Genomic DNA, 56,561 nt, shown 5'->3' with positions numbered 1-56,561 from the left:
CAGGTCTCCGGCTGGCCCGGGTAGGGAGTGTCGGGGGCCGGCGCGGTGGTGTAGCCGTTCCGTTTCCTCCATGCCCAGTCGCTGCAGCGCTCCGAGCACCAGCGTCTGCTGGTGAACTGTCCCATGGCCTTCCCGCATGCTTCGCAAGCCTTGACCGGGAGGGCGCCGATTTCGCGTTGACGCTGCTCGCGGGCCAGTTGGCGACAGGTGCGTGAACAGTAACGGCGGGGTTGTCGCTGTTCGAGGACTTCGACGCTTTGACCGCAGCCTGCGCAGACGACCACGCGATGCGTTTGTGACGTGTCGGTGGGGCGGAGTCGTTGACGATAGCTCTTCGTCCGGCAGGCAGCCGAGCATGTCCGGCGGTCCGAGGCTTTGTTGTCCAGGGGCAGGATGATGCCGCAGCCCCTGCAACGGGAGTGCCCCAGGATGTCGCTGAGTTGGACTGGGTCGCGGCCGGTGATGGCGGCCAGGCGCTCCCATTGGACGTGGCCCCGGTGTTCGGGCGGTTCTCGGAGGATCTTCCGCAGGTAGTGGGTCTTGATGCAGTTGGCTTCAGCGAGACGTTCGACGAACTTGTCGCGGCCCTCGTCGGCAATGGGCCTGATCTGGAAGGGCAGCGGGACGAGTGCGGGGCTGGTCCATGTTCTGCTGGTCAACGGGCGTCCCCCGACGCGGGTATCCGGGTGGATGCGGCGACGTCGAGGGGGATGTTCTCCAGGCCCTTCCTGGTGATCTTCTCGGTGCCGCTGAGGATCGCGTCGATCGCGGCTCCGCGGATCTGGTGCGAGAGCGCGCCAATCATCCCGCCGGTCCGGTCGTGGAGGAACCGGTCGAGCCGGGCGAGCGTTCCCGGCCGGTGACTGCGCAGGAGCAGGGTCTCCTCCAGCGTCTTGACCAGGCCTTTCCATTCGGCGTTGTAGGGGAAGGAGTGAGAGGGGATCAGTGTGAAGCGTCCGGCGATCTGGGCCCCGCGGGTGCCGGTGAGCAGGGTGCTGTGCTCGACGTCGATGCCGGCGTAGACGAATGTGGCCGGGATGCGCTCGGAGAAGTACTTGAGGGTGTCGGCGACTTCGGCGCCGGTGCGGCTGGTGAGCGAGATGTTGTGGATCTCGTCGACCAGGACCAGGCCGGTGCGTCCCTTGGTGCAGACGCCGACGACGGCCTCGATGATGTCGGTGATGTTGAACTGGCGGGTCGTGGGCAGGCCGAGGAAGCGCGCGAATTCAGCCGCGATCATGCGGGGTGTCGCGGCCGGCGGGACGGTGATGTAGAGAACCGGGATGCGGTCGGGTGAATCCGGGTGGCGGGCCTGGTCCTGGAGTTCGTGGGCAAGGCCGAGCTGGGTGATCGCGATGGTCTTTCCCGTGCCCGCGGGCCCGGAGACGATCAGGCCGCGGCGGGCGCTGACGGCGTGCCGGTTCAGCAGGACCAGCCGACGGCCGGTGGTGACGGTGTGGCGGACCGTGGAGGTGGCCACTACCCGCAGGCGGGTGTGGTGGTCCAGTCGGTCCTCGGTGTCGCGGGCGCGGTCGGCCTCGCTCAGCGCCGCGTACGCGTCCTCGGACAGCATGACCGGCAGAGCCGGCGGGTCCTGTGTGAATTCGCGCCAGCCCGGACGGGTACTCAGGTGCCGGTCCGCTCCGGAGGGCAGGAGGTGAGGCGTGGTCACGAACGTCTCCAGGGGTCCTCGCGCGGGTCGAACAGGCCAAGCGGGATCACGTCGGCCATCGTTTCCTCGTCCTGCGCCGCCGGTTCCGGCGCGGGCTTGTTCTGCGTCTCGGGTGGCGGCGGAGCCGCGGCTGCTGCCGGCGTGGCGGCCTTGGTCCGGGCCGCGACACGGCGATCGCCCTTGGCCTGCTTGGCTTTCCTGCCCTTCTTCGCCGTCGGCAGGGCGGGGCCGGCGTGTGCGCGGGTCAGCAGAGCGGCCACGGCCTCGGCGAGTTCTTCCTCGGTGGCTTTGGGCAGCTGGTGGCTGACGTGGTCCCAGGCCAGGTCGCCGAAGGGGACGGGGGCCCGGTTGAGGTATTTCCAGGTCGCCTGGACCCATTCGCCATCGCCTCGGTGGTTGCGTACCCAGACCCGGGAGACGTCGTAGGGGTCGCGGTGGACCTCCCAGAGTCCCCGCTTGGCGGTGACACCTGAATGGTGCCGCCGCATCGGCCCGAGCTCCGGGGCGTCGTAGGTGCGGTTGTTGATCCGGATGCCGTAGGCGTTGACGGCCCGCCAGGCCGCGGGCAGGAGCTCGATGTAGTCCTGGCCGCTCAGGGCGACCGGGACGTAGCCGCAGGACTCGATCAGCGCGGCGTACTTCTGGTTCGGCGTGAACAGACGGCCAGGATGGTCGGGGTCGCGCAGTCCTTCATGGGGGCGGTTCAACCACCTGGCGACAACCCACTCATCGAGCAGTTCCTGCAATTCGGGCAGCGACCACAGGTTCTCCTTCTCCGGGTGCCGGCCGCGGTGGTCGGTGTTGCGGCCTGTGTGACCGGGGAGGAACTGCGCGAACATCGTGGCGACCGAGCCCAGCATCTTCTCGATGTGGCCCTTCTCGAAAGGCGAGCCCTTGTGGGTCGGCTGGAAGTCGATCTCCAGGAACCGGCAGGAGGCCCGGAAGTTGCGTGAGATGAACGCCTTCCCGTGATCGCAGACGATCATTTCCGGGACGATCACCGGCCTGGCGGCCGCGTGCTCAAGGCGCTCGTCCAGGGTCAGCAGCCGCCGGTGCGGCAGAACCGAGCGGGACATCTTCAGCGCGTCCACCCAGCCCGGCCGCATCAGCTCCGGCGTCACGGTCCTGGCCAGCAGCACGCTGGCGTCGACCGACTTCGTCGACGGCCGCAGCACAAGCGCTGTCGGGGTCCGGGTCGCGACGTCGATCATCGCCGTGAGTTCAACCTTGCCGACGACCCCGTTGTCCAGCCGGACCATCACATCGAGCGGGGTGGAGTCGATCTGCATGACCTCGCCCGGAGCACTCACGGTCAGTTCTCCGAACGGGACAGCCGCCGTGTGGGCCTTCGACCGGCGTGTCACGGCCGAGCCCGTCGCGTGGGTGCCCGCCGTCAGTTTCTCCACCAACCGGTAGAGCGTGGCCCTGGACGGCCACGGAGCCGCCTGTCCGTCCTCGGTCTGCTTGAGGATCTCCTTCGTCCTCCAGATCAGGTAGGACGCGGTCCGGGTGGAGGTGTCGACGCCTTCCTTGATGGCCTGGCGCATCGCGTCCACCACCCCGGGATCCACCGTCCCGAACTCCGGCCGCTTGCGGGCCGCGCGGCCATCAGCCAGCCCGGCAACCCCGCCCGTCAGATAGCGGCGACGCAGCCGGGCGACCGTACTGGCCGTCGCCGGGTGCCCGGCCGCCGATAGTTCCGAGGCCTTGGCCTTCTCCCGCGCGGTCAGCGACGTGCCCGGCCCGTACTCCTTGCGCGGCTCCGTGCCGGGTTCCGCGTCCGGCGGCAGTCCGTGCACCACTTCCAGGATGTGGCTCTCCCACCACAGTGCCTGTTTGACCGCTGCCGCCGGGAGCGCCTCCAGGACGGACGAGGCGGGCAGCGGCATCCGCTCCGGGCGGAACAAGACCTCGAAGTCCTCCGCCTCGAACAGCTCGATCAAGGCCACCACCCGGTACGGATCCTTGGAGTCCTCCAGGACCGCGGCCTGGGCGGTCACCTCGAGCACCCCCCGGACCTGCCCGTCGAACCGGACTCTCTCACCGACCACCAGAGTCGCCGGACGTGTCAGCCTGCCCATCGCTGCCGCCCCTTCGCCCAGACCAGGCTCCCGGTCTCCATCAGCCCTCCCGACAGATCCGCCTTCAACGTCCCCGACCACAGCAGGTGGAACAGCACCGGCAGAACCTGGATCCGGTCGCCGACCACCCCGGCGCCCTCCCATAAACCCCTCGGCTCGCTGAACACCTCCAGGAGACGCTCAGCCACAGCCACCGGCCGACCCGAGCGTGCCCGGCGATACCGCGACAGCCACCGGATGTTGGCCATGAGTACCGGATCAGGACGGCCGGCCCACTCGAACTCCCAGCCCACGGCCTCGCAAGCACGCTCGGTCGCCGCGAAGGCCTCCTGCGTCCCCTCGTCCATGTCGTCCTCGGCACGGACATCCACAACCCGGGCCTGCCCCGCAGCCAGCCGGACGAAGTAGTCAGGAGCGTGGCGGCGCTGTCTTGTGCCGTCGTCCCAATGCAGCCAGAAGGGCTGTGACGATATCGCCGTCACCTGCGGATCACGGTCAAGCAGGATCAACCGGTCTCGCTCCAGCCACGACTCATAGCCCACGTGATCCCGCGCGGTCACCGAGTAGTACCAGCCGGCGAAGCCCGGCGTGTCCTTGTCCCAGCGGAACGGCCGGACAGGTTCGACCGCCTCGAAGGAAACCTGCCAACTCGCGCCCAGAGGGAGCCTGCGACGCTCTCCGCCGCTGAGAAAGTCCAGCTCAAACGCTGCTAACGCCTCGTCGCCGTACGCACGCGACAGAGCTTCCACCGCACCCCCAGCCCCGAAGGCCGAGCGGGCGCTCAACCTTCGGTGAGACTAACGGGCATCCGTTCACCTTCACTGAGAATCGCGGAATCTTCGTTGAGACAGGTCAGTGAAAAAGACGCGCGAGGTGTTTGCCAGGCGATCGGTTCCGATATATCGTTGAGGTATCGCGACAGATCAACGATGAGAGGAACGTAATCATGCGACCACATGGACACGAATGTGGACCGGAACACGGCCATGGCCGCCACGGTCACGGCATGGGCGGCTTCGAGGGGCGGCGTGGGGCTTTCGGGCCGTTCGGGCCGCCGTTCGGTGGCGGCCCCTTCGGGGGCGGCGGACGGGGGCGCGGCGGTGGTGGCCGGGGCAGGGCGCGGCGCGGTGACGTGCGCGCCTCGATCCTGGCGCTGCTCAAGGACCGTCCCATGCACGGCTACGAGATGATCCAGGAGATCGGCGAACGCAGCGGCGGCGCCTGGCGCCCCAGCCCGGGGTCCGTCTATCCGACGCTCCAGCTGCTGGAGGACGAGGGTCTGATCACCAGCCAGAGCGAGGGCGGCAAGAAGCTGTTCACGCTCACCGAGGCCGGGCGTACGGAGGCCGATTCGGTCTCCGACGCGCCGTGGGAGGACGCCGGGCGCGGGATCGACTGGGAGACCGTCAATGAGATCCGTCAGGCCGGTTTCGGGCTGATGGAGGCGTTCGGGCAGGTCTGGAAGACCGGTACGCCCGAGCAGCGCCAGAAGGCGCTCGCCGTCACCAACGAAGCGCGCAAGAAGCTGTACCAGATCCTCGCCGACGACGACTGACGCGTGCGGCACGAGCGCTGGTGCGGTCGGTATGCGGAGGAAGGGCCCCGGTTGCGGGGTCCCTCCTTTGTCCCGTCCGGTCGGGTGTGGCCGGTTCCCGTAGCTGCCTGGGACACCCGTGTCGCGCGCCGGGGCTCGCGTGGGCGGGAACCTGACAAGGCGGCGCGACCCTCGGGGGAGATCGGGCGCGATCTCATTCGTAAGGAGGACAACCGGCCGGGCCGAGCACACCTCCGGTGGGACGCGAAGATGCTTCCCGCCGGGGATGTCCCGGTCGCGTGGAAATGATGGGGTGGGAAGGTGCAAAGTCCTCCTCCGCGGTTGCCTCCGGTGTTGTCCGAACAGTCCGCACGAAACCGCTCCGACCTCGACGCCCGGCTCACCGTGGAGCTGGCTTCCGTCGTCTCCGGCGCGCGCAGGCGGGCGCACCGCGACGGAGACGAGCGGATCGACACGGCCCACCTGCTGCACTCGCTGCTGGAATCCGACCCCGAGGTGCGGGCCGTGTTCGACAGTGGCGCCCAGGTTGCCCGGGTGCTCGGCTACCTCGTCCAGCGCAGCATCGGCTACGGGCTGCGCTGGTACGGCACGGTGGAGGAGTCCGGGACCGTGTCGCTGGTGCGGGCGGCGGTGGTGACCGGGTGGTCGCCGGGCGCCGTCGCCGCGATGAAGGGGGCGTTCGATCGTGCCGCGCAACGCGGGCAGGCGCAGGCGGGCGGGCTCGATCTGCTCCTCGTGCTCGCCTCGCAGCGGGGCTGCCGGGCGGTCGAGGTGCTGGAGCGGGCCGGGGTGGACGCGGAGGCGCTGGCCGAGCGGCTGTCCCGTACGTCTTGGCAGGGGTGACGTCCGCGCGTCCGGACATGTGTGACGTCCCGAGCGTCTCGACAGGCGTGACGGGGGTGTAGCTCCTGACGCCTGCTGTCATGATGGCGTCATGTACGCGTCGCAAGGAAAAAGCGCCGGCCTCGGGCTCGCCCTGGCTTCGGCGTTCGCGTTCGGTGGTTCCGGTGTCGCGGCGAAGCCGCTGATCGAGGCGGGGCTCGCTCCCCTTCATGTGGTCTGGCTGCGGGTCGCGGGCGCTGCCCTGGTGATGCTTCCCGTTGCCTGGCGCCACCGCGCCCTGGTGCGCCACAGGCCGGCGCTGCTCGCCGGATTCGGACTGTTCGCGGTGGCGGGCGTCCAGGCCTGCTACTTCGCCGCGATCTCCCGTATCCCGGTCGGGGTCGCGCTGCTCCTCGAATACCTCGGGCCGGCGCTCGTCCTGCTGTGGGTGAGGTTCGTGCAGCGCCGGCCCGTCACCCGGGCCGCGGCGGTCGGCGTCGTCCTGGCGGTCGGCGGACTCGCGTGTGTGGTCGAGGCCTGGGCCGGGCTGAGCTTCGATCCCGTGGGCGTACTGCTCGCCCTCGGCGCCGCCTGCTGCCAGGTCAGTTACTTCGTCCTGTCCGACCACGGCAGTGACGTGCGAGGCGGCCGGAAGGCGCCGGATCCGCTGGGCGTGATCGCGTTCGGACTGCTGGTGGGAGCCGTCGTGCTGACGGTCGTCGCCCGCCCCTGGACCATGGACTTCTCCGTCCTCGGCGGAGACGCCGCTCTCGGCGGATCAGAGGTCGCCGCGTCGCTGCTGCTCAGCTGGGTCGTGCTGATCGCCACGGTGCTCGCCTACACGACGGGGGTGACGGCCGTACGCAGGCTCTCGCCGCAGGTGGCCGGGGTCGTCGCCTGTCTGGAGGCGGTCGTCGCGACCGTGCTGGCCTGGATCCTGCTGGCGGAACACCTCTCCGCGCCGCAGATCCTCGGTGGCGCCCTGGTGCTCGCGGGCGCCCTGATCGCGCAGTCGTCCACGCCCAGGGCGGCCTCGGGCCCGGTGGCGTCCGGCGGCACTGACGCCCTCGCACGGACAAGTCCGTTGTCCGAGGACCGCAGTACGGGCTAGCGTGCGCGTCATGCATTCGACCGTGTTGCCGCCTCCCGCCGCATAGGCCCTGTCCGGCGGATCTTCGTGGGCCCGGAACGCTTGGCACGCCACCTCCCGGCGTTGTCGGAGTCATCCACGTGCGTCCGGGCCATGGACGACGCTGATCCCGCGTCTTGCGATGCACCGCACCAGACGCTCCGGGCCGATCCACGAGGATCCGCCGGGCAGGACCAGGGCGTATCCGCCCGTCTTCTGAGCCCGCGCTGCCTTGTCGCCGCGCCGGGTTGCCTTGTGATGCGGGCGGCCGCGGTGCGTTGCGGGCTTTCGCGTCGCGCGGTGCTGCGTTGCCGCGGCCATGAAGACCGGCAGGACACGCCCCGGCGCGGGCGGCCATCCATGAACGAAAGACGGGGCTCGGGCAGGTGTTCCGAGCGGTTCGTCGCTGCCCGCGTGACGGAGTCAGCGACCATCCCAACCGTTCTTCTCACGGAGTCGTCACGTGTCGAATCCTTCCTCAACTCCCGCTTCTGCCATGCCTGTCCGGCGGAGTCTGCTCTTTCTGGCCATCGCCGGGGCCGCCTGGGGGACGGCGGGCGCCGCGGCGTCACTGGTCTACCGGATCAGCGATCTCGGCCCCTTCGCTCTCTCCTTCTGGCGCTGCGCCGGCGGACTGGTGCTGCTGCTCGGGGCACTCGGACTGCGGTCGCGCGGGCGCCGTGCGCGACCGTCGGTGTCGTCCGCGCCGGTCGAACGGCGGCGCCGCATGCTGCTGCGCGTCCTCGTGACCGGTCTCGGCCTCGCGCTCTTCCAGACGGCGTACTTCGCCGCCGTCGGACTGACCGGCCTCGCCGTTGCCACCGTCGTGACCCTCGGCGCGGGGCCCGTCCTCATCGCGCTCGGCGCGCGGTTCATCCTGGGGGAACGGCTCGGCGGCGGTGGCCTGGCCGCGGTGACCGGCGCTCTCGCCGGGCTCGCCGTACTGGTACTCGGCGGCGACGGCGGCACCGTACGCCCGGCCGGGATCGTCCTCGCGGTGGTGTCGGCGGCCGGGTACGCGGTGATGACCCTGCTCATCCGGTGGCTCGGCCGCACCGGCGGCGGCGCCGACCCGCTGGCCACGACTGCCTGGGCCTTCGGCATCAGCTCGGCCGCGCTGCTGCCGTTCGCCGCCGCCGAGGGGCTGCTGCCGCATTCCGCGGTGGCGGAAGTCGCGTCGCTGCTGCTGTACGTCGCGGCCGTGCCGACCGCGCTCGCCTACGCGCTCTACTTCACGGGCGCCGCGGTGGTCCGCGCCGCGACGGTCTCCGTGATCATGCTGCTCGAACCGGTGAGCGCGGCCGTGATCGCGGTCGGCCTGCTCGGCGAGCGGCTGACCGCCGCGACCGTGACCGGCACGCTCCTGCTGCTGACGGCCGTGCTGGGACTCGCGGTGGCAGAAGCCAGGGCAGCGGCGACCAGGGCAGCCGCGGGCGAGACAGCGGCCGGCGAGACTGCGGAGGCCGGGCGTGGTGCGCCCACGCCTCTCTGATCAGTCCTGCGGGCCGCCGGTGGTTCTGTGGCGCAGATGGTGGGCGTACGCGGCGAGGTCGCGTACGCCCCCGCGCGCGAGCAGACCCGCGGCGGTCCGCTCCTTCACGTCGTCCGGTTTGTGGCTCGCGTACTTGAACTTGGCCCGTACATCGGTCACTTCGAGCCGCAGCCCGCGGATGCCCGCCAGCATCCGGCCGTACGGCGCTTCGCCCACGGCGGCGCGCGCAGAGCCGCCGTCCGGCTGGAAATGACCGATCTGCCGATTCAGCAGCTCGGCCTTCTCCTGCGGATCGTCCACGAGCCGGGCCGTGCAGTGGAGTTGTACGGCAGCGTAGAAGCTGGTGGGAACGCCGTGCTCCGGCGGGGTGTCGTCGGGGGCCTGCCAGGGGCCCGGTACGTAGACGTAGTCGTCCACCACGCTCAGCACCACCCGCGGGTCCGCCTCGACGGCGGGCCACAGAGGGTTGGGCCGGGCTAGGTGGGTGACGACCTCGCCGCGCGGGCCGCGCTCCGGGGCGTACGCGAAGTGCAGCGGCTGGACGCACGGTCCCTCACCGGGAAGGCCGTTGACGGCGAGTTGCCCGAAGTCGTGTTCGGCGAGCCACTGTTGCCAGTGGGCGTCGTCCTGCGGGGCGTCCCAGGGGTGTATCAGCACGGCGGACCTCAGAGGGCGGAGAGGTAGTCGGGCAGGGTGACGGACGGGTCGAGATCATCGGCCGGGATCGGTGTGCCGTAACCGCGTACGAGAGGAACGACCCCGGTCCAGTGGGGCAGGGCGGTGTCCTCCGGCTCGTCGTTGGGACCGCCTGTGCGGACCTTCGCGGACACCTCGTCCAGGTCGAGGCGCAGGACGGCGGTGGCGGCCAGTTCGCGGCTGTTGCCGGGCCGGGAGTCGTGCGAGCGGCCGGGGACGACGTGCTCGACGATCGCGTCCAGCGCGGCGCTCCGCTCCTGCGGGTCCGTGACCTCGTGGGCGACGCCGTGGACCACGACCGAGCGGTAGTTGATCGAGTGGTGGAAGGCGGAGCGTGCCAGTACGAGGCCGTCGACATGGGTGACGGTCAGGCACACGGCGAGGCCGGGGTCCGTCCCTTCGCCGCTCGCGCGGCCCGCCATGCGCAGCGGGCGTGAGCCGGTCGAGCCGTGGACGTACAGCCGCTCGTCCACCCGGCCGTAGAGCGTGGGGAGGACGACGGGCGCGCCGTCGCGGATGAAGCCGAGGTGGCAGACGTACGACTCGTCCAGTATCGCGTGCACCAGCTCGCGGTCGTACGAAGCGCGCTCCTTGGAACGGGTGGGGACGGTGCGCTGGGTCGGCTCGTAGGCGGGCGTGCCCTCTTGCGGTGTGGTCTCCGGCATCGCGTCTCCATTGCCCTAGTGCATAATGGTGTTTGTGCTAGAAGGATATCGGATCGTCGGGCGGCGTGCAGCTGAGATCGCCGCCAGTGTGGAATCGGCCGTGGGCTCCGGTGAGCTGCCCCCGGGTCAGCTGCTGCCCCCCATGCGGCAGTTGGCGACGGACCTCGGAGTCAATCCGAACACCGTCGCGGCCGCGTACCGCATCCTGCGTGACCGGGGAGTGATCGAGACGGCGGGGCGCAGGGGCAGCCGGGTGCTGTCGCGTCCCGCCAGCACGGCGCGCGGGTCCATCCGCGTCGAGGCGCCGCCCGGTGTACGGGACGTGTCGGAGGGCAATCCGGACCCGGAGCTGCTGCCGGATCTGCGCGAAGCCCTGGCGGCGGCCGCGTCCCACCACGCGGAACGGCCCGGCCTGTACGGACAGGCCCCGGTGGACGCGGACTTCGCGCGGCTCGCCCGTGCCGGGCTCGACATGGACGGAGTGCCGGACGGCCCTGTCGCCGTCACCTCCGGATCGCTGGACGCGATCGAACGGGTGCTGGCTGCGCATCTCAGGCCCGGTGACGCGGTCGCGGTCGAAGACCCCGGCTGGGGCAGCCTGCTCGACCTCGTGCCCGCGCTCGGTCTGCGGGCCGTACCGATGGGAGTCGACGATGACGGGCCCCTTCCCGGCGATCTTGAGCGAGCGCTGCGCGCGGGGGTACGCGCGGTCGTTGTCACGGACCGGGCGCAGAATCCGACCGGCGCGGCGGTCGGGGCGCATCGCGCGGAGGAACTGCGCGCCGTGCTCGCCGCCCATCCCGGCGTGCTGCTCATCGAGGACGACCACGGCCACGCGATCGTCGGCATGCACCTGTACCCGCTCGCGGGGGTCACGGACAGCTGGGCGTTCGTACGCTCCACGGCGAAGGCGTACGGTCCTGACCTGCGGCTCGCGGTGCTGACCGGGGACGCGACGACCGTCGACCGGGTGATGGGCCGTCAGCGGCTCGGTCCGGGCTGGGTCAGCCGGCTGCTCCAGCGGACCGCCGCCCATCTGTGGGCCTCGGGCGCGGTGGACGTCCCCGTCGTCGCGCGGGCGTACGGAGAGCGCCGTGACGCACTCGTACAGGCCCTCGCGGCCCGGGGTGTCGAGGCGCACGGCCGCAGCGGCATGAACGTCTGGGTGCCGGTCGCCGACGAGACGGGCGCGGTGGCGCGGCTGCTGCACGCCGGGTGGGCGGTCGCGCCTGGGGCACGCTTCAGGCTGTCGGCGCCTCAGGGCGTACGGGTCACGGTGTCGCCGCTGACGGCCGCCGACATCGGCCCGCTCGCCGACGCGATCGCCTCGGCGGTGGGACCCGCGCCCGCGCGCGCCTACGGCTGACGGCGCCCCCACGGTGTCCGGCTTCGTCCCCGTGCCTTCTGCCAGGTCTGTGTCTTCTGCGGGGTCTGTACGCCACACCCGCGCGGTGTGGCGTACAGACGCCAACTTCGGCGGCTGGTCTACCGTGCCGACCCGACGCCGAGCGATGTCCTGAGGAAGTCCAGTTCCAGCAGGAGCAGATTGTCCGCCACCGGCTCCCGGGCGACGAGATGGCCCGTACCGGCCAGCGGCAGCACTGTGTGCGGCCGTCCCGCGGCGAGCAGCGCAGCCGAGAGGCGCAGGGTGTGGGCAGGGACGACGTTGTCGTCGGCCAGCCCGTGAACGATCATCAGCGGGCGGGTCAGCTTGTGCGCGTGGGTCAGGAGCGAGCTGCGCTCATAGCCGTCCGGCTGGACGTCCGGGTGACCGAGGAAGCGCTCCTCCCAGTACGTGTCGTACAGCCGCCGGTCGGTCGGCGGCGCTCCCGCGACCGCCGCATGGAAGACGTCGGGACGGCGCAGCACGGCGCCCGCGGCCAGGTAACCGCTGAACGACCAGCCCCGGATGCCCACGCGTTCGAGATCCAGGGCGTCGTGGCGCGCGGCGGCCGCGTGCAGCGCGTCGATCTGGTCGTCGAGGACGGGCGTCAGCCGGTCGCCCATGATCGCCCGCTGCCACTTCACCCCGCGGCCGGGTGTGCCGCGTCCGTCCGTGGCCAGCACCGCGAAACCCTGCTCGGCGAACCACTGCGCCACCAGGGGCGGCCAGCCCCAGCCCTTGGTCACGATCTGCATGCCGGGGCCCGCGTACGGGCAGAGCAGGACGGGCAGTTTGCCCGAGCCGGGTTCGTACCAGGACGGCAGGTGCAGCCGGCTGCGCAACTCCCTCTCGCCCAGTGCAAGATGGACCGGCCGGGGGGTGACGAGCGGCGTTTCCGTGAGGACCGTGATCCGGCCGGTCTCTTTCCCGCCGCGCAGCACCGGTATCGACTGGCCGCGCGGTGTCCTGCTGTCGAGGACGAGGGTGTCGCCCCCGACGGCGGCCGTGTGAACGCCGGGTTCATGGGTGAGCCTGACGAAGCCGCTCTCCGGTTCGTACGACCAGACATGGGTCTCCGTGGGGTCCTCGGACGCGGTGAAGAAGACTCGCTCGCCCACCGCGCCGATCACCTCACGGACCTGGAGACCGGCCGGGCTGAGGGTGTTCCCGATCCGGATTCCGCGAGCGTCGCCGTGCGGGCAGGAAACCACGGACACGCCCGACTCCGTGTACAGCGGCGTGCCCGGCGGGAACGCCACCCACGCGGCGTCGTTGTGCCGGGTCAGCGGTTCGCAGCCGCCGTCGCGCGGATCGACGGCGAGGGTCCACACCGTGCGCTGGTCGCGGGTCTGGACGCTGACGACGGGGCCGGTGCGGCCCCATCCGGCGGCGATGACGTACTCGAAGGCGGGGGCATCCCACGCGCCGAGGGGGACGGGCTCCTCGGCGTCCGCCTTCGCGCTCTTGTCGTCCGCCGCCGCCGGGTCCGCCGCCGGGTGCCTGTCGTCCGCCGCGCGCGGCAGCAGGACCGGTGTCTGCCCGCCGTCGAGGGTGACGAGGTGCAGCGACGTCTCCGCGTTGGCGGTGCCCGCCGCCGGATAACGGATCGAGCGCGCAGGACGCGCCGGGTCGGACGGATCGCCGATGTACCAGCGGGACACCATGGAGGTGTCCACACGCGCCACGAGCAGCGCTTCTCCGTCCGGCGACCACCAGTGGCCGCGCGACCTGCCGATGGACTCCGCGGAGACATGGTCGGGGAGGCCGTAGGACACCTCGGGATCCGCCTCCTCCAGCAGCGGGCTGTCGTCCGTCCCGTCGGTCCGTACGACACGCAGCGCGCCGCCGGTGACGTACGCGATCCGCGAACCGTCCGGGGAGGGCCGCGGATCACTCACCGGCCCGGCAGCGGTCAGTCGGCGCGGGGCGCCGCCGTCCGTCCGTACGGTCCACAGCGCGCCGCCCACCGTGTACGCCACCACGCGGACGTCCCGGTCGGTCGCGTACGACGTCACCCCCTCCGGAGCTCCGGGCGATGGTGCCGGATCGGCGAGCATCCGCTCCGCGCCGCTCTCGTACAGCCACAGCAGACCGCGTGGCTCGACGCCGGAGACGGAGCGTACGAACAGGACACGGTCGCCGTCCGGGGAGACGGTGAACTGGCGGGGGACGCCGAGCGAGAAGCGCCGGGTTCTGGCGAACTGACGGGGAAAGGCGTGAGACGGGTCTGTTTCCACGGGCTCCACGGTTTCCGTTTCCGAAATGGGCGCTGCGGCGGGGTGCCGGGCGCGGATGAGTGATCGCGCGGCCCTCCGTCCCCGCGGTGAACCGGCGTCACGCTCTCCGAAGTCACAGCGCCCCGCTGGGTCATGCCCTTGCGCGAAGGCGTGACCTGGCGGGGCGCTTGCGGGGACCGCCGAGGCCGGCGGTCTCGGTACGTACGTCATGAGGATGACTGCGGGGCAGCGCTGACCTGCGGAGGTTCGGCTCGATCGGACACTGCCCATGGAGATGAGGCCCGTTGGATCTTGCAGGTCCGTTTCGCGTAACTGGCCGATTCTCCTCCGGTGCTCGCCGCACACGTTCACACTCCATGGTTTCTCACTGTCAGCGGCCCGTCCCGGAGTCAGGGGCAAGGTGGGCGGCGGTTGCGTGAGATGCGGAGTCATGGGTGGGTCAGGTGGGAGCGCCTGGTCACAGGATCTCACTTGAACGACCTGCTCGTCCTCTGTTCGCCGTAAGCGCCCGGAGCCGGACACGGTTCAAGATCCGTAACGACAGCAGGCGATCAAGGACCCCAGCGGGGTCGGGCTGAGGTCAGCGTTCGTAGATGCCGGTCAGCCGGCCGCGGCCGAGGACCGGTGCGGTGACGGCGGGCAGGAGGGCGCGGGGGCGTGTGCGGTCCACTGGTGGTGTGCCGGCGGCGCTGTCCACGGGGCTTTCGAGGGCGAACAGTTGGAAGACGTACCGGTGTGGCCCGTGGCCTTTGATGGGCGCCGGACCGTGGTAGCCGCGTCCGATGGTGGACCGCAGCACCCGTACACCAGGACCGGGCCGCTTTGCGGACAGCGCGCCGGGTTCCAGCTGTCCGGCTGCCGGGTCGATCAGGGCGAGGCAGTGCACGGCGGGCTTGGCCATGGGGACGTCGATGTCCTCGACGGCCAGGAGGAGTTGTGCGGTGCCGGGCGGGGGCTCGGTCCACGCCAGGTCGGGGGACAGGTCGGCGCCGCCGATGTTCTTCGCGCACTGCTCCAGCGGAAGGGGGCCGTCGTGACTGAAGTTTCGGCTGGTGAGGGTCAGCAGCTCGGGGCCTTGCAGGTTGGGCAGGTTCCACGCCATGTGGGTCTCGCCTGCCTTGCGGTTCTTCAGGAGTCGTCCGAGCAGTGTCATCGTGTTGCCTCGATCATGTCGGTGGTCTCGTCGGCGGTGGCGGTCTCGCAGAGCTTGAGGAAGACGCTTTCGATGCTGTGGCTTCGGAGGCGGGGAAGCATCGACAGCTGCCGCTCACCGGTCGATGGACGGCCCCGTCTCCGCATCAGATGTTCCGGGCCAGTCGCTCCAACAGTGGTGTCATTGAGCTGAGTTGTTCCAGCTCGGTCGGTGTGAACGCGCCGCCGGTCAAGGCCTGGGCGAGCAGTTCGGTCCGCGCGTTGCGCTTGTTCGCCAGCGCCTGTGAGCCGGCTTCGGTCACCGTCAGCACCACGCGCCTGCCGTCATCCGGGTCCGGGTGGCGTTCGACCAGGCCGCGGGCCCGCAGTGCGCTCAGCGTCGCTCCCATCGCCTGCGCGGTGATCTGCACTTCCCGGGCCAGCGCCGAGGAGGTGGCGGGCCCTGAGCGGTCCAGGCACGACAGGGCGGTCCTCTCGGGCATGGTGAGCCCGCCTCCGGTCGGTACTTGGCGCACCCTGCGCACCAGAACGCTGATGCTCGCCATGAGGCCCGCTGCGACAGCGTCGGGATCCGGATGGTCGTCCATATACTAAGGCTAGCTTATCAACCCACCTTATGGTTTTCGGGCGCCGATCCGTCCGGGCGGCGATGTTTCGGGACGGCGATGTTGCAGGACGGTGATGTGCCGGGACGGCGATGCGCCGGGCCCGGACCGGCCCCGGCGCATCGGACGGTCACGCCCCGGCGAGCAGCGGGTCGTACGCGGTCGAGCGGCGGCGGCCCGACATGAAGGAGAGGAAGTCCGTCACGAAGGCGCTGCGGGAGTACCGGGCGTCGGTGCCGGTCACGGTACGCCCGAAGCCGGTGCGGAACAGGGCCCGGTACTCGTCCGCGTCAATGAACTGGTTGCCGTCCGCGTCCGTGGCGTCGAAGAGCACCTCGGCCACCCGGATCAGCGCGGGCCCGGCGAGGGACGGGACGGCGGCGGTGTATTCGTCTTTGCTGACGCGGCCGTCGCCGTCGGTGTCGAGAGCCGCTTGGAGTTCCCGCCACCACTCCGCGTACGCGTTGTAGAGCTTGGTCTCCGCCGGTTCGTCCAGATCAAGGCGGGAGGACAACTCCCGTGCCATGGCAGCGAGATCGGGCCAGTCCAGGTAGCCGTCGCCGGTCTGGTCCAGGACCGCGGTGAAGAACTCGTCGGCGCTCCGCTCCGTTGTACTCGTCCCGGCGGGACTGTGCTGCTCGGGGAAGGGTGTGATCAGCCGGAACAGGGCGCCCGCCTGCTTCATCCGGCCGCGCAGCGCCGTGAGTGCGGCGGCTTGAGGGGTATCGAAGCCGTCGTGAACGGAAGGTTCCGAACGGTCTGGAGACTGGAAGAGCAGGTCGGCGACGCTCTGAGTCCTGAGCCAGTTGTCGGGCAGGAGACGGGCCAGGCCGGCGGTCATGTAGGCGCCCTGCATCAGGGTCTGCGCGCCGGGGATCTCGGGCAGGCCCGCCCGCCGGCGGAAGGGCTCGGGCAGGGATGCCACGGTGATCGTCCCGATGACCGGCCCGGCGAGTGCGCGGCCGGCCGCCCAGACCGTGGGCAGGCCGTCCAGCAGGGGCGGCGCCGGCAGATGGTCGAAGAGCTTGTAGAGGATGATGCGCAGCGCCTCGGTGTTCTCCAGTTCCTCCTCGATCATGCGGTCGAAGTACTGCCAGAACTCATGCACCGTGGGAGGAAGTTGGCCGGACTCATCGCCCAATACCGCGTGGAACGCGAGGAATTCCGCGTACAGACCCTCCATCGTGCCTTGGTCGAGCGGCTGTCCGCTCAGTCGGCACATGGTGACGGTGCTTTCGAACAAGGTCGCGACCACCCAGGCTCGGACCTGGGGGTCCATCGCGTCGTACGGCCGGTTGCGTGCGTCGGCGCCGTTCAGCCGGGTGTGCAGGCGGTTGAGCCGTGCCGCCTCCCGCTGCCGCACGTGGTCGTCGTCGCCGAACATGCGCCGCAGACTCACGAGGGTGTTGTTCAGCCGGCGCCACGGGTGCGCCACGAAGGTGGAGTTGTCGATCAGGGCGGCACCGACCTGCGGATGGGCGGCCTCCAGGACCGTGGCCCTGACCATGGCCAGCGCCCAGCGGGGATCGTTGAAGAACCGGTGGAACTGAGAGTCGCGACCGAACAGGGACTCGGTCGGGTCCTCAGCGGTCCGGTCCTCGGCGGTCGGATCCTCGGCGGTCCGGTCCTCGGCGGTCGGATCCTCGGCGGTCCGGTCCTCGGCCGTCGGCCCTGTCGCACCGTCGCGAGCAGTGCCGGAGAGGTGGTCGGGGCCCGGCGACGGATCGTCGGCACGACGGGGATCGGCGGCCGGGGCGCCGGTGTCACCGGTGGCCGCTGAACTCGCGCTTCCGGGGCGGCTGCCTGCTGTGTCCGTCATGGGTGGGGTTCTCCGATCGTCGGTGCCACGCCGCCGAACCGGCGGTCGCGTTGCTGGTAGGTGTGCAGGCACTCCACGAAGTGCGACGCGCGGAAGTCTGGCCAGAGCACCGGCGGGAAGATCCACTCGGCATAGGCCACCTGCCAGAGCATGAAGTTGGAGATACGCTGCTCGCCGGAGGTCCGGATGACCAGGTCCACGTCGGGCGTGTCCGGAAAGGGCAGATGGGCGGCGAAGTGCTGTTCGTCGACAGCCTCGGCCGGTACCCCGCTGCGGATGAGGGAACGCGCCGCCTCCACGATGTCCCGGCGTCCGCCGTGGTCGAAGGCGACGGTCAGTGTCATTCCCCGGTTCGCGCGGGTCAGCGTCATCAGGTCGGCGAAGTCCCGTGCCAGCGGGGCGGGAATCCGCGGGTCCGCCACTCCGAGGAACCGGCAGCGGATGCCTCGCGCGTGCAGCAGCAGGGCGTGCTTGCGCACGACACGACGCACCAGCCGCATCAGGAAGTCGACCTCGTCGCCCGGGCGTTGCCAGTTCTCGGTGGAGAACGCGTACAGGCTCAGCCAGCCCACCCCGGCCGTCCGCGCCGCCTCGATGACGTCGATCACCGTGGTCTCCGCCGCCCGGTGCCCCGACGTGCGGGGCAAGGACCGGAGCGCCGCCCACCGGCCGTTCCCGTCCATCACGCACGCGACGTGACGCGGCACCTCGCGCCGGTGTCCCCCGGCGCCCGGGGGAGACGTCGGCGAACGGTTCGGCGCCGGAGCGGAAAAGCCGACTGGTTCCACCGTCACGCGCGCTCCCTCGTCTGCCGCCACACCCTCTCCGCCGGGGCGCCCGCCCCTTCGGCGGCCGCACCGCGCCGGCGGAGCCAGTTAGCAGGCTGCCTGTCCCGGGTGCCGGTCATGTCGCGGTCTGCGCACGTTCACCCGTAGGAAGTCGGCACGGAAGTGAGTGCGAATGAGGGATGGCGGCCGGGGTGTGGCGCCGGGGGAGCGGGCCGAGCGCCGCCACCGGTTTCGCGACGCGGTGTCGCGACCGGCGAGATCGGCACTCCGGCCGGGGATTTGCCGAACAGCGCGGGCCGGGCGAGGCACCGGGCACGCCCGGCGAGACGGCCGCGCAGATCGCCCCGGCATCCTTGTCCCATTGCTCACGTAAGGGCACACGCATGGGCACACGCCAGGGGCCTGCCCCGCGGACATCCGCAGGACAGGCCCTGGAGTGAGGCTCTGCGACTCAGTCGTTGTCGTTGTCGTCCGGGCAGAGATGGAGGGCGAGGACGTTGTCACCGGAGACGGCGACATGGACGCTCCCGACGGTGCCGGTGTCGCCGCTGTTGACGAGCCGGAAGTCGGTGTTGCCGTTCTCGGCGTTGTGGAATGCCGCGTCGTCCAGGGTGAACGTCGCGGTCTTCCAGGTGTCGGTGCCGGTCTTGGCCACCGAGGCCGAGTGCTTGAAGGCGTCGGTCGTGGAGTCGTACTGCATGCTCCAACTGCCGGTGCCGTGGTCGTAGTAGTCGACGGTCACGGTCGCCTTGTAGTCACCGCCGGGGACGATGGCGTTGTCGACGTCGAAGTACTCGAACGACGAGCCGTCCGTCGTGGAGCGCCCCTCACGGCCGCCCACGGTGACCGGCGTGGTGTGTCCGTCACCGTTGTCACGCCGCCGCAGTCCGCATTCGGTGTCGGTCGCACCCAGGCTGTCGCAGACGGTCGCGGCGCCGTCTGCGGCCGGTACGGTCGCGACGACGGTACCGCCGGGCAGGGTCGTACCGCCGGCCGTACGGAAGGTGACCTTGACCGGGTGATAGCCCGACGGTGTGTCCTTCGCGACCTTGATCGTGACGGGCGCCTTGGCGGTGGCCGCGCGGCTGAGGTCCAGGGTGCCCGAGGACGGGGTCACGCTCACCCCGGCGACGTCGGACGTGGCCGTCCAGCGGACCTTGCCCGCGTGCCCGGCCAGCTCGGAAGCGCCGACGACGGCCGGCAGGCTCGTGCCGCCCGGTGTCACCTGCGTACCGGTCGGGGTGACATAGCCGACGGCCGGTACCTCACCGGTCCTGTACGAAGGCGGCGCCGCCTTCGCGCCGGTGGCCCAGTGGGTGTCGGGCCGGGTGGAGAGGCTGATGTCGAGGGTGCCGCCCCGCGTGGCGAACGAAGCGGGCAGGCCCGTCGACTCGAACGGCTTGCCGTTCAGCCGCATGCCGGTGATGTACGGCGCGTTGTCGGCGGCGGCCGGCGCGTTGACGGTGATCTTCTTGCCGTTGCCCAGACTGATCACGGCCCGCTTGAACAACGGGCTGTTGAGGGCGAGGGTCGGGGTACCGGGGGTGGCCGGCATCATGCCGAGCGCCGCCCACACGTACTCGGAGGACAGGGCGCCGTTGTCGTCGTTGCCCGGCAGACCGTCCGGCGCCGTGGTGAACAACTCGGTCTCGAAGCGCCGGGCCAACTCCTGGGTCTTCCACGGCTGGCCGACATAGTCGTAGGCCCAGGGCGCCGTGGTGTCGATCTCGTTGCCCGCCCAGTCGTACGGCTCGTTGCCACCGGGATTGAGCTTGGTGAAGAAGTCGTCCAGACGCGGAACGGCCTTCTCCTTGCCGCCCATCGCCGCCACCAGGCCCGCCATGTCCTGCTGGACGGACCAGTTGTACTGGGCCGCGTTGCCCTCGTCGTAACCGTCCTGCCCGAACACGCCCTCCGGCGGGGTCTGGAAGCCCGGTCCCGCGGGGAAGGCGCCGTTGTCGTCGCGCGGGCGCAGATAGCCGGTCGCCGGGTCGTAGATGTTCTGCCAGTTGTTGCCGCGCTTCGCGTACTCGGCCTGCGTCCTGCGATCGCCGATCGAGGCGGCGAGCTGCGAGATGGCGAAGTCGTCGGTCGCCCACTCCAGGGTCTCCGAGGCGCCCTGGAGCCCGTGATCGCCTTGCGAGGTCGCGTTGTTGGGCGCATAGCCGAGCCGGACGTAGTCCTCGACGCCGGGCCGCTCGATCCAGCCCCAGCCGACGCTCTCCGAGCGCGTCGCGCCCTTCTTCATGATGGGCAGCGCGTCGCGGACATTGACATCACGCGCGCCGAACGCCACGTACTGGGCGAACAGCGGTACTCCGTTGTCGCCGTTCATCACGTTCCCGGTCACGTTCTGCGACGGCCACTTCGGCCACCAGCCGCCCTGCTGCTGGGCGTCCCGCAGCAGCGAGTTGGCCATGTCGCCGGTCTCCCGCGGATAGAGCATCGCCTGGAGGGGAGCGAGGGAGCGGTAGATGTCCCAGTCGGAGAAGTGCGCGTACTGGGTGTGACCCGCGGGTACCTGGCGGATCTTGTCGTCGAAGCCGATATAGCGGCCGTCCACGTCGTTGAAGACGCTCGGCGACTGCAGAGAGCGGTACAACGAGGTGTAGAAGGTGGTCAGTTCGTCGGCGCTGCCACCGCCGACGTCGACCTTCAGCAGAGCGTCACGCCAGTCGGCACGGGTCTGCGCCTGCAGCCGCTCGACGTCCCAACCGGGTATCTCCGAGGCCGAGTTCTTCGCCGCTCCCGCCTCACTCACGTACGACATACCGACCTTGGCGGTCACCGTGTCGGCGGACGCCTTGCCCGCCGAGGTGTCGAAGGTCAGATACGCGCCGGAGCCCGGCCCGGTCGCAGCGGAGGAGCCCGGCGTGACCGTACCGCCCTGCCAGGTGCCGTGCGCGGTGAACGGGCGGTTGAACTTGATGTCGAAGTACATCGTGTACTTGCTGTTGTTGCACAGCCCGTGCGGTGTGGTGGTACCGGACAGCTCGTGGTCGTTGACCACCCGGACATCGGCTGCCAGGTCACCGCCGAGGCTGGTGCCCGACTTGACCAGCACCTGCGCCTGGCTGCCGGCCGGATAGCGGAAGGAGGCCAGACCGGACCTGGTGGTGGCCCCCAGCTCGGCCCGCACGTTCGAGTCGGCCAGCTTGACGGCGTACGAGCCGGGCGCGGCCTGCTCGTCGTCGTGCGAGAAGTGCTCGGTCCTGGCGGCCGGGTCGTCGCCCACAGGACCTGTGACCGGCAGGATCGGTATGTCACCGAATGAGGAACAGCCGCCCGAGAAGTGGTCGAGGCTGAAGCCCTTGATCGTCTTGGCGTCGTACGAGTAACCGGTGGGACCCTCTTCGGTGTCCGGGCTGAACTGCATCATCCCGAACGGCGCCGTCACACCGGGAAAGGTGTTCTCCCAGTCGACGCCCTTCTGGGTACCGATCATCGGATCGACGTAGCCGGTCGGATCGGACACCAGGTTGACGTGTTCGGCACGCGCCGGGGTGTCGGCGATCGCCGCTGACAACGGGACGGCCGTCGCACAGGCCGCCAGTGCCAACGCCGCGATCCCGAATGTGCTCCATCTGCCGCTTGGTCGATGCACCTTGGACCTTTCGTCTGCCGCCTGAGACGGCGTCTGCCGGTCACACGCTGTGAAACGCGCGCATGACATCGTTGTCACGTCCGTCGGCAGTCTGGTCCGGTCGTGATCGTCCGTCAAGTGTCCCGGGCGGGCGTCCACGCCTGGGGGACGACCCCTTCACGAATTGCTCGCAGAGCGGGATGACCCGCACCGGGCCGGGACTCCCCGGATTCTCCCCAGGGCCGGTCATAACGGTTTCCCGGCCGGTGGAGGCCTGCGATATTCCGCGGATCGCAAGAAAACCAAGCCGTATAACCTGGCGTAATGCTTTCCGAAGTCACAGCGACCCGCTATGTCACGCCCTTGCGTGAGGGCGGCTCGCTTCCGGGGATCGTCGAGGCCGACGATCTCGGTACGTACGTCATGAAATTCACCGGCGCGGGACAGGGCCGTAAGACACTCGTCGCCGAGGTCATCTGCGGTGAACTGGGCCGAAGGCTCGGCCTGCGGGTCCCGGAGCTGGTGACCATGCAGCTCGATCCGGTCATCGGGCTCTCGGAGCCGGACCAGGAAGTGCAGGAGCTGCTGAAGGCGAGCGGCGGACTGAATCTCGGAATGGACTACCTGCCGGGATCGCTCGGATTCGACGCGAAGGCTTATCAGGTCAGCTCCGCCGAGGCGGGGCGAGTCGTCTGGTTCGACGCGCTGATCAACAACGTCGACCGGTCCTGGCGCAACCCCAACCTGCTGGTCTGGGGCGGGGAGCTGTGGCTGATCGACCACGGTGCCACCATGATCTGGCACCACAACTGGCCCACCGCCCAGGTCTCCGCGGCCAAGGCGTACAACGCCTCCGACCATGCCCTCGCGCCCTTCGGGCCGGACATCGCCTCGGCCGCCGCCGCGCTGGCGCCGCTGGTCACCGAGGAACTGCTGACCGAGGTCGCCGCCGAGGTACCGGACGAATGGCTGGTCGACGAACCCGGCTACGCGACGACCGATGAGCTGCGCCGCGCCTATGTGGAACCGCTGCTGGCGCGCGCCGCGACGATTCACGAGCGGATCACGCTGGACGCGCCCGCCGAGGACAAGCCGTCACAGGCGCCCGGCTGGCTCAGTGAGCGGCTGGCCCCCAGGCCGCGCGCGACGAAGAACGACAAGGACGGCGGCCAGTGAGCAAGCGGGACGTTTACGAGTACGCGCTGCTGCGGGTCGTACCGCGGATGGAGCGCGGCGAATGTTTCAACGCGGGAGTGCTGGTGTATTGCCGCGCCCAGTCCTATGTGGCGGCCAGAATCCACCTGGACGAGGCCAAACTGCGGGCCCTCGACCCGGCGGCGGACATCGTGGGCGTACGGGCGGCGCTGCGCGCGGTCGAGGGCGTCTGCCAGGGCGGTGAGGCGGCGGGACAGGCCGCGGGTGACGATCCGGGACGGCGGTTCCGCTGGCTGATCGCGCCGCGTTCGACCGTCGTACAACCCGGGCCCGTGCACACGGGGCTGACGGCCGACCCCAAGGCCGAGACCGAGCGGCTGCTGGAACTGCTGGTGCACTGACGCGCCGGTCCGCGGGGGCGGTTGACGTGGCTGAGCGCGGCTCGGGTGAAAAGGGCGGTTGAGGTGACGAGTACGGTTCACGTGGGGGCGGCCGGTTTGACGCCGGCCGCCCCCGTGCGCTGATCGCGCGCCGATCGCGCGCTGATTCTGCTCCGGGCGACGCGCGCCGTTGACACCTGGTGCCTGGGCTTCTAGCGTCTGTCTGCTGAACCTACTAAGCGGTTGCTCAGACTTGAGGGGCCGCCGGAGCCCAGGGCGAGGAGATCAGGGATGTCCACCACCGAGCAGCGTGTCGCCGTTGTGACCGGGGCGGCGCGGGGCATTGGCGCCGCGACCGCCGTCCGGCTGGCGGCCGAGGGGCGCGCCGTCGCGGTACTCGACCTCGACGAGGCGGCCTGCGCCGACACCGTCAAGAAGATCACGGCGGCCGGTGGCACCGCGCTCGCCGTCGGCTGCGACGTCTCGGACAGCGACCAGGTGGACGCCGCCGTCGCGCGGATCGCCGCCGAGCTGGGCGCGCCGACGATCCTCGTCAACAACGCGGGTGTGCTGCGCGACAACCTGCTCTTCAAGATGAGCGAGTCCGACTGGGACACCGTGATGAACGTGCACCTCAAGGGCGCGTTCCTGATGACGCGGGCCGTCCAGAAGCACATGGTGGACGCCAAGTTCGGCCGGGTCGTCAGCCTCTCCTCCAGCTCCGCGCTCGGCAACCGCGGCCAGGCCAACTACGCGACGGTCAAGGCGGGTCTCCAGGGCTTCACGAAGACCCTCGCCAAGGAACTCGGCAAGTTCGGCATCACCGCCAACGCGGTCGCACCCGGCTTCATCGTCACGGAGATGACCGCGAGCACCGCGGCCCGCGTGGGCATGGACTTCGAGGACTTCCAGGTCGCGGCGGCCTCGCAGATCCCGGTCCAGCGCGTCGGCACACCGGACGACGTCGCGAACGCCATCGCCTTCTTCACGGGCGAGGCGGCGGGCTTCGTCTCGGGCCAGGTCATGTACGTGGCCGGCGGACCGCTCAACTGAATTCGGGGACGAACGACATGACAGAGCAGACGCAGGGCGGCACACCGGCACAGGGCGGCGCACGAGTGCCTGACAGCGGGAAGGTCGCGCTGATCACGGGCGCGAGCCGGGGCATCGGATACGGCGTCGCCGAGTCGTTCATCGCCCGCGGCGACCGGGTGTGCATCACCGGACGCAACGAGGACGCGCTGAAGGAGGCCGTCGAACGGCTCGGTTCCGACCGGGCGATCGGCGTGGCGGGCAAGGCGCACGACGAGGCGCACCAGGCGGCCGCCGTCGAGCGCGTCATGGAGGAGTTCGGCCGGGTCGACTTCCTGGTCAACAACGCGGGGACCAACCCGGTCTTCGGGCCGATGGCCGACCTCGACCTGAACGTGGCGCGCAAGGTCTACGAGACCAACGTCGTCTCGGCGCTGGGCTTCGCCCAGCTGACCTGGAAGGCATGGCAGAAGGAGAACGGCGGCGCGATCGTCAACGTCGCCTCCCTCGCCGGTATCTCCGCGTCCCCGTTCATCGGTGCGTACGGCATGAGCAAGGCGGCGATGGTCAACCTGACCCTCCAGCTGGCGCACGAGTTCGCACCGCGGGTACGGGTCAACGCCATCGCGCCCGCCGTGGTCAAGACCAAGTTCGCCGAAGCCCTCTACGAGGGCAGGGAGGCGGAGGCCGCGGCCGCCTACCCGCTCGCGCGGCTCGGGGTGCCCGAGGACATCGGCGGCGCCGCCGCCTTCCTCACCTCCGCGCAGTCGGACTGGATCACCGGGCAGACGCTGGTCATCGACGGTGGCATCTTCCTCAACGCGGGCGTGGCCTGACGCCTGTCCGCCGCTGTCCCACCGCGGTCCCGTCCGCTCGGAGAACCGAGAGCGGACGGGACCGTTGTCAGTGGGCCCCGGTAGGTTCGGTGGTCTGCAAGTGATCCCTTACCGGAGGTTGTTGACGTGACCGACACCGACATGCTGCCCGAGTCCTGGCGCGGCGTCCTCGGCGACGAACTGCGGAAGCCCTACTTCAAGGAGCTGACCGAGTTCGTCGAGGAGGAGCGGGCGAAGGGGCCGGTCTATCCGCCGCGCGAAGAGGTCTTCGCCGCGCTCGACGCCACGCCTTACGACCGGGTGAAGGTGCTGATCCTGGGGCAGGACCCGTACCACGGCGCCGGTCAGGGGCACGGCCTGTGCTTCTCGGTCAGGCCCGGAATCAAGACGCCTCCCTCGCTCCGGAACATCTACAAGGAGATGAAGGAGGAGCTGGGCCACCCCGTTCCGGACAACGGCTACCTGATGCCGTGGGCCGAGCAGGGGGTGCTGCTGCTCAACGCGGTGCTGACGGTCCGGGAGGCCGAGGCCAACTCGCACAAGTCCAAGGGCTGGGAGAAGGTGACGGACGCGGTGATCCGTGCCGTGGCCGAGCGGCCGGACCCCGCCGTCTTCGTCCTGTGGGGTGCCTACGCGCAGAAGAAGCTTCCGCTGATCGACGAGACGCGCCACGTGGTGGTGAAGGGCGCGCACCCCTCGCCCCTGTCGGCGAAGAAATTCTTCGGCTCCCGCCCGTTCACCCGGATCAACGAGGCGGTCGCGGCCCAGGGCCACGAGCCCATCGACTGGCGCATCCCCGACCTGGGCTGAGCCTGAGGAGGAATGTCAGCGGGGGCGGCTAGCGTCTGAATCGTCGGAATTCACCGTGATTCACCGGACGGCGCGGAGGCGGCATCGATGGAGCAGCGGCAGGAGGCGTCGGAGAACGCACTCATGACCAGGATCGGGCAGGCGGTCATGCTGCTCCACGGCGGGGACCGTGAGGAGGCGCGGAACAGGTTCGGCGAGATCTGGACAGAGCTGGGTGAGACGGGCGACGCCTTCCACCGCTGCACGCTGGCGCACTACATGGCGGACACCCAGGACGACCCGAGGGACGAACTGGTCTGGGATCTGCGCGCGCTGGCCGCGGTGGACGGGGAGGCGCCGCAGGAGCCGGGAAAGGCACCGCGGGAGGAGACGCGCCCGGCGGAGCCGCCCGGCGTACCTCCGCGCGAGGCCTCGGCGGCGGCGCGCGCGTTCTACCCCTCGCTGCACCTCAACCTCGCCGAGGACTACGTGAAGCTGCGCCGTCCGCAAGCGGCGCGGCTCCATCTCGACCGGGCCCGCGCCGCCGCGGACGCGCTTGCGGACGCGGGATACGGCAGCGGAGTACGTACGGCGATCGACCGGCTGGAGCTGCGGCTGCGCGGCGAGTGAGGGCGGCCGGGGCCGGAACGACGCGCCTGAGGGACGGGCGGGGCGAAGAGCGACGAGCCGAGTGACGCTCCGGGCGAAAGCCCGGCGGACGAGCCGAGTGGCGTGTCGGCGGACGAGCGGGCGGACGATCCCGCCGACCTGCCCATGAACGCGCACGTCCGGCGCGCCGGTGGCGTCAATTCCCGTAGACCCCTTCGCAGATGAGCGCCTGTGGGCTGCCTTCCGGCCAGTGGCCGTAGGACGTGCCGAGGGCACACACATCGCCGCCCCTTACGAGCGGGACCGGTACGGAGCGGGGCAGGGGCACGTTGACGGCGCTCCCGCGTTCCGCAGGCCGTTCGCGCCGCTGCCACAGCCGGATCCGCCTCCGCTCCCGGGGCTGCTCCACGGAGCGGGGCGCGGCCGGCCGGACAGTGGCCGAGGCATGCGGAGCCGGGCCGGGGCTCGGTACGGGGACGGCCGCCTCCAGCACTTCCCGTACCGGCCCCTGGACGATCTGCGGCTCCACGGCGGGCGCGGCCGCGGAACTGTTCGCCCCGGGCCGCGGCACGGCGGGTGCGGGTCCGGGCGGCTGCACGGCCACACACCCGGAGACAGCCGTGGCCGCCATCCCCGCCAGAAACATCACTGTCGTTCTCGTACGGTGCATCCGGCCAACTCTGCTGGCCGCGGGTGCGGTCCGGGCGGACATCGGCCGCTGATGGGCCCGGACGGATGACACCGGTCAACCGCGCGCCACTCCCGGCCGGAACGCGGTGGTCAGTCGCCGGTGGACCCGTCGATCCGCTCACGCAGGAGGTCGGCATGGCCGTTGTGCCGCGCGTACTCCTCGATCATGTGCGTATAGACCCAGCGGAGGCTGAACGGCTTGCCGGTCGCACGGTCGGGGCGGCCCGCGCCCAGATCGTCCAGGCCGAGCGGTGCGGCCACCTCGCGGGCCCGGCTGATCTCGGCCTGCCAGGTGGCATGGGCCTCGTCCCACGTATCGCCCTCGCCGGGGTGGAAGTCACCGTCCTCGTCGGCGTCCGTGCAGTAGATCAGCTCCGCCTTCTCACCGGCCAGCCGGTTGCGGAACCAGCCGCGCTCGACCTCGGCCATGTGCCGCACGAGACCCAGCAGGGAGAGCCCGGAAGGAGGCACGGACGCCTCCCTGAGCTGTTCGTCGGTCAGGCCCGCACACTTCAGGGCGAGGGTCGCGCGGTGATATTCGAGCCACCCTTCCAGCATCTCGCGTTCGCCGGCGCCGCTGGAGGGTTCTCTGCGCTCAGATGTGGTCATGGCGAGCATCCTCACGTACCGACCCCTCCGCGGGCCAAGGGTTATCGGGCGCGCGGCATGCCGGGACCGGGGCGGCCCGGGAAGATGACGCGGGTTCGCCGGTCAGGCGCCTCCACGGCGCACGTATGCTTCCCGGACGGCGGCCCCCGGCCGGACGAGCGTCCGGGAGATCGGACGGCCCCAGCGGTGACGGTAGTGCGAGTGGTGCCAGGGAGGCCCTTGTGAAGGTCGGTTGCGTCGGGCTCGGCGACATCGCGCAGAAGGCGTATCTGCCGGTACTCACCACGCTTCCGGGGGTGGAACTGCATCTGCAGACCCGCACCCCCGCCACGCTGTCGAGGACCGCGGAGGCCCACCGCGTCCCCGCCGGGCAGTGCCACACCGACCTCGACTCGCTGCTCGCCCAGGACCTCGACGCGGCCTTCGTGCACGCGCCGACCGTCGCCCACGCCGAGATCGTCACCCGGCTGCTCGACGCGGGCGTCCCGACGTACGTCGACAAGCCCCTCGCGTACGAACTCGCCGACTCCCAGCGGGTGGTCCGGCTCGCCGAGGAGCGCGGAGTGAGCCTCGCCGTGGGCTTCAACCGCCGTACCGCGCCCGGTTACGCCCAGTGCCTCGAACATCCGCGCGAGCTGATTCTGCTGCAGAAGAACCGCGTCGGCCTGCCGGAGGATCCGCGGGTCTTCGTCCTCGACGACTTCATCCACGTCGCCGACACCCTGCGCTTCCTGGCCCCCGGGCCCGTCGAGCACGTCGACGTACGGACACGCAGCAAGGAGGGACTGCTGCACCACGTCGTGCTCCAGCTCTCCGGGGACGGCTTCACGGCCATCGGCATGATGAACCGGCTGAGCGGTTCCACCGAGGAAATCCTCGAGGTATCGGGACAGGACACCAAGCGGGCCGTTCATGACCTCGCGACGATCATCGACCACAAGGGCCAGCCCAGCGTGCGGCGGCGCGGCGACTGGGTCCCGGTCGCCCGCCAGCGCGGCATCGAGCAGTGTGTCCTCGGCTTCCTCGACGCCGTACGGGCCGGAAAACTGCTCAGCGCACAGGACGCGCTGCTGACTCACGAGCTGTGCGAGCGCGTGGTGCGGGCCGCGCTGGAGCAGGCCGCCTGAACGAGCGCGCGGCCTGCGCCAGGCAGAACGCGGCGAGCACGGCCAGAGCGCCGTGGACGGCCCAGTCACCGAACCTGACGTACGGCGTCGTGCCGCGAGCCAGCGGCACGTCGAACACCGCGGTCGTACGGCGGTCCTTGCCGACCACGCCGATCCGTTCGCCGGCCGGTCCGAAAACCGCGCTGACGCCGGTGAGCGTGGCGTGCACCATCGGCCGTCCGGTCTCGGCCGCGCGCAGCGCCGCCAGCGAGGCGTGCTGCTCGGGCGCCCAGCTTCCCTGGAACGCCGACGTGGACGACTGGCCCACCAGTACCTGGGCGCCGTGCTCCACCAGACTCCGGCTCATGTCGGGAAAGGCCGTCTCGAAGCAGATCAAGGGGCCGAACCGCAGACCGCCGCCCTCACCCGGCCCCGGCGGCAGCCGCATGACCACCTGCCTGGTGCCCCGCACGCGGTCCTCGAGCGCCGCCCTGCCGACCGACGTCGCCCAGCCGAGCGCGGCGCGCGCGGGCACGTACTCGCCGAACGGCACCAGCCGCATCTTGTCGTACGTATCTCCCACAGGGCCGTCCGGGCCCACCAGGACATCGCGCTTGAAGATGCCGACCCGGCCCGACGCGTCCCTGGAGCGGGCGTCGGCATTGACCAGGATTCCGGCGCCGGTCGCACGCGCGAGCGCCGCGATACGCGCCGTCGCGTCGGGCCGCGCCGCGAGATCGAAGCCCACACTGCTCTCGCCCCACACCACCAGATCGAGATCCCGGCCCACGAGGCGGCGGGTCAGCGCCTCACTGCCGGCGAACCGCAGTTCCACGGCGTGTTTGCCCGAGGGATACACCCCGGGCTGGACGACCGCGATCCTCGCCAGGCCGGATCTCTTGGGACGCGGCGCCCACGTCCACGCCGAGGCCGCCACGACCGCGCACACGACGAGGCCGGCCGTGGCGGCGAGCCGTGCCCCGGCCACCGAGACCAGCAGCGTGAGCGCGGTGTTCACCGCCACCACCAGCAGGCTCAGCAGCCACACACCACCGACGGAGGCGAGCCGCAGCGCGGGAGGGACCTGCCACTGACTGGCACCGAGCAGCCCCCAGGGCCCGCCCAACGCGTCCCAGGACCTGACCAGTTCGACCGTCAGCCAGCCGGAAGGCAGCACCGCGAGCGCGAGCACCGCGCGGCGCGCGGACGGCGTACCGCCCAGCAGCGACCGCACCAGCAGGCCCCACGGCGCCCACAGCAGACCGAGCAGCGCCGCGAGCACCACGATGAACACATGCAGACTGGGCATCAGCCAGTGATGCACCGCGATCATGAAACCGAGACCACCGAGCCACCCTTCCACCGCCGCGCGCCGGCCCGTGGCGGCGGTGCGCAGCAGCAGCATCCAGGGCACCAGAGCGACATACGCGAACCACCAGAGGGACGGCGCCGGAAACGCGGGCGCGGGCAGCGCGCCCGCCAGCACCGCGGCCGCTCCGCGCCACCACCCGGACGCCAGGCAACGGTCGAACCGCCGTCGCAGGCCGATCGCCCACCGCATACCGCGCCTCCTCGGCCTCCTGGCCCTGCCTGGTGATCACTCTCTTCCCCGGCGGGGAACGCCCGAAGCAGGCCTGGCGACCGGCCGCCACGCGTGTGCTCGGCCAGGCGGGTGAGCGTGGACAGGAAGCCGTTCCGCGCCGCACAGGGGTGTGAGCACGCCCGGTGCGGGTGACGAAGGTGTACGAGATGTCCCGGCCCGGAGGGAACGGCATGATCAAGACAATGGTCGAGCCATGACACCCGGAACGGAAACAGAAGCAGAAAAAGAAGCAGAAAGGGAGCGCGGCACAGATGACGACGCGTGCGGCACTGTTCGACGTCGACGGAACCCTCGTCGACACCAACCATCTCCATGTGACCGCCTGGTGGGAGGCGTTCCGGCAGGCCGGGCACACCGTGCCGATGTCCGCGATCCACCGGGCCGTCGGCCTCGGTTCCGAGGACCTGATCGCGCATCTGCTCGGTGACGACCGGGACCGCGACCAGGACGCGGGGATCAAAGCCGCGCACACCACGCTGTACGGGACGTACTTCGACCGGCTGCCCGTGCTCGACTCCGCCGCCGACCTGCTGAGGTCGCTGGCGGGGCGCGGCTGGCGGATCGTCCTCGCCACCTCGGCGAGCGGCCCCGAGCTGTCCGCGCTGCGCCGGGCGATCGACGCGGACGACGTCATCGCGGGGACGGCGAGCGCGGACGACGTGGAGGCGGGCAAACCCGCCGCCGAACCCGTACGGCAGGCGCTGGAACTGGCGGGCGTGGAGGCCGGCAGCGCGGTGTTCGTCGGCGACACCGTCTGGGACATGGAGGCCGCGTCGCGGGCCGGCGTACGCGCCGTCGCCGTGCTGTCCGGCGGGATTCCGCGCGCCGCCCTGGAGGCCGCGGGGGCCGCCGCTGTCTACGAGGACCCGTCAGGTCTGCTCGCCCGCCTCGACACGAGCCTGTTCGCGGATCTCGAAGCCACCTGAGGCCGAACTGAAGTGCCGTCTGGTGCGACGGGGGAGCGGAGCGGCACCGTCGGTCGGGGCGTGCGTCCGGAACACGCAGATTTCGTGGGAACGGAAGCACTCCGGCCGACGGTGCCGAGCGCACACTGATACCCCGAGATACCCCGGGATACCCCGACGTATCGACGCTGGAGGCGACATGACGGTCACCGGACCGCTGGCCGATCTACGAAGAGTGGCCGCCGACGCCGGAGGACCGGAGGACGTGGTGGCCGACGCGGAAGGCCGGGTGCTCACCGGCCTCGCGGACGGCAGGATCGTACGGCTGACCCTGTCGCGGGAGGGCGGGCTCGACCGGTACGAGGTCGTCGCGCGCACCGGAGGCCGACCGCTGGGCCTGGAACCCACCGCCGACGGCGCCCTTCTCGTCTGCGACGCGCGGCGCGGGTTGCTCCGGGTCGACCCGGACGACGGATCCGTCGAGGTACTGGCCGACAGCGTCGACGGCGTGCCCTTGCGGTTCTGCAGCAACGTCACCGCCGCCTCCGACGGCACGGTCTACTTCACCGTGTCCAGCCGTCTGTACGCGCTGGAGGACTGGGCGGGCGACATCATGGAGCGTTCGGCGACGGGACAGCTCCTGCGGCTGCGCCCCGGCGGCGAGCCCGAAGTACTGCTCGACGGCCTGCACTTCGCAAACGGCGTCGCGCTCTCCGCCGACGAATCGTTCGTCGCCTTCGCGGAAACGGGGGCGTACCGGGTCGGCAGGTACTGGCTGACCGGGCCGGCGGCGGGCCGGCGCGACACCCTCGTCGACGAGCTGCCGGGCTTCCCGGACAACATGTCCCGCGGCCCGGGCGGACTCTTCTGGATCGCCGTGGCCGGTCCGCGCGAGGCCTGTATCGACCTGCTGCACCGCGCCACTTCTCCCGCGTTCAGACGGGCGGCGTGGAACGCCGTCAAGCGGTTCCCGCCGCAGCCGAGGCGCACCACCGGAGCCGTGGCGGTCACGGCGGAGGGCTGGATCGTCCACGATCTGCGGCGCCGCAGATCGCCTTATCGGATGATCACCAGCGTCTGCGAGCGCGACCAGCACCTGATCATGGGGAGCCTGGTGGAGCGCGGGGTGGCGGTGTGCCGCCTGCCCGGTCGGCTCGCCGGACAGGACCACTCGCGTTCTACTGAGGTGAGCTGAAAGCGGCCGAAGGAGCCAGCGTGGGCAGCAGGGGCGCGAGTGGTGAGGACGAGGGCGGCGGCCGCGCGGACCGGCTGGAGCGGTACCGCGGCAAACGGCGTTTCGACACGACCGCCGAGCCGCGCGGCGCGGACGCGCCGTCCGGGGACGAGCCGGCGTTCGTGATCCAGATCCACGACGCGCGCCGCCTGCACTTCGACTTCCGGCTCGAGGTGGACGGCGTGCTGAAGTCATGGGCCGTGCCGAGAGGCCCGTCCACCGACCCCACCGACAAACGTCTCGCGGTCCCCACGGAGGACCACCCGCTGGAATACCGGGAGTACGAGGGGGTCATCCCCGGCGGGCAGTACGGCGCCGGCACGGTCATCGTCTGGGACCAGGGCACCTACCGGCCGCTCGGCCGCGGTCGTGAAGGCGGCCCCGATTCCTTCGCCGGGGCCCTGGAACGCGGGCACGCCTCGTTCTGGCTCGACGGGACCAAACTGCGCGGCGGTTACGCCCTCACCCGGATCAGGAACGGCCAGGACGGCGAGGCCGAGGCCTGGCTGCTGGTCAAGGAGAAGGACGCGGGCAGCACGCGCAAGGGCGAGCACGCCACGCCCGACCCGCGCAGAGCCCGATCCGCGCGGTCGGGACGGACCCTGCGCCAGGTCCTGGACGAAGAGGCCTGAGCCGCGCCCGCCCGCACGCCCGTACCCGGCGGGAAACCAGGTACGGGCGCGTTCATTTCTTGGCGATGCCGTAACGCGGCCGTCGTATCTACTGCGAGACACGCGGCCGTCGTACCTACTGCGAGACGCGCACGTAGTCGACCAGCATCTTCTGCGGGAACGTGGTCGAGCCGTCCGGACTGCCCGGGAAGTCGCCGCCGATCGCGTTGTTGAGAATGATGAAGAAGGGGTGGTCGTACACCCAGGGCCCCTTGGTCTGCTCCAGCGTGGCACGCTCCACGGTGAAGAAGGCCTTGCCGTCGACCGTGAAGGTCATATGGCTGGAGTCCCAGTCCACGGCGTACGTGTGGAAATCACTGGCGAAGTCGAGACCGGGCACCGTGTACGGGGAGCCGAAGCCGCCCCCGCCGTTGTAGGCGGGCGCGTGGAGCGTCGAGTAGACGGTGTCGGCCTGCTTGCCGACGTGCTCCATGATGTCGATCTCGCCGCTGTTGGGCCACGGAGTACCGGTCTTGAAGTTGGAGCCGAGCAGCCAGAACGCCGGCCACAGCCCCTTCGAGCCCGACACCTTGATGCGCGCCTCGACGTGCCCGTAGGTGAAGTTGAAGTGGTCCGAGGTGTTGAGCCGGCCCGAGGTGTACTGGCAGGTGGTGCTGCCGGTCAGCGGGTCGGGCGGGCACGCGGAGCCGGGCGTGGCCTCCTTGCGCAGCTCGATGTTGAGCGAACCGTTGCCGTCCATCGTGGCGTTCTTGTTGTTGGTGTAGTACTCCAGCTCGTTGTTGACGCCGGGGCCCGTCTCGACCGTCCACTTGGACGGGTCGGGCGTGGAACCGGCGGCTCCGTTGAACTCGTCGCTCCACACCAGTGCCGGCGGGTTGTGCGGGTTGGGCGGCTGGGCGGGCGGGGCCGTGGGGCTGCCGCCGGTGCCGTACACGTCGAAGTCCCACAGCGAGTACCCGTACGGGCCGACGCGCGCCGTGCCGTACATCCGGACGTACCGACCGGAGCCGTTGACGTTCAGGGTCTCCTTGAAGCCCTTGCCGGTGGTGGTCGAGTAGATGCTCGTCCAGTTGGCGCCGTCGGGCGAGGTCTGGATCTGGTAGCCGGTCGCGTACGCCGGGTCCCACTGGAGGACGACCTGCTTGATCTGCGCGGTCGCGCCCAGGTCCACCTGGATCCAGCCGGGGTCGACCCAGCCGGTGGTGTCACTGGTCGCCCAGCGCGTGGCGGGGTCGTGGTCGAAGGCCTTGGCCGGGCTGCAGCCCGAGCAGTTGGGGCTGTCCTGGGAAGTGGAGGCGGTGGCGGGCTTGTTGTACGAGAGCAGCACCGAATCGCCGGCGGGCGGCTCACCGCCGCCACCGCTCGTACCGGTGGTGAAGATCTGGAACTCCCAGAGGGAGTAGCCGTACTGGGTGGCGCGCTGGGTGCCGTACACGCGGACGTAGCGCCCTGAGCCGCTGAGGGTGATCAGCTCGGTCGCGCCCGGCCCCGTGGTGGTGGAGTGGACGGTCGTCCAGGCCGTGCCGTTGGCCGACGTCTGGATCTCGTACGCCTTCGCGTACGCCGACTCCCAGTTGAGCTGGGCGCCGCACAGGCTCTGCACCGATCCGAGGTCGACCTGGAGCCACTGCGGGTCGCCGGGCGCGCTGGACCAGCGGGTGCCGGTGTCGCCGTCGACCGCGGCGGAGGCGGGCGTACCCGCGTTCTCGGTCGAGGAGGAGGTGGCGGGCTGGTGGAGCGCGGCGTTGGTCTGACTGCAGCCCGCGCCGGTCGTGCCGGTGCTGCCGTAGACCTGGAACTCCCAGAGGGAGTAGCCGTATTGGGTGGCGCGCTGGGTGGCGTACATCCGTACGTAGCGGCCGGACCCGGTGACGTTGAGCGTCTGGTTGCCGCCGGTTCCGGTGGTGGTCGAGTAGATGCTCGTCCAGTTGGTGCCGTCGGCCGAGGTCTGGATCTGGAACGCCTTCGCGTACGCGGCTTCCCAGTTGAGGGTGACCTGGCTGATGGACGAAGTCGCGCCGAGGTCTATCCGGACCCACTGCGGATCGCCGGCCGCGCTGGACCAGCGGGTCCCGGCGTCGCCGTCGACCGCGGCGGACGCGGGAGTGCCGGCGTTCTCCGTCGAGGACGCGGTCGCCGTCTTTCCCTGGGACAGAAGGGTGCCGGCGGCCTGGACGGGCGTACTGCCCGTGAAGGTGAGCGTCAGGCTCGCGACGACCGCCGCGACGAGGGCGAGGATGAGGGTGTGTCTGTGTCGGGGAGCGGAGAGCAGAGGACTGCCTGTCATGGCGTCTCCTTGTGATCGCCTCACTCAGAGAGCGCTCTCTGAGTGAGGCGATAATTACGGCGTCGTTGCCGACCGTCAAGAAGTTGAACGCGATCCGGTACGGCAGGCTTCGGTCGAGTTCATTTTCTGACGCCGAAGTGATCTCCGCCGACTCCCGTTGACCGGCGGGAAGCCGGTCAACGGGAGTTGATCAAGCGGTGATCAATGCGGGGCCGATCAACGCTGTTCCTGCTCGTCCTCGCCGGACGGCTCTTCGTCCTCGTCCTCGTTCTCGTTCTCCGCGTCTTCTCCGTCCTCTGCGTCTTCTCCGTCCTCGGCCTCCTCGTCTTCCTCCTGTTCGTCGTCCTCGTTCTCGTACTCGTCGTCTTCCTCTTCCTCCATCGCCTCTTCGTGAGTACGGACGACTTCCCCGTCGCGGATTTCACCGCGCCAGCCCTCGGGCTCCTCGTCGGTGAGCGTGATGTAGCGCTGAAAGTGCTTGAAGTCCAGGCGTATACGCCGCCCCTGAGCGCGCCAGAGGTTACCGGTCTTCTCGAAGAAACCGGACGGGTAGTACTCGACCACCAGCACGATGCGGGTCAGGGACGGTGCCAGATCATGAAAACTCACAGCTCCGTGCGTGCTGCCCTTGGAGCCTTCCGAGGTCCATACGATCCGGTCGTCGGGAATCTGCTCCTGAACGGTGGCTTCGAAGCTCCGCGTCGAAAAGGCGATCTTCGTCTTCCAGTCGCTTGTCGTGTCGTCGCTCTTCGACACGTTCTGCACGCCCTTGGTGAATTTGCCGAATTCCTCGTACTGCGTCCAGTAGTCGTAGGCGGTGCGCAGCGGGACGCCCACATCCAGGACTTCGACCACGCTGGTGACTTTGGTGTCGCCCGCCTTGCCGCCGCTTCCGCCGCCCGCGCCCACCGCGTCCTTGGCCTTGTCCACGACCTTGTTCTTCACCCCCTTCGCCGTGGCCGAGACGGCTGCCTTCACCGGCGAATCGCCCCCGCCGAGAAGCGCGCCGATGGCGGGCAGCTTTCCGCCGTTCTCCGCGACGTCGGTCAGCTGTCCCGTGACATCGGTCAGCTTGTCGCCGGCCTTTTCGGCGAGCCGTTCCACCTGAGAGCCCACATAGTGTGTGAGCTCTCCGCGGAGCCGCCCGACAATGGAGCCGTCTTGTTCGGGGGCGTCCTGTTCCGGGGCGTCCTTTTCCATGGTGTCGTTACCGGTCTTGGCCATAACGGGGCTACCTCCGGCGGTCGGCGCGCGCTGACGTGGACTTGGCCGACTTCTTGGGTGAGGAGGCCGACTTCTTCGCCGCGGCTTTCTTGGCCGCAGGGGCGGTCTTCTTCGCCGCGGCCTTCTTCCCGGGAGCGGCCCTTCTGGCGTCGGCCGCCCTCCGGCCCTCCCTGGAGTGACGGCTTCCCTCGGGCGCGGACCTGCCGGACCGCGGGGGCCCCCGGCGCCGCCGCTTGGGCGGTCCTTCCTCGGCGGCGACAGCCTCGTCCTCCTCGGGCTCGTCCGCGGGCTCCTGCTGCTCAGCGGCCGGCTCCTCGTCGGGCTCCGCCTCCGGCATCCCTTCGTCGGTGGCCGCGCCCTCGGCCTGCTCTTCGTCGGTGGGCGCGTCCTCCGGCTGCTCTTCGTTCTCGTTCTCGTACTCGCCGTCGTCCGGCTCTTCCTCCTCTTCGCCCATCCCGCCGAGAGCGGCCGTGCGGCTGCTGACCGCGTCGGCCAGAGCGCCCATACGGCGGCCGGCGACGGCGGTGAGCGCCTGCCTGGCCGCGTCGAGGCTCTCGGTACGCAGCTGTTCCTGCAGGTCCGCGACCTGCGGGACCTCGCCGAGACGGCGCATGCCCTCGGCGACGAGCTGCCGCGGCTGGAGACCGAAGCGCCTGCCCAGCAGATAGGTCACCGCGGTCAGTGCTAGCCGGCCCCTCCTGCCACGGCCGAGCACATACCCGCCGGCGATCGCGGCGGCCACGGCGTACTTGGTTTCGTCATCCACGAGCGCCTCCTTCGACGGTTTCCTCGGAGCCGGTCCGGCCTCACTCCACGCGTGACCCGTCCGACGAATCGTCGTTGTCGTCGGAGCCGGGTATGTGCACGTCGAGGACGCTGACGTTGACCTCCGCGATTTCCAGTCCGGTCATGCTCTCCACGGTGTCGGAGACATTGGCACGGATGTCCTTCGCGGTATCGCCGATGGGGGAGCCGTATTCGACGACGATTCCCAGATCGACCGCCGCCTGCTTCTGGCCGACCTCCACCTTCACACCGCGCGAGGGATCGTCCGAGCTGGACATCCTGTCGCGCATGGCCCCGATGGTGCGGGACACGCCACCGCCCATCGCGTAGACGCCCGGGGCCTCCCGGGCCGCGATGCCGGCGATGGTCGAAACGACCGAATCGGCGATGGTCGTCGTTCCCTTGACTGAGCTGTCCTTTCCTCCGGACATGCTGGAGGACATGGATTCGTTGGTTGTCATGAGTGACCCAGTTTCTGTGAAGGAACTTCGCGGCGCCTCAGTTGAGGGAAGCGCGCTGATGTGCTTCCGGCCGGATATCGGCCCTTCCGGCCACGCCCCTCCTTCTACTCTGCGCGGCATGCGCGCGAGGCGCCATTCGGGTGAGCTCGCACCGTCAAATGTCCAGAAAACGTGACACCATCGGACGTGAGGTGCGGGTCGCGTACTGATCTATTTTTTGAGGATGTGGCGACAGCATGGGCAAGGACGCGGAGAACGCCGAAAACGCCGAAATCGCTGAGAACACCGCGGAGCAGTACGAGGACTTCGAAGCTGACGAGAACGGTGTGCTCGACAGCGTGGACGGCGAGGTGGTCGGCGACGAAGCGGCGAACGACGCTCCCGATGTCTATCTTGATGTCCCGGTGCTCAACATCGAGGAAATCGACCTTGAAGTGGAAAACCTCAGGGCGCGTGTTTCCTTGCAGGCGGAAGTACTGGACCTGCTCAAGCTGAATGTCGGGGCCGACGTCGAACTCGGCCGGCTCCAGCTGGACATCAAAGGGGTAGAGGCACAGGCGCAGTTGAAGGTACGCCTTCAGCACGTCGCCGCGATCCTGAACCGCGTCCTGACCACGATCGACCGCAATCCGCAGATCCTGGAGAACCTGACACGGGGTGTGGGCCACGCGGTCGAGGAGATCGGAAGCGGGACCGGCAACGCCGTCACGGAAGTCGGGCGTGGTGCCGGCGGTGCTGTCGAGGAGATCGGCGCCGGTGCGGGAGGGGCCGTGGAGGAGGTCGGCAAGGGCGCCGGCGGAGCGGTCGAGGAAGTCGGTCGTGGCGCGGGAGAGGCGGTGGAGGATGTCGGCGAGGGCGCGGGAGGCGCCGTACAGGAAGTCGGCCGGGGCGCGGGATCGGCCGCTGAAGAGGTCGGGCAGGGCGCGGGGGAGGCCGTACAGGAGGTAGGTCAGGGTGCGGGATCGGCCGCCGGGGACGTCGGCCGGGGCGCGGGAGAGGCCGCTGGAGAGGTCGGGCAGGGCGCGGGAGAGGCCGCTGGGGAGGTTGGCCGGGGCGCCGGCCGGACAGTGGAAGGCGTGGGTGAGGGAGCCGAAGAGGCCGTCGGCGAGGCCGGAGAGACCGTCGGAGATGCCGGGGAGACGGCGGAGGAGGCCACGGAAGAGGCCACGGAAGAGGCCACCGAAGCAGTCGGTCAAGCTGCGGAACAGGCCGGGGAAGCCGCTGAGAGCGCGGAAGACGCGACGGGCGAGGCGGGCGAAGCCGTCGAGGAGACACGCGACGAGACCACGAAGCGGGCGGGCGGCGCGGGCAAGGGTATGCGCAAGAAGACGGTCGGCAGGCCTGGCGGCACGGTCTCCGGAACGGCAAAGAGCCGGAGCCGCAAGCCGCCGTCCAGGGTCGCGGGGAAACGGTCGCGCCGCGAGCCCGCCGACGCCGAAGAGCGTTCTCCCCGGCGTCAGGCGGTGCGCAAGCGGGATCGCTTCTGACAGATCCGGTCGACGCCATGGCCGGCCGCGTTGCTACGTCAGCGAGAACGCCGAGGCCAGGGTCCGCCACTCCGCGCGCGGCAGAGCGCCGCTGCGGCTGCCCGCCGTCAGCACCTGAAGAGCGACGTGATTCGCGCCCGCCGCGTGGTACTCGGCAACCCGGGCGCGGATGGTCTCCTCGTCGCCCAGGGCGAAGAGCGCGTCGAGCAGCCGGTTGCTGCCGCCGCCCGTGAAGTCGTCCTCGGTGAAGCCGAGACGCAGCAGATTGCTGGTGTAGTTCGGCAGCTCGAGGTACATGGCGAGGCCGCCGCGGGCGATGCTGCGGGACTCATCGAGGTCGGTGCTGAGCACGACCTTCAGCTCGGGCGCGAGCAGTGCGTCGGGGCCGAGTTCCGCGCGGGCCTGCGCGGTGTGTTCCGCGGTGACCAGATAGGGGTGCGCGCCGGCCGCGCGGTCGGCGGACAGCCTGAGCATCTTCGGGCCCAGCGCGGCCAGCACACGTCCCGACGCGGGCACCGGGGTGGGTGCGTTGTCCAGGGCGTCGAGATAGTCGACCATCGCGGAGTACGGCCGGGCGTACCCCGGTGTCATCGAGTCGTGGCTGACGCCGAGCCCCAGGACGAAGCGGTTGCCGCCGGCCTTCTGCACCTGCGCGACCTGCGCGGCGACCTCGGCGGCCTCGTGCTGCCAGATGCTCATGATGCCCGTGGCCACCGTGATGCGCCGGGTCGCCTCGACCACCGGACGCGACTGGTCGACGGAGGGGCTGCCACCGATCCAGATCGTGCCGTAGCCGAGGTCGTCGAGTTCCGCGGCGGCGTCGGCGGCAGCGCTGCGGCCGTCGGGGTCGGAGGGATGCAGGTTGGGATTCCAGATGCCGATACTGCCGAAACGAGCGTGATCGTCAGAGGTCATGCGGGCAAAACTACCGCCGGGCCGGCGCTTATTCCGGTCAGGCCCGCTGTGTCCGCGTCACGTCGTACGGCTGCGGGACACTGCGCCCCGCAGCCGTGTCAGGACGTCCGGCAGCGTACGCCCGAGGCGTGCGGGATCAGCAGGCTCCCTCGTCCTGCCAGGGACCCCAGGTGTTCGCCGCGCTCGGTTCCTCGTTCTGCGTCCACCACTTGGCCTGCCAGGCGTGGCCCGCGTAGGTGACCTCGTCGCCTGCCGTGTACACGGCGCTGCCGCTCCAGGGCGCCGCCGTGCAGGTGCCGTTCCCACCGCCCGGAGGCGTGGTGGGCGGGTCGGTCGGCGGGTTGTCCGGCGGGGTCGCGCCGGCGAACTTCACGGAGAAGGCGGCGAAGTCCCAGGCCGCCTGCGGCACACTGCTGCACACGCCGGACGTGGTGCCGTTGTCGGGCGGTGAGCACTGCCTGTCCCGGTTGAGCGACCAGAACGTGAAACGGTCCATGCCGTGACCGGTCGCGTAGTCGAGGACGGTCTGGAAGTCCGCCTGGCTGAAGTACTCGCCGCTGTCACTGCGGCCGTTCATCCCGGAGAAGCCCTCGTGGGCATAGGCGGTGGCCGCGTCCCAGCCGAAGGTGGACTGGAGCACGGAGTTGAAGTTCGTGAGCGCGCTCGTCTGGGAGGCCGCGCCGTTGAAGCCGCCGTCGAACGGCATGATGGAGAAGTTGTTGGGCACGAAGCTCTGCGCCTTGGCCTCAAGGAGCATCTGCTTGCCGAACCAGCCGGTGCCGTCCGCCGTTCCGGCCGTGGTGACGGAGACGTACAGGCCGGGGTTGTTCTGCTGGAGGATCTTGGCGGCCCCGATCTCGTGCGCGACAGCCGCGGTGTTCTCGTACTCCGGCTCCTCCAAGTCGAATTCGATGGCCTTCAGTTGGTACTTGGTGATGACCTGCTGGTACGCGGCCGCCGTGGACGCCGAGTCGGCGCAGGCCTGGCCGAGCTTCGTACCGCCGTACCCGCCGATGGAGACCGATACGTCTCCGCCCTTGGCGCGTACGGAGTCGATGATCGCGCCGACCGCCGTATCGCCGGAGACGGCCGCGGTGCCGCCCCATGTCGGGCTGCAGCCACCGCCGTTGGGGGCCAGGATGAAGGCGAGCTGGAACGCCTTGAGCCCGGTGGCGTCCATGATGGCGGTGGCGCTGGGCGGGTCGTTGTCGAGCGGCATCAGATACGGCGCGGCCGCGTACCACCGGTTGCTGAGCGCGGCGGCGCTCGAAGTCGCCCCCGGTGCTTGGTCGGTGGCGAAAGCGGTGAATCCGGCGGTGGTGAGACCGACGGTGGCCAGCGCGGCCGTGGCGGCGGCGCCGAGGAGAGCGCGAAGACGTCTCATGTCCAGGTCTCCAGAGGGAGTTGGGGAGGAAGGCGCTCTCAGAATTGGACCGCGACGCGTACACGTCAACGCTTTGGACTAGACCATTAAGGAACCTTTGACGGGCGCCGGGCCGGCCGCGTGTGCGTCGCGGCCGGCCCGGCGCCCGTTCCGGAGGCGAGCGGTCAGCCGCCCAGGGCGGCCGAGACGACAGCCTTGGCCTCCTCCTGGACGCGCCCGAGGTGATCCGGTCCGAGGAAGGACTCGGCGTAGATCTTGTAGACGTCCTCGGTACCGGAGGGACGTGCGGCGAACCACGCGTTCTCGGTCGTCACTTTGATGCCGCCGATGGCCGCGCCGTTGCCCGGGGCCTCGGTCAGGACGGCTGTGACCGCCTCACCCGCGAGGCTGTCGGCGGTGACCTGCTCGGGCGAGAGCTTGGCCAGTACCGCCTTCTCCTCACGGGTGGCGGGGGCGTCGATCCGGGCGTACGCGGGCTCGCCGAAGCGCTCGGTGAGCGCCGCGTAGTGCTCGGAGGGCGAGGAGCCGGTGACGGCGAGGATCTCGGAGGCGAGCAGCGCCAGGATGATGCCGTCCTTGTCGGTGGTCCACACCGAGCCGTCGCGGCGCAGGAAGGACGCTCCCGCTGACTCCTCGCCGCCGAAACCGAGCGAACCGTCGACCAGACCGTCCACGAACCACTTGAAACCGACCGGTACTTCGACCAGCTCGCGGCCGAGATCCGCGGCGACCCGGTCGATCATGCCGGACGACACCAGCGTCTTGCCGATGCCCGCGCTCGCGGGCCACTGCTCGCGGTGCGCGTACAAGTAGCCGATGGCGGTGGCGAGATAGTGGTTCGGATTCATCAGACCGGCGTCCGGGGTGACGATGCCGTGCCGGTCGGCGTCGGCGTCGTTACCGGTGGCGATCTGGTACTGGTCCCGCTTGTCGATCAGCGACGCCATCGCGTAAGGCGAGGAGCAGTCCATCCGGATCTTGCCGTCCCAGTCCAGCGTCATGAACCGCCAGGTCGGGTCGGCGAGCGGGTTGACCACCGTCAGATCCAGCCGGTGCTGCTCGGCGATCCGGCCCCAGTACGCGACCGACGCGCCGCCCAGCGGGTCGGCGCCGATGCGTACGCCCGCCGCGCGCACCGCGTCCAGGTCGAGCACGGCGGGCAGGTCCGTCACGTACCTGTCCAGGAAGTCGTACCGCCCGGTGGTGGGCGCGGCCAGGGCCCGGGCGTACGTCAGCCGCCGTACGTCCTTCATGCCGCCCGCGATGATGGCGTTGGCGCGGTCCTGGATCCAGCCGGTCGCCGCCGAGCCCGCAGGGCCGCCGTTCGGCGGGTTGTACTTGAAGCCGCCGTCGGCGGGCGGGTTGTGGGACGGGGTGACCACCACGCCGTCCGCGAGTCCCGAGGCGCGGCCGCGGTTGTGGGTGAGGATCGCGTGCGACACCGCGGGGGTCGGGGTGTAGCCGTCGGCGCTGTCGATCAGCACGGTCACCCCGTTGGCCGCGAACACCTCGATGGCCGTCACCCGGGCGGGTTCGGACAGCGCGTGGGTGTCGGCGCCCAGGAAGAGCGGCCCATCGGTGCCCTGCTCGGCGCGGTATTCGCAGATCGCCTGGCTGGTCGCGAGGATGTGGTCCTCGTTGAACGCGGTGGCGAGGGACGAACCGCGGTGTCCCGAGGTCCCGAACGCGACGCGCTGGCCGACGTCTTCCGGGTCGGGGCGCAGCGCGTAGTACGCCGTCACCAGCCGGGCGACATCGGTGAGATCCTCCGGCCGGGCCGGCTGTCCCGCTCGTTCGTGCGGCATCTGCCCACTCCTCCACATCGGTCAGGTCGTCAAGTCGTCAGATTGTCAGGTCGTCAAGCAAGATCGACGCGCGTCGTCCATCTTCCCGGGTGGCCGACGCGGCGGACAGGTGCCCCGCCGCGTGGACGTTCCCTGTGCAGGCATGCCCTGCGGCGGCCCGGGCAGTCGCTCACCATGGCTGTTCTCAGGAGAATCGCGCGTCCCTTGCTGGCCTCGTCGTTCGTCGCCGGCGGCATTCACACGCTGCTCCACCCGTCGGCGGTGGCGCCGGCGGCCGGTCCTGTCGCCCTGCCCGTCGCCGACCGGATCCCGGCGCTGCCGAAGGATCCGGAACAGCTCGTGCGGATCAACAGCGCCGTGCAGATCGGCGCGGGCGCGCTGTTCGCCCTCGGCCGCTTCCCCCGGCTGTCCGCCTTCGCGCTGGCCGCCTCGCTGATCCCCACGACGCTCGCCGGCCACGCGTACTGGACGGAGGAAGACCCGGAGAAACGGTCCGCGCAGCGGGTCCACTTCCTCAAGAACGTCTCCCTGCTGGGCGGCCTGCTGATCGCGGTGGCCGACACGCACGGGAAGCCGTCGCTCGCGTACCGCTCCCGGCGCGGTCTCGACACCGCCGTGAGCCGTTCCGCGGACGGCGTCAGGTCGGTGACCGAGGCCGTACGGGACCACGTACCGGTCACTTAGCCGCCGCTACGGAGTCCCCGGAGCCGGAATCGGAGGGGGAATCTGAGCTGGACGCGTGGCCGGCGGCAGGGGCAGACGCAGGGGCAGACGCGGACCGCGCCGGAGTGGCGGAAGCAGTGTGAAGCGGATGGCGTCGTGGTACGTCCGCGCCCCTGTCTCGTAGAGCAGGCCGAGCGCTCCGGTGTCCGTCTCCACCAGATCGGAATACCCGGCCGGGTCCTGGGACACCGTCCACCAGGGCCGCCACGACCGGCCGTTGTCGTCGCTGACCGCCACCTGCATCCGGCGCCGTCCCTCCGGGACGGAGGGACCGGAATACAGCAACGGCCGCGCGCCCCGGAGCCCGGAAGGCTGAAGGACGCTTCCCTCGACCACCGGTCCCGGGAGGTCCGGCTGCGGCCGGAAGGGCACGGACAGGCTCGTGCCGCCGTCGTCGCTGTACGCGTCCGCGCGGTGGGGCCCCGTCCCGGCGCCGTGATCGCGGGCGTTGACGTAGATCCGCCCGTCGGGAAGTTCGGCCAGCGTGCTCTCGTCCAGCGTGGGCAGGCCGCCGGACGTACTGGTCACATAGCCGAGGTGCCAGGTGCGTCCGCCGTCGTCGCTGTACAGCGAGTGCGCCCCGCTGAGGCCGGTGCTTGCCGAGCTGTGGTTCGCGGGCACCAGCAGCCGCCCCCGGTGCGGACCGGAGCGCAGCGCGATCGCGTGCCCGGGGGCCGTCGCGTACCAGAGCCAGTCCGCCGGTTTGACGGATCTGGTGATGTCCTCGGGCGGCGACCAGCTCCGGCCGCCGTCGGTGCTGCGCTGGAGCTGGACCAGGCGGACGTACGGCACGGGCGCGCCGTTCACCGGCTTCTGTTCCGGCGCGACGCCGACGGTCAGACAGGTCAGCAGAACCACATCGCCGGTGGACGGATCGATCACGGGCGTGGGGTTGCCCACCGTCTCCGCTCCGGCGTCGGCGACCAGCTGGAGCGGACGCCAGGTGCAGCCGCCGTCGAACGAGCGGCGCAGCACCAGATCGATGTCACCGTCGTCGGCGGCGGAGTCGCGCCGGCCCTCAGCGAAGGCGAGCAGCGCACCGCCGGGTACCTGGAGCGCGGCCGGGATGCGGAAGGTGTGATAGCCGGACGTGCCCGACCGGTACGGCTCCGACACGGTGCACGGCGCGGCGGCGTGGACGGCCGGAGCCTGGCCCAGCATCGCCGCGAGAACGGCGGTCAGGGCGAGCAGCAGCCCTCGAGGCCCGCTGGTCATGGCACGGAGTCTCATCGTGTCCCTCGGCCTGAGCGCTGTGTGCGCGGACGGATACCCGGGTGGAACATAACGGCATACGGGACGTCCGGAGCGCCCGCCACGCGTGCTTCGGCGGGCCCGGCCGGGGCAGGACCGCGGACCCGGACCGGTCCAGGGCCGCGGGCAGGACCGGAGCCAGTGCAGGACCGGGCCGCAGGCAGGAGGCAGGCCGGACCGGGCCGCAGGCAGGACCGGGGCCGCGCCGGCGGGCGGGAACAGGCTCCGGAGTCCCGGCTGTTCGTCCTGGTCCCGGGGGCGTCACACCGTCGTGCGCAGCGACGAGGCTCCCGCCCGCCACGCCCTCAGCAACCGCTCGGCGAGCCGGTCCTCCAGGTAGCGGGCGGCGTCGATCCCGAAGGCGATGTCGGCCGCGAGCTGCGGCTCCTCCTCCAGCAGGCCTCCGACGACCTCGCGCCGTACCAGCTGTTCGCGGCCCGAGGCCGCCGCCACGTGCGCGCCGTAGAAGAACACCGCCGCCGCTCCCGCGCCGGTACGTTCCATCGCCTGGGCGAGCAGCCCGAACCCCGGCGCCGAGGCGATCTCGACCGCGGCGAAGTGCCCGACGAGCGCGCCGCGCAGCGCCCGGTGCAGGCCGAGGAGCGACATGAGATTCACCGTGGCGAGCACCTCGGCGGAGCCTTCGTCCAGGTAGTGCCCGTACGACGTGTTCAGGCCGAGGTCGGCCATCAGGTCGGCGAACAGCCGCGCGTGCACCCGGTCCGCCCGGCCGCCGCCGAACTCGTCGAACTCCACGGCCGCCATGCCGGCCTTGGCCCTCCCCCACAGGCGGGGCAGCACCCAGGCGTGCGGGTCGGCCTCCTTGAGGTGGTAGAGCGAGCGCTGGGCCGCGTACTCCCGCAGATGCCACAGCTCCCCGGAATCCCGCAGGAACCGCGGGACACCCGCCCCGTCCGCCGACACCGCCGCCAGCGCGTCGTCCACCCCGGTGTGCCGTGCGGCGTCGGTGCGCAGGGCGCCCAGAAAGCGCTGTTCGAGCAGCGCGCGCACACGCAGCAGGCCGGGATCCCATTCGCGGGCCGCCGGGATCCCCGAGAAACCGCGGTAGTGCAGCTCGTAGCAGACGTACAGCGCCAGCTGTAAATCGTCTCCGTACGGATCCGCCGTGGCGACACACACGGGCGGGGGCGGCCCGCCGGTGTCGCGCAGGAACGTGATGACGCCTGCTGAGAGTTCGCCCCTGCTGACGGGGAGTTCCGGTTCACGCTGTACGACTGCTGTGATGCTCACGGGTGGATTGCGCCCTTCTTGTGCGGGATGTCTCCGATGAGTGCCCAAGCCGTGCGCGGGTAATCATGTGGCTCACCCGGTGAGCGCATCCGGACCTTCCGGCGCATCTGAGCGAGGAGAAGCGGGGTAGGCGGGGAAGAGATGGCAGGCAAGCGGTGGCCGGCCCGGATCGTGGAGGTACCTCTCGTGCGCAGTGTCGGGGTGGAGGAGGAACTCCTCTTGGTGGACGCGGAGACAGGTGAGCCGCGGGCGCTGTCCGCGGCTGTGTTGGCGGCCGCCGACCGGGCTACGGACGGAGACGGCGAGGAGCACGTCTTCGAGAAGGAACTGCACGGCCAGCAACTGGAGTTCGCCACCCACCCGCAGACGGGCATGGCGGAGCTGGCGGCGGAGATCGCGCGGTCGCGGGCCGAGGCCACGGATCACGCGGAAGGGTTCGGGGCCAGGGTGGCCGCGCTGGCGACGTCGCCGCTGCCGGTCAGCCCGACGCTCAACCCCGGCGCGCGATTCCGCTGGATGGAGGAGCAGTTCGGCCTGACCACGCAGGAGCAGCTCACCTGCGGCTGCCATGTCCATGTGTCGGTGGAGTCGGACGAGGAGGGCGTCGCCGTCCTGGACCGCATCAGGCCGTGGCTGTCGGTCCTGCTCGCGCTCAGTGCGAATTCACCCTTCTGGCAGGGCAAGGACAGCCGCTACAACAGCTATCGCAGCCGCGTGTGGGGGCGCTGGCCCTCGGCCGGTCCCGTGGGCGTCTTCGGATCCGCAGAGCGATACCACGAGCAGGTGCGCGCCATGGTCGGCACCGGCGCGCTGCACGACGAGGGGATGATCTACTTCGACGCGCGGCTCTCGGCGAACTACCCCACCGTCGAGATACGGGTCGCGGACGTCTGCCTGGACGCGTCCACCACGACGCTCCTCGCCACGCTCGTACGGGGCCTCGTGGAGACGGCCGCCCGCGAATGGCGCGCGGAACAGCCCCCGGCCCCGCACGGCGTGGGCCTGCTGCGGCTCGCGGCCTGGCGGGCCGGCCGGTCGGGGCTCGACGATCAGCTGATCCACCCGGTCACGATGACGCCGGACAGCGCCGAGACCGTCATCTGGGCCCTGTTCTCGCACGTACGGGACGCGCTGGACGACAGCGGCGACCTCGAATTCGCCCGCCAGGGCCTCACCGATCTGCTGAAGACCGGAAACGGCGCGCGGGTCCAGCGCGAACTGCTGGAGCGGAGCGGCAGCCTGCGGGAACTGGTGGCCGAGTGCGCGCGACGGACGCGCGGATAGCGGCGGGCTCCGGCGGAGGTCCCTCCGGCACGGTTGCTCCGGCATCGGGGTGGCGCGCGGCCGTTCCCGTTTCACCGGGTGTGTACGGGGGGACCCAGGGGTGCATGATCCGAGAAATCGTTCGTGGCGCGGTGGCGGGCGCCGCAGGTACGACCGCGCTCAACGCCATGACGTACGGAGACATGGCCGTACGCGGCCGGCCGACGAGCAGCGTCCCCGAGCAGATGGTCGAGAAAGTGGCGGCGGGCCTGGGCCATCCGGTGCGGGGCGGCGGCTGGCGGCGGGACGCCAGACTGACCGGGCTCGGCGCGCTGGGCGGCCTCGCGGTCGGTACCGGTGCGGGCGCGGCCATGTCCCTGGCCCGGTGGGCCGGGGTACGGATGCCGGTCTGGCTGGGAGGCGTGGTCACCGGTGCCCTGGTCATGGCCACCACCGATCTGTCGATGGCCCGCCTGAAGGTCAGCGACCCGCGGACCTGGTCGGCGTCCGACTGGCTGTCGGACGCGGTACCGCATCTGGTGTACGGGCTGGTGACGTACGGGATCGTGGTGGCAGCCGACGGGGCACGGGCGTGAGCGGGCTCGGCGAATCCGTGAGCGTGCCGGTTCTCGCGCGGGTGGCGCTGATCGGCGTCGCGACCGGGTTCCGCAGCCAGCTGGGCACCGCGACGGTCGCCCTGACCACGGACTCCGGGGAGACGTCCTGTCCCGCGTCCCTGCTGGCCGGCCGGTGGGCCAAGGCGATCACCGCGGCCGCGGCGGCCGGTGAACTCGTCGCGGACAAACTTCCCGGGACACCGAGCCGTCTCGGCGCCGCCGGGTTCGTCCCGAGGCTCTTGCTCGGAGCGCTGGCCGGGGCGGCGCTGGCCGGACGGCGGCCCGGCGACAGCACGCCGCCTGTGATCGCGGCGCTGACGGGCGCGGTGGCGGCTGCCGGAGGCACGTTCGCGGGAGCGGGCTGGCGGGCGGCGGCGCACAGCGGCGGCCGTCCCGACTGGGCCGCCGCCGTGACGGAGGACGTGGCCGCGCTGGCGCTGGCGTACGCCGCGTGTGCGCCGTGCCACGGCCGGCAGGCCGCTTCCGCGCCCGTGCCGGTGACCGGTGCGGACCCTGACGAAGCAGCCGCCGTCCGCCCGTAGGACTGGCCCGTACGCACCCGCCCGACCCGTGCGGGCCCTCTCATCGGGTCAGCAGCGTGAACGCCGTACAGGTCCCGCTCGTCGCGCCGACAGCCACGACGGCCGCCGCCACACAGCGCGTCCTGAGCCGCCGGTAACGCTCCTCGTACTCGCCGCGCAGCTCGGTGGCGCGACCCGCGATCCGCAGGAGAGTGGCGTGGGAGGCGGCCACCCGGTCGGCGGCGTACACCCGTTCCACGTCCTCACGCTGCGCGGTGGTGAGCCACGGCAACTGGCCGGCGAAGCTGCCGGCCTGACGGCGGGCCTCTTCGAGTTCGGCGTTCCACAGGAGATAGCCCTCGATCCGGACGAGACCCCGGACGCTGTCGTCGTCGTACCGCTTCACGCGCTGTTCCCCTCACTCGTGCTTGTCGCCCGGCGCCACGACATTGGAGGCAGCCGGCCGGTTGCCGTGCTCCTCCAGCGCCGCAGTGGCCGGGTGATGCAGGTCGAAGGCCGGGGACTCGGAACGGATCCGGGGCAGCGTGACGAAGTTGTGCCGGGGCGGCGGACACGATGTCGCCCACTCGAGTGAACGGCCATAGCCCCACGGGTCGTCGAGCACGACCTTCTCGCCGTACTTGGCGGTCTTCCAGACGTTGTAGAAGAACGGCAGCATCGAGAGGCCGAGCACGAAGGAGCTGATGGAGGAGATGGTGTTCAGCGTGGTGAACCCGTCGGAGGCCAGATAGTCCGCGTAGCGGCGCGGCATGCCCTCCGCGCCCAGCCAGTGCTGCACCAGGAAGGTGCCGTGGAAGCCGATGAACAGCGTCCAGAAGGTCATCTTGCCGAGCCGCTCGTCCAGCATCTTGCCGGTGAACTTCGGCCACCAGAAGTGGAATCCGGCGAACATCGCGAACACGACCGTACCGAAGACCACGTAGTGGAAGTGGGCCACGACGAAGTACGAGTCGGAGACGTGGAAGTCCAGCGGCGGCGAGGCCAGGATGATGCCGGTCAGACCGCCGAAGAGGAACGTGACCAGGAACCCGATCGACCAGAGCATCGGGGTCTCGAAGGACAGTGAGCCCTTCCACATCGTGCCGATCCAGTTGAAGAACTTCACTCCGGTCGGCACCGCGATCAGGAAGGTCATGAAGGAGAAGAACGGCAGCAGGACCCCGCCGGTCACGAACATGTGATGCGCCCACACCGTCACGGAGAGCCCGGCGATCGCGATCGTCGCGGCCACCAGGCCGATGTATCCGAAGATCGGCTTCCGGCTGAAGACCGGAAGGATTTCCGTGATGATCCCGAAGAAGGGCAGGGCGATGATGTACACCTCCGGATGGCCGAAGAACCAGAAGAGGTGCTGCCACAGCAGTGCGCCGCCGTTCGCCGCGTCGAAGACATGTGCTCCGAACTTGCGGTCCGCCTCCAGCGCGAAGAGCGCGCCGGCCAGCACGGGGAAGGCCATCAGCACCAGTACGGCGGTGAGCAGCACGTTCCAGGTGAAGATCGGCATCCGGAACATCGTCATACCGGGGGCGCGCATACAGATGATCGTGGTGATGAAGTTGACGGAGCCGAGGATCGTGCCGAAGCCGTTGAGCGCCAGCCCCAGGATCCACAGATCGGCGCCGGCCCCCGGCGAATGGACGATGTCGGAGAGCGGGGAGTAGGCGAACCAGCCGAAGTCGGCCCCGCCGTCGGGGGTGAGGAAAGCGCCCATGACGATGAGTGAGCCGAAGAGGTAGAGCCAGTACGCGAAAATGTTCAGCCGCGGGAACGCCACATCGGGAGAACCGATCTGCAGCGGCATGATCCAGTTCGTGAAACCGGCGAACAGCGGGGTCGCGAACAGCAGCAGCATGATCGTGCCGTGCGTCGTGAACGCCTGGTTGAACTGCTCGTGCGACACGATCTGAATTCCGGGACGTGCCAGCTCCGCGCGCATCAGCAGCGCCATGATGCCGCCGATGATGAAAAACACGAACGACGTGATGAGGTAGAACGATCCGACCCTCTTGTGGTCGGTGGCCGTCAGCCAGCTCACGATGACAGAGCCGGAACGCCTGCCCCGGCGGGGGCGGGGAGGTTCGTCCTGCTCCGTGCCGGCCACGGCCGATCCTGCGGTGCCCATCGTGGTCACTGACATTCCTCCGGTCGACGGTCATGCGGGGCTTCGGCAAGCAGCATGGCGTTGCTCGACCCGGCGTGGTGAGAACTCCCGCTTACCGGCGCGTCGCCGGAGAAGGCGGCGGAAAATATGTATGTCGAGAAATGCGAATGATTCGGCCTTATCAAGGGCTGTCCCGTAAATGATCTTTGAGTCGCTTCGGAGATGGCCGACAGGGGCGAGACCCGCTTTTCTATCTGCCGAGGGCGAGGTTGTGCATCTGGGCGATGCCGAGCATGGCGTGATGGACGCCGTCGCCTTTGAGGCGGCAGTCGCGGAGGATCTTCCAGGTCTTCATGCGGGCGAAGACGTGCTCGACCCGGGCTCTGACCTGCTTGTGGGACTTGTTGTGCTCCTCTTTCCAACCGGGAAGCCTCGCCTGGCCGGGCTCGCGGCGGTGCGGGATGACGAGTCCAGTGCCCGGATAGCCACCGTCCGCGATGGTGACTGTTTTGCCGACGGCGGCCTTGGCGCCGGACTCCTCCCACGCCTTGCAGTCGTTGCGGTTCCCGGCGAGCGGCCGGCCGACCAAGACGACCAAGCGGGTGTCGGCATCGATGACGACCTGGTGGTTGGTCGAGTAACGGTAGTTCTTCGACCGCTCGGCGATGCTGTGGTCCCGGGTGGGGACCAAAGTGCCGTCACGATGAGCACGGTGCCCTTCGCGAACCGCTTGCGGGGCTGGTAGGCGAGCATCGGCCCGAGGTGGTTGATGACCCGGTCCGCCGCCGACTTCGATACCCCGAACTACAGGGCGAGCTGCCGCATGGTCAGGTTCGTTCGCCAGTAGGCCGCGACCAGCAAGGTCCGGTCCTCCAGCGAAAGGCTCCACGGCCGGCCTTTGCGGGCCGTGTCCGCACCCGCGCGCCGCAGAACCGTCACCAGCTTTCCGAAGGTGCGAGGGCTCAGCCCAGAGAACGGAGTTATCCAGGACGGCTCCGCCGCCGTGATCACACTAGCCACGCCAAGATCATCACATCAGGGACGGACGGAGGGCCCAGCCCAAGTCTCGCAGCGAACACGACCTCTGGTCGCCTACGCCGCCCGGCTCACCCGCTGAGCGACGCCTGGCGCGCGGTTGGCCAGTGCCCCGGTCCGCGAAGGGCCGCGGGCTGGGGCACCGGCGCCGGTGGGCGGTCGGTCAGCGTTCGAGGAGAGCGATGCGGATGGCTCGTTCGACGTGTGCGGCGGTGTTGGCGTATCCCCCGCCATTGGGGTGAACCAGGGTGACGCGCTTGTTGATGAGGCCACAGTTCAGCGCGGTGCCGGCGAGCTTGGTGGGCCAGTAGTCCTCGGCGTCGCCGCAGATCCCCTCGACCCACTTGGTGCCTGCGGGCTGGCAGGCGTCGTGGCCCACGCTGGAGGAGTAGACGTCGACGTAGCGGTCGCCGAAGAACGAGGAGACTCGCTGGATGGTGCTGTTCAGCGGCTTGAGGACGTTGTCACGGAGCCAGTCGATGTCGGCGTGCTTGATCGAGCCCAGCTCGGTGAGGGAGAGGCGGTTGCAGGCGCTGGCCTCGTCCGGCAGGACGGCCGGGTAGCCGACGGTGATCACCTTGGCGTTGGGTGCGGCCTCGTGCACTTTGGCCAGCATGTCGATGTACTCGTCCTGGACGCGGGCGAGCTTGTCCTGGATGCTCTCCTCGCCGGCGGGCGGGTTGGTGTAGTGCTCGCGGCAGGACTCGCCGGGCTTCGGGCCCAGTTCGAGGCACTTGAGGAGCATGCCGCCGAAGGGCAGGCTGTTGCCGCCGATGCCGATGGTAACGACGTCGGTTCCGTCGTTCAGGTTGGCCCGCTTGATCTGCGGGTCAACTGCTTTCCAGCCGCCGGCGGGGGGCTGGACCGGACTGATCGGCGCCTGCTTGGTGTTGGCGATGTTGTCGATGGTGGCGTTGCCGCAGCTGACATTGGTCAGGTGGACGGGCTTACCCGGCGGGAACTCGTCGAGTTCCCGCTCGACAAGACCGGGGTAGGCGCCGGTGGTGCGGTCGCAGCCGTCCCGAGCCTCATCACCGAGCGCGGGCTGCGGGTCCCCGACGAAGCCGCCGGCGGTGTACGAGTCGCCCAGCGCGGCCCACTGGTACTGAGCAGCCGCATCAGCGGAGCCCGCGGGTACGAGGGTGGCCGCAGTCAGGGCGAGCCCGACCGCCAGCGCGCGCGTGCGCAGACGGGAGACAGGGTGTCGCATCGATCCTCCAGAATCGGCAGAAGACGCCCCGGAGCCGCAGTTTGCCCCAAATTGACAGGCGCCTTGCACAAGATCATCCAGGCCGCCGGTCTACCGCTCGACCGAATCTGATCTATCGGACTCGATCGAGCTAAGTAATCGGATCTTCGTGCTGCCACCTGCCAGCAGCCGACACAGGCGCCGTATCGGCGAGCCAGCCGCGCGGGCGACCAGGCGCCCGACACAGTTTGCGGATCATTTACGGGACAGCCCTTAGAGGAGCGCGGAAGCTTTTCCGTGGTCCCCTACCGGGTCAATCGCGGTCGCTGCCGCTGAAAAGTGGTGTGAAACTGGCCCGGAGTCCGGCGGCTCCCACCGCGGGCAGTCCGTGGAGGAACGCATGGCGGTACGGCACCAATTGATCAAAAGGCCTCCGGCGGTCGTCTGGGCGGTCCTTGAGGACGGCAACCGCTACGCGGACTGGGTCGTGGGTACGTCACGGACCCGCCCGCGCGACGGCCAGTGGCCCCGGCTCGGATCGAAGATCGAGTACGCGGTGACGCTCGGGCCGTGGACGGTCGGCGGTTACACCGTCGTACGCCGCTGTGAACCGCCCCGGTCCCTCGAACTCGAGGCCTACAGCGGCCCGCTCGGCACGGCGCGCATCGCCATCGATGTCCGTCCCTGGGGCGACAACACGCTGGTCATCGTGGACGAGCATCCGCTGCGCGGTCCCGGCGGTCTGCTCCACAACGCGGCCGTCGACGCCCTGCTCCAGGTACGGCACCGCAGCATGCTCGCCCGGCTGGCGCGGGTGGCCGAAGACATGCCCGACCAGTCGTACGCGCAGACCTGACGCTCGGCGCGATTGCGGGCCGGACGTACACGCACGGCGCGCACGCGCGGCCGGACGCACGACGTGCTCGCGGGCCTGACGACCAGGAACGCCTGCCGACCTCAGAACGGAGCCGGAGTATGCCTGACGCCGTGGTGATCGGCGCGGGACCCAACGGTCTCGTCGCCGCCAATCTGCTCGCCGACGCGGGCTGGAGCGTGCAGGTGCTGGAGGCGCAGAACGAGCCGGGCGGCGCCCTGCGCAGCGACCGGGGGGTTCACCCGGACTACGTCAGCGACGTGTTCAGCGCCTTCTATCCACTGGCCGCCGCCTCACCGGTGATCGCCGCGCTCGACCTCGAAAAGGAAGGACTGCGCTGGTGCCAGGCCCCACGAGTGCTGGCCCATCCGCTGTTGGACGGCCGCTGTGCGGTCATCGACCACGACCGGCACGCGACCGCGGCCGCGCTCGACGCGTTCGCCCCGGGCGACGGCGCGGTGTGGGAACGGCTCTGCGGGGTGTGGGACCGTCTTGGCGGCAGCCTGCTGGGAGCGGTGTTCACCCCCTTTCCGCCGGTACTCGCCGGGGCGCGGCTGGCCGGGCGGCTGCGCGGCGGGGGAGCGCTGCGGCTCGCGCGCACCATGATGCTGCCGGTGCGGCGGCTCGGCGAGGAGGAGTTCAGCGGCGAGGGCGGCAGACTCCTCCTGGCGGGCAACGCGCTGCACGCCGATCTCGCGCCCGAGGCCGCGGGCAGCGGCGGCTTCGGCTGGATGATGTCCATGCTCGCGCAGACCTACGGGTTCCCGGTGCCCGCCGGTGGCTCGGGCGAGCTGACGGGGGCCCTCGTACGGCGTCTGGAACGGCGGGGCGGGAGCGTGCGCTGCGGGGAACGGGTCACGGACGTCGTCGTCAGGGGTGGCCGCGCGGTGGGGGTCCGTACCGCGAGCGGTGAGGGGATCGCGGCGCGCAAGGCCGTACTGGCGGATGTCACCGCCCCGGACCTGTACACCAGGCTGGTCGACGCCAAGCACCTGCCCGACAGGGTCTTCGAGGATCTGCGGCGCTTCCACTGGGACTTCGCCACGTTCAAGGTCGACTGGGCACTCGACGGACCCATCCCGTGGACGGCGAACGAGGCCAGGACCGCGGGAACCGTTCATCTGGCCGACGGAGTGGACCGCCTGACCCGGTTCGCGGCGCAGATCTCCATGGGCCGGGTGCCCGACGAACCCTTCGTCCTGCTGGGCCAGATGACCACGGCGGACGCCGGACGCTCACCGGCGGGCACGGAGTCCGCGTGGGCCTACACCCATCTGCCGCAGCGGATCAAAGCAGACGCGGGCCCGGACAGGATCAGCGGAATCTGGGACGAGCGGGAGCAGGAGGCGATGGCGGACCGGGTCGAGGCGCAGGTCGAGCGGTACGCGCCGGGCTTCCGGGGCCACATCGTCGCCCGGCGCATCCTCGCGCCGCCCACGCTGGAAGCCATGGACGCGAACCTGCGCGGCGGGGCGATCAACTCGGGCACGACCAACTTGCACCAGCAGCTGGTCTTCCGGCCGACGCCCGGCACCGGACGTCCCGAGACCCCCGTGCCGAATCTCTATCTCGCCTCGGCCAGCGCCCACCCCGGAGGCGGAGTCCACGGCGCACCCGGCGCCAACGCGGCCCGCGCGGCGCTGCGCGCCCATCGCGTGGGGCGGGCGTTCTCCGCGACGCAGCGGGTGCTCACGCGGCGCGGGAGGGGCGGCGAAGCGCTTCCGAGGGGTGGATGACACCCCCCGGGGGTGTCGCACCGCTGGCAGGCTTCTGCCTAAGCGGCTTCGTCGACCTGCGGATGTACGGCCGCGGCCCACTCCAGCAGGAGGATCTCGTACGCGTCGGCAGGCCACGTACCTTCGGTGGCGTCCGTGGAGTCGACGAGCGCGCGAATGCGGTCGTTGGCCACAACGGCGCTGGAACCCGCGGAAGCGGATGCGGAAGTAGAGGACATGCGACAGAGCCTATGGGCAGAGAGTGGCATCCGGTGACCGTTCCGTGAGCGTTCTTGCTCACATTCAGGCCGAATCCCTGCCCGTTTCTCGGCCGACCGGTGGATCCGTTTCGCGGGCGGGCTCAGCACACCGGCTCCGACCAGGAAGAACA

General features: G+C 70.3%; 49 protein-coding genes and 1 pseudogene. 22 read left to right on the top strand and 28 right to left on the bottom strand.

All coding sequences use genetic code 11. From position 1 onward, the window contains the following. Positions 1–655: 655 nt before the first annotated feature. Genes ACIP6N_RS25610 through ACIP6N_RS25600 form a run of 3 tightly spaced genes read right to left on the bottom strand, consistent with a single transcriptional unit; the run spans position 656 to position 4,502 of the window. Positions 656–1,672 (bottom strand): AAA family ATPase, encoded by a 1,017-nt coding sequence (locus tag ACIP6N_RS25610; RefSeq protein WP_401819228.1) that lies wholly within the window; start codon positions 1,670–1,672, stop codon positions 656–658. Beyond that, positions 1,669–3,753 carry a Mu transposase C-terminal domain-containing protein gene (locus ACIP6N_RS25605; protein ID WP_401819226.1) on the bottom strand — a complete coding sequence of 695 codons (2,085 nt, stop codon included), beginning with the start codon at positions 3,751–3,753 and terminating at the stop codon, positions 1,669–1,671. Before ACIP6N_RS25605 ends, ACIP6N_RS25610 begins: the two co-directional genes overlap by 4 nt. Continuing rightward, entirely contained in the window at positions 3,741–4,502 is a 762-nt protein-coding gene (locus ACIP6N_RS25600) for a TnsA-like heteromeric transposase endonuclease subunit (protein ID WP_401819224.1), read from the bottom strand. Before ACIP6N_RS25600 ends, ACIP6N_RS25605 begins: the two co-directional genes overlap by 13 nt. A 197-nt stretch (positions 4,503–4,699) precedes the next feature. Between ACIP6N_RS25600 and ACIP6N_RS25595 the strand changes: the two genes are divergently transcribed. The 4 genes from ACIP6N_RS25595 (at position 4,700) to ACIP6N_RS25580 (ending at position 8,751) form a co-directional block, all read left to right on the top strand. Then, entirely contained in the window at positions 4,700–5,308 is a 609-nt protein-coding gene (locus ACIP6N_RS25595; RefSeq protein WP_401819222.1) for a PadR family transcriptional regulator, read from the top strand. 333 nt (positions 5,309–5,641) lie between these two features. After that, on the top strand, positions 5,642–6,151 hold the full coding sequence (locus ACIP6N_RS25590; RefSeq protein ID WP_401819220.1) for a Clp protease N-terminal domain-containing protein: 510 nt from the start codon (positions 5,642–5,644) through the stop codon (positions 6,149–6,151). Positions 6,152–6,242: 91 nt separating this feature from the next. After that, the gene (locus ACIP6N_RS25585) at positions 6,243–7,241 is read left to right on the top strand and encodes an EamA family transporter (RefSeq protein WP_401819217.1); all 999 of its coding nucleotides are present in this window, start codon (positions 6,243–6,245) and stop codon (positions 7,239–7,241) included. A 514-nt stretch (positions 7,242–7,755) separates the two neighbouring features. Next, positions 7,756–8,751: a DMT family transporter gene (locus ACIP6N_RS25580; protein ID WP_401819215.1), complete on the top strand. Its 996-nt coding sequence runs from the start codon at positions 7,756–7,758 to the stop codon at positions 8,749–8,751. Here the strand turns inward: ACIP6N_RS25580 and ACIP6N_RS25575 are convergent, their stop codons facing one another. Together ACIP6N_RS25575 and ACIP6N_RS25570 are read right to left on the bottom strand one after the other, a co-directional pair. Continuing rightward, positions 8,752–9,408 carry an FMN-binding negative transcriptional regulator gene (locus ACIP6N_RS25575; RefSeq protein ID WP_401819214.1) on the bottom strand — a complete coding sequence of 219 codons (657 nt, stop codon included), beginning with the start codon at positions 9,406–9,408 and terminating at the stop codon, positions 8,752–8,754. Positions 9,409–9,416: 8 nt separating this feature from the next. Beyond that, positions 9,417–10,112: a pyridoxamine 5'-phosphate oxidase family protein gene (locus ACIP6N_RS25570; protein WP_401819212.1), complete on the bottom strand. Its 696-nt coding sequence runs from the start codon at positions 10,110–10,112 to the stop codon at positions 9,417–9,419. A gap of 34 nt (positions 10,113–10,146) precedes the next feature. Between ACIP6N_RS25570 and ACIP6N_RS25565 the strand changes: the two genes are divergently transcribed. Continuing rightward, positions 10,147–11,478: an aminotransferase class I/II-fold pyridoxal phosphate-dependent enzyme gene (locus ACIP6N_RS25565; protein ID WP_401819210.1), complete on the top strand. Its 1,332-nt coding sequence runs from the start codon at positions 10,147–10,149 to the stop codon at positions 11,476–11,478. A 119-nt stretch (positions 11,479–11,597) separates the two neighbouring features. Here ACIP6N_RS25565 and ACIP6N_RS25560 read toward each other — a convergent pair whose 3' ends face one another. From ACIP6N_RS25560 to ACIP6N_RS25535, 6 genes are all read right to left on the bottom strand, one after another. After that, complete coding sequence (locus ACIP6N_RS25560; protein ID WP_401819209.1) at positions 11,598–13,742, bottom strand: prolyl oligopeptidase family serine peptidase; 2,145 nt, start codon at positions 13,740–13,742, stop codon at positions 11,598–11,600. 571 nt (positions 13,743–14,313) lie between these two features. Then, positions 14,314–14,886: a YbhB/YbcL family Raf kinase inhibitor-like protein gene (locus ACIP6N_RS25555; protein ID WP_401819208.1), complete on the bottom strand. Its 573-nt coding sequence runs from the start codon at positions 14,884–14,886 to the stop codon at positions 14,314–14,316. A 145-nt stretch (positions 14,887–15,031) separates the two neighbouring features. After that, the gene (locus ACIP6N_RS25550; protein WP_401819207.1) at positions 15,032–15,472 is read right to left on the bottom strand and encodes a MarR family winged helix-turn-helix transcriptional regulator; all 441 of its coding nucleotides are present in this window, start codon (positions 15,470–15,472) and stop codon (positions 15,032–15,034) included. 148 nt (positions 15,473–15,620) lie between these two features. Beyond that, positions 15,621–17,309 (bottom strand): oxygenase MpaB family protein, encoded by a 1,689-nt coding sequence (locus ACIP6N_RS25545; protein ID WP_401819205.1) that lies wholly within the window; start codon positions 17,307–17,309, stop codon positions 15,621–15,623. Next, entirely contained in the window at positions 17,306–17,992 is a 687-nt protein-coding gene (gene uppS / locus ACIP6N_RS25540) for a polyprenyl diphosphate synthase (RefSeq protein ID WP_401819277.1), read from the bottom strand. The genes ACIP6N_RS25545 and uppS overlap by 4 nt, the downstream gene beginning before the upstream one ends. Positions 17,993–18,548: 556 nt before the next feature. After that, complete coding sequence (locus tag ACIP6N_RS25535) at positions 18,549–21,623, bottom strand: GH92 family glycosyl hydrolase (protein WP_401819203.1); 3,075 nt, start codon at positions 21,621–21,623, stop codon at positions 18,549–18,551. A gap of 381 nt (positions 21,624–22,004) precedes the next feature. Here ACIP6N_RS25535 and ACIP6N_RS25530 point away from each other — a divergent pair, with 381 nt between their 5' ends. The 6 genes from ACIP6N_RS25530 to ACIP6N_RS25505 all read left to right on the top strand — a co-directional run bounded on the left by ACIP6N_RS25530 (position 22,005) and on the right by ACIP6N_RS25505 (position 26,502). Further along, the gene (locus ACIP6N_RS25530; RefSeq protein WP_401819201.1) at positions 22,005–22,856 is read left to right on the top strand and encodes a HipA family kinase; all 852 of its coding nucleotides are present in this window, start codon (positions 22,005–22,007) and stop codon (positions 22,854–22,856) included. Beyond that, positions 22,853–23,236, top strand: coding sequence for a DUF3037 domain-containing protein (locus tag ACIP6N_RS25525; protein ID WP_401819198.1), 384 nt, complete (start codon positions 22,853–22,855; stop codon positions 23,234–23,236). The genes ACIP6N_RS25530 and ACIP6N_RS25525 overlap by 4 nt, the downstream gene beginning before the upstream one ends. Before the next feature lie 270 nt (positions 23,237–23,506). Then, a complete protein-coding gene (gene fabG / locus ACIP6N_RS25520; RefSeq protein ID WP_401819195.1) occupies positions 23,507–24,268 on the top strand; it encodes a 3-oxoacyl-ACP reductase FabG in 762 nt (253 codons plus the stop codon). Positions 24,269–24,285: 17 nt separating this feature from the next. Further along, entirely contained in the window at positions 24,286–25,083 is a 798-nt protein-coding gene (locus tag ACIP6N_RS25515; protein WP_401819193.1) for an SDR family oxidoreductase, read from the top strand. 126 nt (positions 25,084–25,209) lie between these two features. Then, entirely contained in the window at positions 25,210–25,893 is a 684-nt protein-coding gene (locus ACIP6N_RS25510; protein ID WP_401819191.1) for a uracil-DNA glycosylase, read from the top strand. Positions 25,894–25,980: 87 nt separating this feature from the next. Further along, positions 25,981–26,502: a hypothetical protein gene (locus ACIP6N_RS25505; RefSeq protein ID WP_401819190.1), complete on the top strand. Its 522-nt coding sequence runs from the start codon at positions 25,981–25,983 to the stop codon at positions 26,500–26,502. Between the two features lie 175 nt (positions 26,503–26,677). Here the strand turns inward: ACIP6N_RS25505 and ACIP6N_RS25500 are convergent, their stop codons facing one another. Together ACIP6N_RS25500 and ACIP6N_RS25495 are read right to left on the bottom strand one after the other, a co-directional pair. Further along, positions 26,678–27,151: a hypothetical protein gene (locus ACIP6N_RS25500; protein WP_401819189.1), complete on the bottom strand. Its 474-nt coding sequence runs from the start codon at positions 27,149–27,151 to the stop codon at positions 26,678–26,680. Between the two features lie 110 nt (positions 27,152–27,261). Then, positions 27,262–27,780 (bottom strand): DinB family protein, encoded by a 519-nt coding sequence (locus ACIP6N_RS25495; protein WP_401819187.1) that lies wholly within the window; start codon positions 27,778–27,780, stop codon positions 27,262–27,264. Positions 27,781–28,001: 221 nt separating this feature from the next. On the opposite strand from ACIP6N_RS25495, the gene ACIP6N_RS25490 reads away from it, so the two are divergent. Next, positions 28,002–28,907 (top strand): Gfo/Idh/MocA family protein, encoded by a 906-nt coding sequence (locus ACIP6N_RS25490; protein ID WP_401819185.1) that lies wholly within the window; start codon positions 28,002–28,004, stop codon positions 28,905–28,907. On the opposite strand, the gene lnt is transcribed toward ACIP6N_RS25490, so the two are convergent. Then, positions 28,831–30,447 carry an apolipoprotein N-acyltransferase gene (gene lnt, locus ACIP6N_RS25485; protein ID WP_401819183.1) on the bottom strand — a complete coding sequence of 539 codons (1,617 nt, stop codon included), beginning with the start codon at positions 30,445–30,447 and terminating at the stop codon, positions 28,831–28,833. The two genes, ACIP6N_RS25490 and lnt, sit on opposite strands and share 77 nt — an antisense overlap. Positions 30,448–30,740: 293 nt before the next feature. On the opposite strand from lnt, the gene ACIP6N_RS25480 reads away from it, so the two are divergent. From ACIP6N_RS25480 to ACIP6N_RS25470, 3 genes are all read left to right on the top strand, one after another. Further along, complete coding sequence (locus tag ACIP6N_RS25480) at positions 30,741–31,415, top strand: HAD family hydrolase (protein ID WP_401819182.1); 675 nt, start codon at positions 30,741–30,743, stop codon at positions 31,413–31,415. 178 nt (positions 31,416–31,593) lie between these two features. Next, complete coding sequence (locus tag ACIP6N_RS25475; RefSeq protein WP_401819180.1) at positions 31,594–32,589, top strand: SMP-30/gluconolactonase/LRE family protein; 996 nt, start codon at positions 31,594–31,596, stop codon at positions 32,587–32,589. A gap of 20 nt (positions 32,590–32,609) precedes the next feature. Next, positions 32,610–33,260, top strand: coding sequence for a DNA polymerase ligase N-terminal domain-containing protein (locus ACIP6N_RS25470; RefSeq protein ID WP_401819179.1), 651 nt, complete (start codon positions 32,610–32,612; stop codon positions 33,258–33,260). A gap of 115 nt (positions 33,261–33,375) precedes the next feature. Here the strand turns inward: ACIP6N_RS25470 and ACIP6N_RS25465 are convergent, their stop codons facing one another. The 4 genes from ACIP6N_RS25465 to ACIP6N_RS25450 all read right to left on the bottom strand — a co-directional run bounded on the left by ACIP6N_RS25465 (position 33,376) and on the right by ACIP6N_RS25450 (position 38,018). Next, on the bottom strand, positions 33,376–35,547 hold the full coding sequence (locus ACIP6N_RS25465; RefSeq protein ID WP_401819177.1) for a discoidin domain-containing protein: 2,172 nt from the start codon (positions 35,545–35,547) through the stop codon (positions 33,376–33,378). A 216-nt stretch (positions 35,548–35,763) separates the two neighbouring features. Beyond that, positions 35,764–36,771 carry an SRPBCC family protein gene (locus tag ACIP6N_RS25460; protein ID WP_401819175.1) on the bottom strand — a complete coding sequence of 336 codons (1,008 nt, stop codon included), beginning with the start codon at positions 36,769–36,771 and terminating at the stop codon, positions 35,764–35,766. Positions 36,772–36,778: 7 nt separating this feature from the next. Further along, positions 36,779–37,537, bottom strand: coding sequence for a histone protein (locus ACIP6N_RS25455; RefSeq protein WP_401819173.1), 759 nt, complete (start codon positions 37,535–37,537; stop codon positions 36,779–36,781). 40 nt (positions 37,538–37,577) lie between these two features. Then, positions 37,578–38,018: an Asp23/Gls24 family envelope stress response protein gene (locus tag ACIP6N_RS25450; protein ID WP_401819170.1), complete on the bottom strand. Its 441-nt coding sequence runs from the start codon at positions 38,016–38,018 to the stop codon at positions 37,578–37,580. A 236-nt stretch (positions 38,019–38,254) separates the two neighbouring features. On the opposite strand from ACIP6N_RS25450, the gene ACIP6N_RS25445 reads away from it, so the two are divergent. Next, complete coding sequence (locus ACIP6N_RS25445; protein WP_401819167.1) at positions 38,255–39,505, top strand: hypothetical protein; 1,251 nt, start codon at positions 38,255–38,257, stop codon at positions 39,503–39,505. A 33-nt stretch (positions 39,506–39,538) separates the two neighbouring features. Here ACIP6N_RS25445 and ACIP6N_RS25440 read toward each other — a convergent pair whose 3' ends face one another. From ACIP6N_RS25440 to pgm, 3 genes are all read right to left on the bottom strand, one after another. Then, complete coding sequence (locus ACIP6N_RS25440) at positions 39,539–40,420, bottom strand: LLM class F420-dependent oxidoreductase (protein ID WP_401819165.1); 882 nt, start codon at positions 40,418–40,420, stop codon at positions 39,539–39,541. Between the two features lie 136 nt (positions 40,421–40,556). Further along, the gene (locus tag ACIP6N_RS25435; protein WP_401819162.1) at positions 40,557–41,804 is read right to left on the bottom strand and encodes a carbohydrate-binding protein; all 1,248 of its coding nucleotides are present in this window, start codon (positions 41,802–41,804) and stop codon (positions 40,557–40,559) included. A gap of 164 nt (positions 41,805–41,968) precedes the next feature. Continuing rightward, positions 41,969–43,609: a phosphoglucomutase (alpha-D-glucose-1,6-bisphosphate-dependent) gene (gene pgm, locus ACIP6N_RS25430; RefSeq protein ID WP_401819159.1), complete on the bottom strand. Its 1,641-nt coding sequence runs from the start codon at positions 43,607–43,609 to the stop codon at positions 41,969–41,971. 174 nt (positions 43,610–43,783) lie between these two features. On the opposite strand from pgm, the gene ACIP6N_RS25425 reads away from it, so the two are divergent. Continuing rightward, entirely contained in the window at positions 43,784–44,293 is a 510-nt protein-coding gene (locus ACIP6N_RS25425; RefSeq protein WP_401819157.1) for a DoxX family protein, read from the top strand. A 6-nt stretch (positions 44,294–44,299) separates the two neighbouring features. Here ACIP6N_RS25425 and ACIP6N_RS25420 read toward each other — a convergent pair whose 3' ends face one another. Beyond that, the gene (locus ACIP6N_RS25420; RefSeq protein WP_401819154.1) at positions 44,300–45,547 is read right to left on the bottom strand and encodes an exo-alpha-sialidase; all 1,248 of its coding nucleotides are present in this window, start codon (positions 45,545–45,547) and stop codon (positions 44,300–44,302) included. A 297-nt stretch (positions 45,548–45,844) separates the two neighbouring features. Further along, the gene (locus ACIP6N_RS25415) at positions 45,845–46,834 is read right to left on the bottom strand and encodes an iron-containing redox enzyme family protein (RefSeq protein WP_401819151.1); all 990 of its coding nucleotides are present in this window, start codon (positions 46,832–46,834) and stop codon (positions 45,845–45,847) included. Between the two features lie 186 nt (positions 46,835–47,020). On the opposite strand from ACIP6N_RS25415, the gene ACIP6N_RS25410 reads away from it, so the two are divergent. The 3 genes from ACIP6N_RS25410 (at position 47,021) to ACIP6N_RS25400 (ending at position 49,256) form a co-directional block, all read left to right on the top strand. Beyond that, positions 47,021–48,118: a glutamate--cysteine ligase gene (locus tag ACIP6N_RS25410; protein ID WP_401819149.1), complete on the top strand. Its 1,098-nt coding sequence runs from the start codon at positions 47,021–47,023 to the stop codon at positions 48,116–48,118. Positions 48,119–48,222: 104 nt separating this feature from the next. Beyond that, complete coding sequence (locus ACIP6N_RS25405; RefSeq protein ID WP_401819147.1) at positions 48,223–48,693, top strand: hypothetical protein; 471 nt, start codon at positions 48,223–48,225, stop codon at positions 48,691–48,693. Continuing rightward, positions 48,690–49,256: a DUF4126 family protein gene (locus ACIP6N_RS25400; protein ID WP_401819145.1), complete on the top strand. Its 567-nt coding sequence runs from the start codon at positions 48,690–48,692 to the stop codon at positions 49,254–49,256. The genes ACIP6N_RS25405 and ACIP6N_RS25400 overlap by 4 nt, the downstream gene beginning before the upstream one ends. A gap of 40 nt (positions 49,257–49,296) precedes the next feature. On the opposite strand, the gene ACIP6N_RS25395 is transcribed toward ACIP6N_RS25400, so the two are convergent. The 4 genes and pseudogenes from ACIP6N_RS25395 to ACIP6N_RS25380 form a co-directional block, all read right to left on the bottom strand. Further along, positions 49,297–49,641, bottom strand: a complete 345-nt coding sequence (locus ACIP6N_RS25395; protein ID WP_401819144.1) for a hypothetical protein — start codon at positions 49,639–49,641, stop codon at positions 49,297–49,299. Positions 49,642–49,653: 12 nt separating this feature from the next. Further along, complete coding sequence (gene ctaD, locus ACIP6N_RS25390; protein ID WP_401819274.1) at positions 49,654–51,378, bottom strand: cytochrome c oxidase subunit I; 1,725 nt, start codon at positions 51,376–51,378, stop codon at positions 49,654–49,656. Positions 51,379–51,607: 229 nt separating this feature from the next. Further along, positions 51,608–52,377, bottom strand: a pseudogene (locus ACIP6N_RS25385) (transposase). A gap of 178 nt (positions 52,378–52,555) precedes the next feature. Further along, positions 52,556–53,602: an SGNH/GDSL hydrolase family protein gene (locus ACIP6N_RS25380; protein ID WP_401819143.1), complete on the bottom strand. Its 1,047-nt coding sequence runs from the start codon at positions 53,600–53,602 to the stop codon at positions 52,556–52,558. A 379-nt stretch (positions 53,603–53,981) separates the two neighbouring features. Here ACIP6N_RS25380 and ACIP6N_RS25375 point away from each other — a divergent pair, with 379 nt between their 5' ends. Both ACIP6N_RS25375 and ACIP6N_RS25370 read left to right on the top strand, forming a co-directional pair. Continuing rightward, positions 53,982–54,437, top strand: coding sequence for an SRPBCC family protein (locus ACIP6N_RS25375; RefSeq protein ID WP_401819141.1), 456 nt, complete (start codon positions 53,982–53,984; stop codon positions 54,435–54,437). A 119-nt stretch (positions 54,438–54,556) separates the two neighbouring features. Beyond that, the gene (locus tag ACIP6N_RS25370) at positions 54,557–56,191 is read left to right on the top strand and encodes a phytoene desaturase family protein (RefSeq protein ID WP_401819139.1); all 1,635 of its coding nucleotides are present in this window, start codon (positions 54,557–54,559) and stop codon (positions 56,189–56,191) included. A gap of 38 nt (positions 56,192–56,229) precedes the next feature. Here ACIP6N_RS25370 and ACIP6N_RS25365 read toward each other — a convergent pair whose 3' ends face one another. After that, a complete protein-coding gene (locus ACIP6N_RS25365; RefSeq protein WP_401819137.1) occupies positions 56,230–56,409 on the bottom strand; it encodes a hypothetical protein in 180 nt (59 codons plus the stop codon). Positions 56,410–56,561: the final 152 nt, after the last annotated feature.

The organism is Streptomyces sp. NPDC088725, from assembly GCF_044751305.1.
Classification (GTDB): Bacteria; Actinomycetota; Actinomycetes; order Streptomycetales; family Streptomycetaceae; genus Streptomyces.
The sequence above is the reverse complement of the archived record's forward strand: the minus strand, read 5'-3'. Positions and strand labels throughout refer to the sequence as shown.

Coding starts and splice junctions, on each gene's coding strand:
- ACIP6N_RS25550 (WP_401819207.1), bottom strand. CDS start 15,472: ATGGACGACCATCCGGATCCCGACGCTGTCGCAGCGGGCCTCATGGCG.
- ACIP6N_RS25435 (WP_401819162.1), bottom strand. CDS start 41,804: ATGAGACGTCTTCGCGCTCTCCTCGGCGCCGCCGCCACGGCCGCGCTG.
- ctaD (WP_401819274.1), bottom strand. CDS start 51,378: ATGGGCACCGCAGGATCGGCCGTGGCCGGCACGGAGCAGGACGAACCT.
- ACIP6N_RS25370 (WP_401819139.1), top strand. CDS start 54,557: ATGCCTGACGCCGTGGTGATCGGCGCGGGACCCAACGGTCTCGTCGCC.
- ACIP6N_RS25365 (WP_401819137.1), bottom strand. CDS start 56,409: ATGTCCTCTACTTCCGCATCCGCTTCCGCGGGTTCCAGCGCCGTTGTG.
- ACIP6N_RS25465 (WP_401819177.1), bottom strand. CDS start 35,547: ATGACAGGCAGTCCTCTGCTCTCCGCTCCCCGACACAGACACACCCTC.
- ACIP6N_RS25460 (WP_401819175.1), bottom strand. CDS start 36,771: ATGGCCAAGACCGGTAACGACACCATGGAAAAGGACGCCCCGGAACAG.
- ACIP6N_RS25585 (WP_401819217.1), top strand. CDS start 6,243: ATGTACGCGTCGCAAGGAAAAAGCGCCGGCCTCGGGCTCGCCCTGGCT.
- ACIP6N_RS25405 (WP_401819147.1), top strand. CDS start 48,223: ATGATCCGAGAAATCGTTCGTGGCGCGGTGGCGGGCGCCGCAGGTACG.
- ACIP6N_RS25495 (WP_401819187.1), bottom strand. CDS start 27,780: ATGACCACATCTGAGCGCAGAGAACCCTCCAGCGGCGCCGGCGAACGC.
- ACIP6N_RS25375 (WP_401819141.1), top strand. CDS start 53,982: ATGGCGGTACGGCACCAATTGATCAAAAGGCCTCCGGCGGTCGTCTGG.
- ACIP6N_RS25425 (WP_401819157.1), top strand. CDS start 43,784: ATGGCTGTTCTCAGGAGAATCGCGCGTCCCTTGCTGGCCTCGTCGTTC.
- ACIP6N_RS25480 (WP_401819182.1), top strand. CDS start 30,741: ATGACGACGCGTGCGGCACTGTTCGACGTCGACGGAACCCTCGTCGAC.
- ACIP6N_RS25475 (WP_401819180.1), top strand. CDS start 31,594: ATGACGGTCACCGGACCGCTGGCCGATCTACGAAGAGTGGCCGCCGAC.
- ACIP6N_RS25530 (WP_401819201.1), top strand. CDS start 22,005: ATGCTTTCCGAAGTCACAGCGACCCGCTATGTCACGCCCTTGCGTGAG.
- ACIP6N_RS25440 (WP_401819165.1), bottom strand. CDS start 40,420: ATGACCTCTGACGATCACGCTCGTTTCGGCAGTATCGGCATCTGGAAT.
- ACIP6N_RS25500 (WP_401819189.1), bottom strand. CDS start 27,151: ATGCACCGTACGAGAACGACAGTGATGTTTCTGGCGGGGATGGCGGCC.
- pgm (WP_401819159.1), bottom strand. CDS start 43,609: ATGCCGCACGAACGAGCGGGACAGCCGGCCCGGCCGGAGGATCTCACC.
- ACIP6N_RS25450 (WP_401819170.1), bottom strand. CDS start 38,018: ATGACAACCAACGAATCCATGTCCTCCAGCATGTCCGGAGGAAAGGAC.
- ACIP6N_RS25380 (WP_401819143.1), bottom strand. CDS start 53,602: ATGCGACACCCTGTCTCCCGTCTGCGCACGCGCGCGCTGGCGGTCGGG.
- ACIP6N_RS25580 (WP_401819215.1), top strand. CDS start 7,756: ATGCCTGTCCGGCGGAGTCTGCTCTTTCTGGCCATCGCCGGGGCCGCC.
- ACIP6N_RS25595 (WP_401819222.1), top strand. CDS start 4,700: ATGCGACCACATGGACACGAATGTGGACCGGAACACGGCCATGGCCGC.
- ACIP6N_RS25570 (WP_401819212.1), bottom strand. CDS start 10,112: ATGCCGGAGACCACACCGCAAGAGGGCACGCCCGCCTACGAGCCGACC.
- fabG (WP_401819195.1), top strand. CDS start 23,507: ATGTCCACCACCGAGCAGCGTGTCGCCGTTGTGACCGGGGCGGCGCGG.
- ACIP6N_RS25505 (WP_401819190.1), top strand. CDS start 25,981: ATGGAGCAGCGGCAGGAGGCGTCGGAGAACGCACTCATGACCAGGATC.
- ACIP6N_RS25420 (WP_401819154.1), bottom strand. CDS start 45,547: ATGACCAGCGGGCCTCGAGGGCTGCTGCTCGCCCTGACCGCCGTTCTC.
- lnt (WP_401819183.1), bottom strand. CDS start 30,447: ATGCGGTGGGCGATCGGCCTGCGACGGCGGTTCGACCGTTGCCTGGCG.
- ACIP6N_RS25445 (WP_401819167.1), top strand. CDS start 38,255: ATGGGCAAGGACGCGGAGAACGCCGAAAACGCCGAAATCGCTGAGAAC.
- uppS (WP_401819277.1), bottom strand. CDS start 17,992: ATGGACGGGAACGGCCGGTGGGCGGCGCTCCGGTCCTTGCCCCGCACG.
- ACIP6N_RS25545 (WP_401819205.1), bottom strand. CDS start 17,309: ATGACGGACACAGCAGGCAGCCGCCCCGGAAGCGCGAGTTCAGCGGCC.
- ACIP6N_RS25605 (WP_401819226.1), bottom strand. CDS start 3,753: ATGGGCAGGCTGACACGTCCGGCGACTCTGGTGGTCGGTGAGAGAGTC.
- ACIP6N_RS25515 (WP_401819193.1), top strand. CDS start 24,286: ATGACAGAGCAGACGCAGGGCGGCACACCGGCACAGGGCGGCGCACGA.
- ACIP6N_RS25555 (WP_401819208.1), bottom strand. CDS start 14,886: ATGACACTGCTCGGACGACTCCTGAAGAACCGCAAGGCAGGCGAGACC.